Source organism: Nostoc foliaceum FACHB-393, assembly GCF_014698505.1.
GTDB classification, from domain to species: domain Bacteria; phylum Cyanobacteriota; class Cyanobacteriia; order Cyanobacteriales; family Nostocaceae; genus Nostoc; species Nostoc foliaceum_A.
Map to the genome: position 1 here is coordinate 1 of NZ_JACJTD010000003.1, position 57,671 is coordinate 57,671.

39 protein-coding genes and 1 tRNA gene (1 of these 40 running past the window's edge) are annotated in these 57,671 nt (G+C 41.6%); 20 read left to right on the forward strand and 20 right to left on the reverse strand.

Translation table 11 applies throughout. The features are described from left to right. Window positions 1–212 precede the first annotated feature (212 nt). Together H6G92_RS03400 and H6G92_RS03405 are read right to left on the reverse strand one after the other, a co-directional pair. Window positions 213–1,070, reverse strand: a complete 858-nt coding sequence (locus tag H6G92_RS03400; protein ID WP_190890784.1) for an SDR family NAD(P)-dependent oxidoreductase — start codon at window positions 1,068–1,070, stop codon at window positions 213–215. Window positions 1,071–1,124: 54 nt separating this feature from the next. Further along, window positions 1,125–1,355 carry a hypothetical protein gene (locus H6G92_RS03405; protein WP_190890786.1) on the reverse strand — a complete coding sequence of 77 codons (231 nt, stop codon included), beginning with the start codon at window positions 1,353–1,355 and terminating at the stop codon, window positions 1,125–1,127. Between the two features lie 314 nt (window positions 1,356–1,669). Here H6G92_RS03405 and tatC point away from each other — a divergent pair, with 314 nt between their 5' ends. Next, the gene (gene tatC / locus H6G92_RS03410; protein ID WP_190890788.1) at window positions 1,670–2,464 is read left to right on the forward strand and encodes a twin-arginine translocase subunit TatC; all 795 of its coding nucleotides are present in this window, start codon (window positions 1,670–1,672) and stop codon (window positions 2,462–2,464) included. Between the two features lie 49 nt (window positions 2,465–2,513). Next, complete coding sequence (locus tag H6G92_RS03415; protein ID WP_190890791.1) at window positions 2,514–2,849, forward strand: tRNA-binding protein; 336 nt, start codon at window positions 2,514–2,516, stop codon at window positions 2,847–2,849. Window positions 2,850–2,920: 71 nt separating this feature from the next. On the opposite strand, the gene H6G92_RS03420 is transcribed toward H6G92_RS03415, so the two are convergent. Continuing rightward, the gene (locus tag H6G92_RS03420) at window positions 2,921–3,229 is read right to left on the reverse strand and encodes a DUF3067 family protein (protein ID WP_012406962.1); all 309 of its coding nucleotides are present in this window, start codon (window positions 3,227–3,229) and stop codon (window positions 2,921–2,923) included. 229 nt (window positions 3,230–3,458) lie between these two features. Here H6G92_RS03420 and petC point away from each other — a divergent pair, with 229 nt between their 5' ends. The 7 genes from petC to H6G92_RS03455 all read left to right on the forward strand — a co-directional run bounded on the left by petC (window position 3,459) and on the right by H6G92_RS03455 (window position 14,507). Continuing rightward, window positions 3,459–3,998, forward strand: coding sequence for a cytochrome b6-f complex iron-sulfur subunit (gene petC / locus H6G92_RS03425; protein ID WP_190890793.1), 540 nt, complete (start codon window positions 3,459–3,461; stop codon window positions 3,996–3,998). 113 nt (window positions 3,999–4,111) lie between these two features. Next, a complete protein-coding gene (gene petA / locus H6G92_RS03430) occupies window positions 4,112–5,113 on the forward strand; it encodes a cytochrome f (protein ID WP_190890796.1) in 1,002 nt (333 codons plus the stop codon). 417 nt (window positions 5,114–5,530) lie between these two features. After that, complete coding sequence (locus H6G92_RS03435; protein WP_190890798.1) at window positions 5,531–7,162, forward strand: mechanosensitive ion channel family protein; 1,632 nt, start codon at window positions 5,531–5,533, stop codon at window positions 7,160–7,162. A gap of 259 nt (window positions 7,163–7,421) precedes the next feature. After that, window positions 7,422–8,132, forward strand: coding sequence for a response regulator transcription factor (locus H6G92_RS03440; RefSeq protein ID WP_190890800.1), 711 nt, complete (start codon window positions 7,422–7,424; stop codon window positions 8,130–8,132). 27 nt (window positions 8,133–8,159) lie between these two features. Beyond that, on the forward strand, window positions 8,160–10,049 hold the full coding sequence (locus H6G92_RS03445; RefSeq protein WP_190890802.1) for a sensor histidine kinase: 1,890 nt from the start codon (window positions 8,160–8,162) through the stop codon (window positions 10,047–10,049). A 175-nt stretch (window positions 10,050–10,224) separates the two neighbouring features. Beyond that, window positions 10,225–10,884, forward strand: coding sequence for a DUF928 domain-containing protein (locus H6G92_RS03450; protein WP_242059039.1), 660 nt, complete (start codon window positions 10,225–10,227; stop codon window positions 10,882–10,884). Between the two features lie 299 nt (window positions 10,885–11,183). After that, complete coding sequence (locus H6G92_RS03455) at window positions 11,184–14,507, forward strand: two-partner secretion domain-containing protein (RefSeq protein WP_199344678.1); 3,324 nt, start codon at window positions 11,184–11,186, stop codon at window positions 14,505–14,507. 224 nt (window positions 14,508–14,731) lie between these two features. Here H6G92_RS03455 and H6G92_RS03460 read toward each other — a convergent pair whose 3' ends face one another. Next, a complete protein-coding gene (locus H6G92_RS03460; protein ID WP_190890806.1) occupies window positions 14,732–17,578 on the reverse strand; it encodes a CHAT domain-containing protein in 2,847 nt (948 codons plus the stop codon). A gap of 191 nt (window positions 17,579–17,769) precedes the next feature. Continuing rightward, window positions 17,770–17,898, reverse strand: a complete 129-nt coding sequence (locus tag H6G92_RS40165) for a hypothetical protein (RefSeq protein ID WP_277926719.1) — start codon at window positions 17,896–17,898, stop codon at window positions 17,770–17,772. A gap of 115 nt (window positions 17,899–18,013) precedes the next feature. On the opposite strand from H6G92_RS40165, the gene H6G92_RS03465 reads away from it, so the two are divergent. The 3 genes from H6G92_RS03465 (at window position 18,014) to H6G92_RS03475 (ending at window position 25,525) form a co-directional block, all read left to right on the forward strand. Beyond that, on the forward strand, window positions 18,014–22,555 hold the full coding sequence (locus tag H6G92_RS03465; protein ID WP_190890808.1) for a beta strand repeat-containing protein: 4,542 nt from the start codon (window positions 18,014–18,016) through the stop codon (window positions 22,553–22,555). A 114-nt stretch (window positions 22,556–22,669) separates the two neighbouring features. Continuing rightward, complete coding sequence (locus tag H6G92_RS03470; protein WP_242059040.1) at window positions 22,670–23,362, forward strand: hypothetical protein; 693 nt, start codon at window positions 22,670–22,672, stop codon at window positions 23,360–23,362. 435 nt (window positions 23,363–23,797) lie between these two features. Further along, window positions 23,798–25,525: a ShlB/FhaC/HecB family hemolysin secretion/activation protein gene (locus tag H6G92_RS03475; RefSeq protein WP_190890810.1), complete on the forward strand. Its 1,728-nt coding sequence runs from the start codon at window positions 23,798–23,800 to the stop codon at window positions 25,523–25,525. An 880-nt stretch (window positions 25,526–26,405) separates the two neighbouring features. Here H6G92_RS03475 and H6G92_RS03480 read toward each other — a convergent pair. Then, window positions 26,406–29,795, reverse strand: coding sequence for a two-partner secretion domain-containing protein (locus H6G92_RS03480; RefSeq protein ID WP_190890812.1), 3,390 nt, complete (start codon window positions 29,793–29,795; stop codon window positions 26,406–26,408). 401 nt (window positions 29,796–30,196) lie between these two features. On the opposite strand from H6G92_RS03480, the gene H6G92_RS03485 reads away from it, so the two are divergent. Then, on the forward strand, window positions 30,197–33,541 hold the full coding sequence (locus tag H6G92_RS03485) for a S8 family serine peptidase (protein ID WP_190890814.1): 3,345 nt from the start codon (window positions 30,197–30,199) through the stop codon (window positions 33,539–33,541). 472 nt (window positions 33,542–34,013) lie between these two features. Here H6G92_RS03485 and H6G92_RS03490 read toward each other — a convergent pair. After that, a tRNA-Arg gene (locus H6G92_RS03490) sits at window positions 34,014–34,087 on the reverse strand. A gap of 33 nt (window positions 34,088–34,120) precedes the next feature. Then, window positions 34,121–35,218 (reverse strand): tocopherol cyclase family protein, encoded by a 1,098-nt coding sequence (locus H6G92_RS03495; RefSeq protein WP_190890816.1) that lies wholly within the window; start codon window positions 35,216–35,218, stop codon window positions 34,121–34,123. A 29-nt stretch (window positions 35,219–35,247) separates the two neighbouring features. On the opposite strand from H6G92_RS03495, the gene H6G92_RS03500 reads away from it, so the two are divergent. Together H6G92_RS03500 and H6G92_RS03505 are read left to right on the forward strand one after the other, a co-directional pair. Beyond that, a complete protein-coding gene (locus H6G92_RS03500) occupies window positions 35,248–35,859 on the forward strand; it encodes a J domain-containing protein (RefSeq protein WP_190890818.1) in 612 nt (203 codons plus the stop codon). Between the two features lie 296 nt (window positions 35,860–36,155). Further along, window positions 36,156–36,908, forward strand: coding sequence for a hypothetical protein (locus tag H6G92_RS03505; RefSeq protein ID WP_190890820.1), 753 nt, complete (start codon window positions 36,156–36,158; stop codon window positions 36,906–36,908). A gap of 511 nt (window positions 36,909–37,419) precedes the next feature. Here the strand turns inward: H6G92_RS03505 and H6G92_RS03510 are convergent. Then, on the reverse strand, window positions 37,420–38,256 hold the full coding sequence (locus H6G92_RS03510; protein WP_190890823.1) for a metallophosphoesterase: 837 nt from the start codon (window positions 38,254–38,256) through the stop codon (window positions 37,420–37,422). Window positions 38,257–38,474: 218 nt separating this feature from the next. After that, the gene (locus tag H6G92_RS03515; protein ID WP_190890825.1) at window positions 38,475–39,305 is read right to left on the reverse strand and encodes a metallophosphoesterase; all 831 of its coding nucleotides are present in this window, start codon (window positions 39,303–39,305) and stop codon (window positions 38,475–38,477) included. Between the two features lie 304 nt (window positions 39,306–39,609). Between H6G92_RS03515 and H6G92_RS03520 the strand changes: the two genes are divergently transcribed. Together H6G92_RS03520 and H6G92_RS03525 are read left to right on the forward strand one after the other, a co-directional pair. Further along, window positions 39,610–40,779 (forward strand): DUF262 domain-containing protein, encoded by a 1,170-nt coding sequence (locus H6G92_RS03520; protein WP_190890827.1) that lies wholly within the window; start codon window positions 39,610–39,612, stop codon window positions 40,777–40,779. Window positions 40,780–40,785: 6 nt separating this feature from the next. Next, a complete protein-coding gene (locus tag H6G92_RS03525; protein WP_190890829.1) occupies window positions 40,786–41,838 on the forward strand; it encodes an MAE_28990/MAE_18760 family HEPN-like nuclease in 1,053 nt (350 codons plus the stop codon). A gap of 604 nt (window positions 41,839–42,442) precedes the next feature. Here H6G92_RS03525 and H6G92_RS03530 read toward each other — a convergent pair. Further along, entirely contained in the window at window positions 42,443–42,715 is a 273-nt protein-coding gene (locus tag H6G92_RS03530; RefSeq protein WP_190890831.1) for a GlsB/YeaQ/YmgE family stress response membrane protein, read from the reverse strand. A 496-nt stretch (window positions 42,716–43,211) separates the two neighbouring features. On the opposite strand from H6G92_RS03530, the gene H6G92_RS03535 reads away from it, so the two are divergent. The 3 genes from H6G92_RS03535 to H6G92_RS03545 all read left to right on the forward strand — a co-directional run bounded on the left by H6G92_RS03535 (window position 43,212) and on the right by H6G92_RS03545 (window position 45,508). After that, entirely contained in the window at window positions 43,212–43,844 is a 633-nt protein-coding gene (locus H6G92_RS03535; RefSeq protein ID WP_190890833.1) for a bifunctional 4-hydroxy-2-oxoglutarate aldolase/2-dehydro-3-deoxy-phosphogluconate aldolase, read from the forward strand. Between the two features lie 113 nt (window positions 43,845–43,957). Further along, a complete protein-coding gene (locus H6G92_RS03540; protein ID WP_190890835.1) occupies window positions 43,958–44,473 on the forward strand; it encodes a L,D-transpeptidase in 516 nt (171 codons plus the stop codon). Window positions 44,474–44,968: 495 nt separating this feature from the next. Then, entirely contained in the window at window positions 44,969–45,508 is a 540-nt protein-coding gene (locus tag H6G92_RS03545) for a L,D-transpeptidase (RefSeq protein WP_190890837.1), read from the forward strand. A gap of 240 nt (window positions 45,509–45,748) precedes the next feature. Here H6G92_RS03545 and H6G92_RS03550 read toward each other — a convergent pair whose 3' ends face one another. The 9 genes from H6G92_RS03550 to H6G92_RS03590 all read right to left on the reverse strand — a co-directional run. Next, window positions 45,749–46,591 (reverse strand): nitrate ABC transporter ATP-binding protein, encoded by an 843-nt coding sequence (locus H6G92_RS03550; protein ID WP_190890839.1) that lies wholly within the window; start codon window positions 46,589–46,591, stop codon window positions 45,749–45,751. Between the two features lie 31 nt (window positions 46,592–46,622). Then, complete coding sequence (locus tag H6G92_RS03555) at window positions 46,623–48,626, reverse strand: ABC transporter ATP-binding/substrate-binding protein (protein WP_190890841.1); 2,004 nt, start codon at window positions 48,624–48,626, stop codon at window positions 46,623–46,625. A gap of 101 nt (window positions 48,627–48,727) precedes the next feature. After that, entirely contained in the window at window positions 48,728–49,567 is an 840-nt protein-coding gene (gene ntrB / locus H6G92_RS03560; protein ID WP_190890843.1) for a nitrate ABC transporter permease, read from the reverse strand. 33 nt (window positions 49,568–49,600) lie between these two features. Then, window positions 49,601–50,983: a CmpA/NrtA family ABC transporter substrate-binding protein gene (locus H6G92_RS03565; protein WP_190890845.1), complete on the reverse strand. Its 1,383-nt coding sequence runs from the start codon at window positions 50,981–50,983 to the stop codon at window positions 49,601–49,603. Window positions 50,984–51,976: 993 nt separating this feature from the next. Continuing rightward, the gene (locus H6G92_RS03570; protein ID WP_190890847.1) at window positions 51,977–53,575 is read right to left on the reverse strand and encodes an Hsp70 family protein; all 1,599 of its coding nucleotides are present in this window, start codon (window positions 53,573–53,575) and stop codon (window positions 51,977–51,979) included. A 197-nt stretch (window positions 53,576–53,772) separates the two neighbouring features. Further along, window positions 53,773–54,012, reverse strand: coding sequence for a hypothetical protein (locus tag H6G92_RS03575; RefSeq protein WP_190891458.1), 240 nt, complete (start codon window positions 54,010–54,012; stop codon window positions 53,773–53,775). 438 nt (window positions 54,013–54,450) lie between these two features. Then, window positions 54,451–55,434 (reverse strand): polysaccharide deacetylase family protein, encoded by a 984-nt coding sequence (locus tag H6G92_RS03580; RefSeq protein ID WP_190890849.1) that lies wholly within the window; start codon window positions 55,432–55,434, stop codon window positions 54,451–54,453. A 501-nt stretch (window positions 55,435–55,935) separates the two neighbouring features. Further along, on the reverse strand, window positions 55,936–56,820 hold the full coding sequence (locus H6G92_RS03585) for an aspartoacylase (protein WP_190890851.1): 885 nt from the start codon (window positions 56,818–56,820) through the stop codon (window positions 55,936–55,938). 52 nt (window positions 56,821–56,872) lie between these two features. Beyond that, window positions 56,873–57,671, reverse strand: the 3' portion of a protein-coding gene (locus tag H6G92_RS03590) for a glutathione S-transferase family protein (RefSeq protein WP_190890853.1). 257 nt of this gene lie beyond the right edge of the window; 799 of the gene's 1,056 nt are visible here — the last part of the coding sequence; its start codon lies off the right edge, out of view — the gene reads right to left on this strand; its stop codon occupies window positions 56,873–56,875.

Sequence of the window (57,671 nt, forward strand, 5' to 3'; positions counted from 1 at the left end):
GTTTTCTGGCGCTGGCATGTTTCTATCCCGCTTGTGATCTGGGTTTCCGACTCTTGGATTTCCCATCGTTTTTTCCCTTGATGCACCTGTTGACAAGCTTACCTTTTTCTTAAGTTGTCACCAATAGCCTCTGGCTGGGAATGCCCACTGTGAGGAGTAACGCAATGAGGTATATTTCTAGGTAGGAGTTTTCCAAGAAAAGAAGAAGTAATCTACAAACCCATTGAGTATAAAATTATACGGTCGTGCAGCTTATCGGGCAAAATATGCTTCAGGATAGCTCCGATTTTGGCATCTTGTCCAACAAGATAGCGTGTCTTTGGCTGCTTTGCAGTAAGCGCATGGACAACAGCCTGAGCGACAATATCCGCAGAAATTCCCTTAGATGCGATAATCTGCATTTTCTTGCGGACAATATTCATCGCCTGTCCGTAGAGATTGTGTGCCGTTTGGGGTAAATCGTGCTGTGCTATTTCAGATTGACTTAGGGACTTTTCCCAGATTGGGGTAGCGATCGAACCAGGTTCAATAATTGAAACCGAGATTCCCCAAGGTCGTAACTCCATGCGCATTACATCAGTGAGTGCTTCCAAGGCAAATTTTGATGCATTGTAAGCGCCCAGGAATGGCGTAGGACTTCTACCAGCAATGGAACCCATATTGACAATTCGACCCCGACTTTGGCGTAATAGACCAAGAAATGCTTGTGTCACTGCTAATTGTCCAGTGACATTAACCTGCATCTGGTGTTGAAATTCTGCGATCGCTAATAATTCTAAGGGGCCTGGGATAGCAATTCCGGCATTATTCACTAAACCTAAAATTCCAGCCCCGCCGACTGCATTTGTTACCTTATCAACGGCAGATGCGATCGAATCAGCATCAGTAACATCTAAAAAAATCGGAACGAGCCTTTGTGATCCTTTCTGTTTAAGTGTTTGAGCATCAATATCTTGACGCACGCCCGCAAAAACAGAGAAGCCCAACTGGTCTAAAAGCAAAGCACATGCTTGACCAATTCCTGTTGATGCTCCTGTAACCACTACTATACGTTGATTCCCTACTACCATTAACTCTCTCCGTATTATGATGGAATTACTGTAATTACGAATTACGAATTAGTATCAATCTCTGCAAGTACCAGCGCGAAGGCAATCTTCGGTTTGGTCATCTCTAGCCGATATTTGCCACGGAAATTTGTGTGACAGAGTATTTGTTTTGTAAACAATTAGAGCAGTTATTATGGGAAGCTGGTTTTCGACAATTGACACGCCACTACTATAAGTATTGCCTAGTTGAGCATTGTATAAATAAACAGGCAATGCCATCAGTCCAATGCAAATTGTCCGATTCATAAAACCTCAGCTAAAAATTTCCGATTGCGCTATGTATAGATGCCACCTTGATGAACCGGATTTTCAAAACTGAGTATTAGATGTTGATGTTGTGTCAATTTACTCAGCGCTACTAGCCGCAGAGACATGATTTCTAAATTATCGGTTCCACTCTTTTTTTTAGGTTAAGAATTGCCTACAAGATGGCTTACTACTAATTTATGCAAATGCAACCCGAAAAAACAGGACAAAAAACCCACAGCACCCAAAAACATATCTTGCTAGCTCCATTCCCCGGATAAAATAGTTAACAAATGTTGCCTACTAGCTGACTCATGACGCCTTCACAAGACGTAGATACTGTAAACGTTCCCAACATCGACCCCGAAGGATATGGCAACTCAGACACCGATCCTCTTGATGAGTTGCCAGGTGAAGTCGAAATGTCCCTTTTCGACCACCTAGAAGAGTTGCGGCAGCGCATTTTCTATTCGCTGATTGCCGTAGCGGTGGGTATTATTGGTTGTTTCTTTGCCGTTAAGCCGATTGTCCAGCTACTTGAGGTTCCAGCACAAGGAGTAAAATTTCTCCAACTTGCACCCGGAGAATATTTCTTTGTCTCCCTCAAAGTTGCAGCCTACACTGGCTTTGTACTAACTAGTCCTTTTATTCTTTACCAAATTATCCAGTTTGTACTTCCAGGACTGACTCGCCGTGAACGCCGTTTACTGGGGCCTGTGGTTTTGGGTTCGAGTGTGCTGTTTGGGGCGGGGTTGGTATTTGCCTATTTACTCCTTATCCCCGCAGCGTTGAAATTTTTCATTAGCTACGGAGCAGATGTAGTCGAACAACTTTGGTCAATTGATAAGTATTTTGAATTTGTGCTGCTACTGTTATTCAGCACTGGTTTAGCATTTCAAATCCCCATCATCCAACTGTTGCTCGGTAATTTAAACATTGTCTCGTCTGAACAGATGGTTTCTGGTTGGCGTTACGTGATTATGGGAGCAGTGGTTTTAGGAGCCGTCCTTACACCTTCCACTGACCCCTTGACTCAAAGTCTTTTAGCTGGGGCAGTTTTAGGGCTTTATTTCGGTGGTGTTGGACTAGTGAAGCTCACAGGTAAATGATCGTCGCATTTCTCCAATTCAAAATTAAAAAATCTCATCTTGAAACTAAATGAGACAAGTTAGTTATGATGACTTTGAAAAAGTTGAGATTCATGTTGGCAAAGTCATTAAGGTTGAAGAGTTTCCTAAAGCTAAAAAACCAGCTTATAAATTGTGGATAGATTTTGGTGATTTGGGCATTAAAAAATCTAGTGCCCAAATTACTAAACTTTATGAGCAAGAGGAATTAATCAACAGATTAATATTAGCTGTTACTAACTTTCCACCCCGTCAAATATCCGATTTTATCTCGGAAGTTTTAGTATTAGGAGTAGTTTTAGACGGTGGAGAAGTTGTATTAATTCAGCCAGATAGAGATGTAGCGGTGGGCAAAAGAATTCTATAGCATGTTATGGTACTTTTGGAGAAAAAATCTGTAATTACTGAAAAATTTATTCATTTTAATGTCATAGCGGGTCATAAGATCCATTCCGAAGAGCGTTCACCCAAATCTAAAGGAATGCTAACAGCTTTGCCGAGCCGGGGGCGATCGCGTGTTTGGGCAATAAAAGTTTGTACTTGTGTTGACCCACCCAAGGCATGAAGATAATTAGCAATGCTATCAAGATGCTCCTGGTACTCCGCCTCGCTCAAGGGAAAAGAAGCTTGCTCCAAGTATTTCCACATTACTTGCAAAAATATCTTTCCCTGTGCCCGCCGGAACTGGACATCGTAAGAGTATCCCCACTTATCAAGCAACATCTGACGTAATTCCTGTCCTGTCATAGCTTTTCTCAATCAGATTTTACATTTAGTTATGATGTTAAGTTCCGTGACTCCAGTATGATAAGGATATAAAGAAATGTAATGCTAACAGAAAAGATGCTAAACATATCTTGAAACAAAGAAGTATGGCATCGTTGTGAGCGCTAGCATTTCGACTTAGACAAGAGTTCCTCAAGTACAAGTACTTTTGTCAAAATGCTTAACAAAATACACAAAGAGCGCGTAGATTATGGCTCAATTTTCTGAATCAGCAGACGTGCCCGATATGGGGCGTCGTCAGTTCATGAATCTGCTCACTTTTGGGACTGTCACTGGAGTGGCTCTGGGTGCATTGTATCCCGTTGTCAAGTACTTTATTCCACCCGCAGCTGGTGGTGCTGGTGGCGGTACAACGGCAAAAGACGAGCTAGGTAACGATGTTAGCGTCGCTAAATTTCTAGAAAACCGGAATGCAGGCGATCGCAACCTAGTCCAAGGACTAAAGGGAGATCCCACGTATATTGTGGTAGATAGCAAAGAAGCGATCAAAGATTATGGCATTAATGCCATCTGCACCCACTTAGGTTGTGTCGTCCCCTGGAACGTTGCTGAGAACAAATTTAAATGTCCTTGTCATGGTTCCCAGTATGACGAAACTGGTAAGGTTGTTCGCGGCCCAGCACCTCTGTCTTTGGCTTTGGCTCATACCAAAGTAAACGACGACAAAATTGTTTTGACCCCTTGGACTGAAACCGACTTCCGCACCGGTGATGCACCTTGGTGGAGTTAATAATTTTGTCCTTAGTCTTTAGTCATTCGTCCTTTGTTCAGGGCTTAATGACTAATGACTAATGACCAATGACCAATGACTAATGACTAATTCAATCGTTGCCCTTATTAGAGATGAGAAATGTTTTCATAACAGCGAGGTTAACTCGCAGTGCTAGAGCGATTGTAAAAACATTGCTCATAGCGATCGCTACCGTGACATTTTACTTTACCAGCGATCTAGCCCTTCCCCAATCTGCTGCCGCCTATCCATTTTGGGCACAGCAAACCTATCCCGAAACCCCCCGCGAACCAACCGGGCGGATTGTTTGTGCCAACTGTCACCTAGCGGCCAAGCCTACAGAAGTGGAAGTTCCCCAATCGGTACTACCTGACACTGTATTCAAAGCTGTGGTGAAAATCCCCTACGATATCAGCGCCCAGCAAGTTGGTGCCGATGGTTCTAAGGTTGGCTTGAACGTCGGCGCTGTGCTGATGTTACCTGAAGGCTTTAAGATTGCTCCTGAAGACCGGATTTCTGAAGAACTTAAAGAAGAAGTTGGCGACACTCCCTTCCAACCCTACAGCGAAGACAAAGAAAACGTCGTCATCGTCGGCCCCTTACCAGGTGAACAGTATCAGGAAATCGTCTTCCCAGTTCTTTCTCCTAACCCCGCAACCGACAAAAACATCCACTTCGGTAAATATTCAGTTCACGTAGGTGGTAATCGGGGACGCGGACAAGTTTACCCCACTGGCGAAAAGAGCAACAACGCTGTTTACAATGCTTCCGCTACTGGCACAATTACCAAGATTGCCAAAGAAGAAGATGGTGACGGTAATGTGAAATATCTAGTCAACATCCAACCTGAATCTGGTGATGTTGTCGTTGATACGATTCCTTTAGGGCCAGAATTGGTTGTTTCCGAAGGGCAAGCAGTTAAGACTGGTGATGCTTTAACCAGCAACCCGAATGTCGGTGGATTCGGTCAAACAGATGCAGAAATCGTACTGCAAGACGCTTCTAGAGTCAAATGGATGATTGCGTTCATCGCTCTTGTGATGTTGGCTCAAGTTATGCTGGTGCTGAAGAAGAAGCAGGTTGAAAAAGTCCAAGCTGCTGAGATGAATTTCTAAATTCTCTGCTAAATCATTACTTAAGAGACAGGCAACAAGCCTGTCTTTTTTAACTTTATAAGAAAGAATTCAGGAGGCAGAATTGGGCATGAATAAAAGGCGTTTTTGCACCCTCAATAAATGCCGTTTTCACTTCAGTGCGTGCAATCCAGTCTGAACCTCACCTCATATTTGATCTGAATTTTCACATCATGTGGAAAAGCCCACGAAAACCTAACCCCCTTCCCTTCCCTCTCCTACAAGGAGAGGGAAGGGGAAAATTCAAAGTCTCTCTCCTTTTAGGAGAGAGAAATAGAAGTGAGGTTTTCCAGATACTCTGAAAAGTCAAGTATTTAAATCTCATGCAAACAAGAACCGCTATATTTAGTAGTCTGGATTCTGAATTAGCTTGAGTAAAATTATCTGATGAGAATCTTTATGCTTTATTCTCCCCGTTTGCGACTGCCATCAAAATATTTCTATATTATCATTGCAGTACTAACTTTTGTTTTACTTCTCTGGTTAACTCCTGTCTTTGCTCAAACATTAACTAAAGCTCCGGTTATTTTGGATGGGCAAAAGCTTTTTCAAATCAGCAATTCTGGTCAGTATAGCGCTCAAGATCGGGCAAATTTAATCAATTTACAACTAAAAAATGTGATTCAAACTTCTGAATCTATTCAAGTTAAAATTGAAAAGCGCAACCAGCTACCTACTATTTTGCTGAATGACCGCTATCTGTTAACTGTTACAGAACAAGATTCTGTTCCAGGTAGCACAGTTGATGAGCAGGCAACGATGTGGGCGCAGCAACTTGAAGAGGAGTTACAGCAAGCCCACTTAGAACGAACTAGAACGTATCTCCAACAAACAACTTTTGTCGCAGTAGCAATTTTATTCATAACTGCCGGATTTAGTTGGCTATTGGGATGGATTAAGCATCACTTTTTCCGAGTAGCATCACAACGCTTAACTACTACCAACGCCATACCTAATTCTGAACCACTTAAAGTATTAGAATTATTTTTAAAATTAGTCTTAGCAAGTATACGTCTCGGACTTTGGGTAAGTGCTGTTCTTTATATCACTAATCTCTTTCCTTTCACTCGTCAATGGAGCTACCAAATTTCAAATATTCTGATTACTAGTTTCACCTCACCTCTTCTGACATTAGGTAAAAATCCTTATTCTATTACTGAACTAATAATTTTGATTGGTTTGTTGTTCGGCTTAGTTATCTTTGCTGGAACTCTAACCAATTTTTTACGTTCTCGCATTCTATATTTTACTAGAATAAATCGTGGCGCTCAAGAAGCGATTGTAATACTTTTCAAATATGGTGTAATTTTTATTGGCACATTGGTACTGCTACAAATCTGGGGGCTTGACATTAGCTCTTTGACAATTTTAGCAAGTGCTTTAAGCGTTGGAATTGGCTTTGGCTTACAGGATATTGCTAAGAATTTTGGCAGTGGTTTAGTATTAGTATTTGAGCGTCCGATTCAGGTTGGAGATTTTGTGGAAGTTGGGGAATATACAGGTATTGTCGAGCGAATGGGCGCAAGAAGTACCGAGATTCGTACTCTTGACCACGTTTCAATCATTGTACCCAACTCTCGTTTTTTGGAAAAAGAAGTAATCAACTGGAGCCACCGCAACCCGATTTCTCGCCTTCATCTCCCCGTGGGCGTTGCTTATAGTTCAGATCCGAACGCGGTGCAAGCTGCTCTTTTAGAGGTAGCGTCTAAGCATCCCAATGTATTGCAGGTTCCTTCTCCTTTAGTGCTGTTCAAAGAGTTTGGTAACAACACCTTAAATTTTGAGTTATTGGTATGGACTGCGGAACCTAATAAACAATTCTTGCTCAAGAGTGATTTATACTACAAAATTTACGAAGTATTACAACAAAGACAAATTGAAATTCCTTTTGCTCAGTTAGATTTACATATGCGTTCTGGCACCTTGGAATTTACACCAGAAATGCAGTTAGCTTTAATACAAATGATGAAACGATTGTCAAACAATGAACAACGCATAGATCCAATCAATCAAAGTAAAAATCAAACGTAAATTCAGAATTGCCTCGGAATCTATTTGGGAAACTACTATTTTTTGACGATGGCTACGCCCCGCACCCGCAGTACCCTTCCCTATGGCGAACCGGAAGCAAGCTACTAGATTTGCACTTTTCTGCATAGGTCTAAAATTCATCTCCAATTAAAATAGGCAGATACTTCAACTGATAAGCCTCAAAACAAACACCGTAGAGTTAGGGATTTTTCAGTAAAGCTTAAACAAACTTATAATTTAGATGAATTTAGGTGAAAATATGGTAAGGATAAGTTTGAAAGAACATCAAGTTTATGGGTATTTACCAGTGGAAAAAAAGCTGGGTATTCTTGTTGTCGATGACCATCAATTAATTTTGACTGGTACCCTCGATGTCTTAAATCGTGAGTATCCCGAAGCTTCTATCATTAAAGCTCAGACGGGAAAAGATACACTTTCTCACGTTCAATGTTACCAGTTTGACCTGATTATGATGGATTTATCAATTCCCGATCGCCAAGGGGAGACAGCAGAAATTGATACCGGAATTAAGCTGTTACAAACTTTGCTCAAAGAATATCCCCATCAGAATTTCATGGTGCAAACTAGTTATGTCAAGGCCTTGATCCGAATCAAACACGAGATTGATAATCATCAAGGTGGGTTTGCGATCGCAGATAAAGGATTACCCGAAAATGAAATGCTGATGCGGGTTAATTTGGCCCTTCAGGGTGCAACTCACACCAAAGATATTAAAACGGGAATCGAACTCAAACCCGAATGGTTGGATGTGTTGCGGTTAGCTTTTGAAGAGAGTTTGACAGATAAAGCGATCGCTGAAAGAATGTATAAATCAGAACGTGCAGTACGCACTTACTGGACGAAGATTCAGGATGTTTTGGGGGTGTATCCTGAAGACTGTAGGCAAAGTGGTAAGAATATGCGAATCCTCACCGAAATTCGTTCCCGTGAAGAAGGCTTAATTGATTAATCCGCAAAAAATTAATCGGGAAGCTAGATGAAAAGGAGAATCTGGAATCGCATTTGGAAAGAATTCGGGTTATGGTCGCTGGCTGCACGTCCAGGGATCACAGTACTGCTGTTGGTGATGTTGATCCGAATAGCTGGAGGAATGCAATCTTGGGAATGGATGCTTCTCGATACGATGTTACGTCTGCGTCCGGTAGAAAAACCTGATGAACGTGTAGTAATTGTCGGTATCGACGAAAAGGATATTGAATGGGTTAAGCAATATCCAATTCCAGATGAGAAGATTGCAGAGTTACTCACTAAGTTAGAAACTTATAAACCGCTAGCTATTGGGTTGGATATCTTCAAAAATGTTCCTGTAGAACCTGGTGGGGAAAAACTGGCGCAGATATTACGAGCAAATTCTAATATTATCGGTATTGAAAAAATTTTCCCACCCGGAGAAACTTCACCACCCCAGAGCTTGCCAACTGAACGAGTTGGATTTGTTGATTTATTTAATGATGAGGATAGCAAAAATCGACGCTATTTGTTGTATACAAAAAAACGGAATAAGAGTAACAATATCAATGAAGATAAATATTCTTTAGCGCTCCAGTTAGTTACTAAGTATTTAAAGACGCAAAAAATTGAGTTAGAAACGGGAAAAAATGACCCTTATACAATAATGGTTCGTGGGATTGAATTACCCCGAATTACCGAGAATTTTGGTGGATACGTTAAGGTTGATGATGGGGGATTGCCAATTTTAATGAACTTCCGCAACAGTGAGCGACCTTTTAATGTTGTGTCGCTGCGCGATATTCTCAGTCAGAAAGTTGATGCAAAATTGCTGCGTGATCGCATTGTATTAGTTGGCAACCGCAACATGAGTGCAGGTGATATTTTTTATACTTCTGCTTTGCCTAATTTAAAATTAAGCGGTCAAATTTATGGCATTGACTACCACGCTCATGTCATCAGTCAAATTCTTAGTAGTGTAATAGATAGTCGCACGATGTTGCACAGTTGGGGAGAGTTTGGAGAGTACACATGGATATTTCTTTGGGGTTTTTTGCCGATTATTATCGGACGGCTGACCCAATCTGTGTGGAGAAATTTACTTAGTGTAGGTGTAGCAATATTTTGTCTGTTTAGCTGCGGGTATATGATGCTGTGGGTGTGGGGTCTATGGATTCCTGTAGCACCTAGTTTTCTGATATTAGCCGTGAATGGGGTAGGTTTGAGTGCTTTTGCATTTTACCAGCATGATAAATTCTTGCGATCGCAAATTAACGAACGTCAAAGTACGATTCAAAACACTTTTACCGTAATTCATAATGGCCCTTTGCAAACTCTTGCCTATGGATTAAAGCACATGCGTGCTCAAGATATCCCCTACGAACAACTAGTTGGGCAATTTGAAAAGCTGGATCGGGAAATTCGGGAGATTGGCGAATTTCTCAAACTCGAAGCATTAACCACAGAAGAGAGTTTGCGTTTAGGTAGCGGATTAATACTCGAATTGAACCGACCACTTCACGATTTATTATATGAAGTTTATTCCAGTACGTTAGAACGTAAAGATTTTGAACATTTTAAAACAATAAAAGTAAAAATTCGCAATTTTGACCCAATTGATGATAAATACTTAAGTATAGAAGAGAAACGCGGAATATGTCTGTTTTTGGAAGAAGCTTTATGTAACGTTGGTAAACATGCTCAAGGAGTCAAGCGCATTCAAGCATCAGGTGTTTATAGTGCAAGTAAATACAACTTGTGGGTCAAAGATAATGGTTCAGGAATTAAATCAAAGCTAGAAAACAAAGGTACAAAATATTTTAAAATCCTTGCAAAACAATTAGGAGGAGAGTTTCGCCGCGAATCAGTTTCCCCTTGCGGGACTATATGCGAGCTTAGTTGGAAACCCATGAAATAATTTCGGCTTTGAGATTTTTATTGATGATTCGTTTCATGCAAAAGTGCAAAAAGTAAGACTTTTAAAAGTTTTAGATAACTATACAATCAACAACATCATCATGAATCATCAACATTTTGCATTTTGGCGAAATCAGTGCAGACTTACAAGTTTGGTTATGGGAGCGGTTTTTCTCATGACTACAGTCCCAGCATTTGCCCAGTTTAAACCACGTGATCGCAAACCAGCTAGCGGACATTCCCGTGCGGGTGGTTCTCGTGGATGTCCAAGTAACGGCGGTATCCCTGTGACACAGCTTGCACCTCAGACATTTATCGGTAAAACCACTTCCACCCGTCCAATGTTAGCTTGGTATATGTCAAGTTCCCAAAATGTGCGATTCCGATTGGCTGAATTTGATTCAACCAACACCCCTAAACAAATTGGCACAGTTAAAGAAATACCCACAAGAGTCGGGATTAACAAGCTAGAACTTCCCCTCGATTACCCCGAACTCACAGTGGGTAAAACATATTTATGGCAAATTGCAATTGACTGCGGAAACGACCCGATTGTTAGACGTGCAGAATTTACCGTCATCCCTCCTCAATCACTTGCTAAAAAACAATTTACTAGCATTCCTGAAAGCGTAAATTATTATGCTGAAAATGATTTGTGGTATGAAGCACTCGAAGAAGCGTTGAAAGCAACCGATAATGGTAAACTGGGGCAAACGGGGGCGACTTTAGTTAAAGAACTTGCACAGTTTGAAATGCTGACGGGTAACAACGTAGATAAAAAAAATATTCAGCAAAGAATCGAATACCTCCAGAAAATTGCCAGCGAAAGAATATAGCAGTTTTCATTTCGATGTAACTCATTTTAACCTCTGTGCTAAAAGGCTACGGTGTACACACAAGTCTAATAACCTAGCCCTACAACGTTTTGATCCCCCCTAACCCCCCTTTTTTAAGGGGGGAATAGATTCAAAGTCCTCCTTTTTAAGGAGGATTTAGGAGGATCTACAACGATTTTGGTTTTGTACAGAGATGTGTGTACACCGTAGCCTCGTAGGAGAGGGTTAGGGAGAGGTAGGGAAGGGGCTGGGGGTTAGGTCTGTATTAAAAGAACCGCTATAGAAATAATAGGCAGAATATGGTGAAAATTTGGCGGTTTGCTGTCACGGGATGGCTGGGATGCATGGGAGCAATTACAGTTTCTATTCATCCTGCTTTTGCTCAGTTAACTCCCGATAACAGCTTGGGAAGTGAGCGATCGCAAGTCATTCCTTTTAATCAAAATAATGACATTATCGATGGCGGTGCGGCTCGTGGTACTAACCTATTCCACAGTTTTCAAGATTTTAACGTTGGTGTTGACCGAGGCGTTTATTTTGCCAATCCAGAAGGAATAACAAATATCTTTTCTCGCGTTACTGGCGGTAACTCATCGAATATTTTCGGGAATTTGGGGGTATTAGGTGATGCAAATTTGACTTTGCTCAATCCTAATGGCATTTTGTTTGGTCAAAATGCCCAGTTAGATATCCAGGGATCGTTTCTGGGGACGACAGCAAATAGTTTAGTCTTTCCTAATGGAGTAGAATTTAGCGCCACAAATCCCCAAGCACCACCTTTGTTGGCTATCAATGTACCAGTTGGCTTGCAGTTTGGTTCGCAACCTGGAAGTATTACTAGTCAAGCAGTTCGTAGGTTAAGTGTTGGTATTGGTAGCGCTCTAGCATTTATGGGCGGTGAAATCAACTTGGATGGTAGTTTTCTGTTTACTCAAAATGGACAAGTGAAATTGACAGCAGTCAGTGGAGATACAACCGTTGGGTTGAATGTTAATGGCTCCTCATTGGGTTTTAATTTACCAGAAAATGTCGGACGCGCACCCATCAACTTAACGAATGGTAGCTTCATCGTTGCGAGTGGTAATAGTGCAATTGAACTATTTGGGGGGGAGATTGGGTTAAACGATGTGTTTATTTACGGTAACAATGGCGGCTCAATTGTTGTTGATGCGACTCAATTGAATTTAGACAATGACTCTAGCATTGTGAGCGCTACTTCTGGTGCAACGAAGGGTGGTGATATTCAAATTCAAGCCAGCGATGCAGTAACTCTCGCTAGCAGCAGTTTTATTTCTTCCAACAACTATGCTACGGGTGCGGGTGGTAATATTACTGTCAATGCCGGGAAAATCACAATTACCGGAGATGGAACAGAAAATAGCAGTGCTATCTTGACAGTTAGCAATGATAAAGGTACTGGGGGAAATCATACTTTCAATGCTACGGAGTCGGTTAACATCAATGGTGGCTTTATCCAGGTTTACAATAACGGTGCAGGTAATGGAGGAAACTTGACTATCCGAGCTACAGATGCCGTCAATATCACTGATAACGGCTCTTTAGGGCTATTCGGCCGTGGCTCTGGTTCAACAGGAAATATACAAATTGAAACGGGCACTTTGCGAGTTCAAAATAATTTCTTAGGGGGGGGAGTAACAGCACTTGCATCTAATGGGGGAAGTGTCGGTTCTATTTCCATCCAGGCTCGGAATGCGGTTGAAGTGACTCAAAGTAATATATATACACTTATTTTTCCTCCACTCGGAAGTACAACTCAAGCAACAGCAGGGGATATCACCATTGAAACCCAGCGACTCAATCTCAAAGATGGGAGTGATATCAGAACGAATACTTATAGCAGCGCAAATGCGGCTAACATTTTGATTAAAGCTAGTGAATATGTAAGAATTAGCGGCAACAGCTATATATCAAGCAATACTTATACTGGCTCAGGAAATGGTGGCAATGTAACGATAGAAACGCCTCAACTCTCCCTAACTCAAGGAGGACATATAAACACCTCATCTACTAGGAGCAGTGGTAATGCCGGGAATATTACCATCCGCGCCAAAGATGTAGAATTGGATGGGTTTGTTTTCGTACCTAAAGAACAGTTTTTGGCTGGACTAAATCAAGCTGCTGCGGAAGAATTTTTGTCTGATCCTCTAATACAAGAAATTCTGTCTCGGTTCGGGGGTATTTCTGATATGAGTGACATAACCTCGGATGCGAGTGGAAGTAATGCCGATGTGCGGGGTGGCACGATAACTATTGATACAGAACGGCTGCGGTTGAGTAATGGTGGAAACATATCAACCTCAGTGTTAGCGGGACGAGGACAAGGGGGTAATTTGGTGGTTCGTGCCACTGATTCTATTAATATTACTGGGGTTGGTGGAGAACGACTAGATGGTTCATTTGCACCATCAGGTTTATTTGCCGACGTGCAAACGGGAGGAATTGGTTCTGGGGGCAGTATTGACGTGACAACAGAACGCTTAAACCTCAGCAATGGCGGGGCAATTTCTGCCGGCACATTCAATCAAGGTAATGCGGGAAATATTGGGATTAATGCCGAGCAAATTGATTTACGTCGAAGTAGTGTTATCATCACTCAGGTTGACGATAAAGCTAAAGGCAATGCAGGCAATATCCGCATCCAAACTCAACTATTAAATGTCCAAGAAGAATCGGGGATATCATCAGCAACTTTCGGAAATGGAAATGCGGGTAATTTAACTGTACAAGCTGATAACATTAGCCTGATTGGTTCAAACGGTGGGTTATTCACTGGTATAACATCATCAGTTTACGAAGAGGCTAATGGTAAAGGTGGTGATATAGATATTACTGCCAATAATCTTGATATACGTGATGATGCTCAAATTATCTCTGGCAGCCTCGGCACGGGTGACGCTGGAAATATTAAAATTAATGCTAATGTTCTGAAAATTACTGGTAAACTCAGTGCGATCGCTTCTTCAACGAACGCAGGTAATGGTGGTGACATCAACCTCAATATCACTGATTTATTCCTGTTGCGCAATGGCGCTTTCATTTCAACTACCGCAGGTAGGGCACAAGCCGGCGGTGATGGCGGGAACATTGATATTAACTCTAAATTTATCGTTGCCATCCCTGAAGAAAACTCCGACATTAGGGCTAACGCATACACTGGTTCTGGTGGAAGAGTTCAAATAAATTCGCAAGGTATCTTCGGTATTGAGTCGCGTCCACAGCCAACCGAAAAAAGCGATATTACTGCAAGTTCCGAATTAGGCGTTTCAGGTATAACCGATATTAACGCACCCGATACCACTTCCATTCAAAACAGCTTTACTGGAGCATTTCCAAACGTCATTGATACTAATGCACTCATCGCCAATAGTTGCGTTTCACGCAGTTCCAAGCAAGAGGGTACATTCTTCATTACTGGTTCTGGCGCTTTACGTAATAGTCCGGGAAATGGATTAATTTCAATCTATTCCACTGGTGAGGTGCGTAATGTTGAACCAATTTCGCGGACTTGGAAAAAAGGCGATGCAATAGTTGAACCACAAGGTCTTTATCGACTTGCTGATGGACGCTTGGTACTCAGTCGAGAATGTCAGAATAATTCGTAATTCGTAATTTTTTGCTGGGGTGTACACACAAACCGATTTATTTTATATAGCAATACGCTTGGGATAAGGGTTATTGGCGTAGATTATTGGTCTTTCAAGACGCGATAAATCGCGTCTCTACATCTTGATTTTGGGCTTTTTGAAGTTTGAAATAACCTATCTTCGTTCCAAATTTCTCCGCCTTGAAAGGGGTAGCCCTATTAATTACGAACTACGAATTAGCATCAAAGCCAATTACCGATCGCAATCATTGGTGCCCAATACGCAGGATTGCCATAGCGGGGATTTATACCTTCAGCTTGCGGTAATTTATTAGCATGAATCATTCTAATTTGAGCTTGTTGCAATGCTTCTGCAATACTCATGCCTGCGTTGTGGTAGTTGGTGTAAAATGTTTTGACTAGTTCGGATGTTGATTCATCTGTGACACTCCACAAAGATGCGATCGCACTTTTAACCCCAACTTGCAATGCAACTCCAGCTAATCCTAGTGTGGCACGGTCGTCGCCAACTGCGGTTTCACATGCAGTCAAGGTGAGTAGTTCGACGCTATCTGATTTGCTGTTGAGGTTTCGCAGTGAGTTTTCTAATTGGCTGATGGTAAGTTTTTGGTTTTTGCCTGTGACAATAAAGGTGTCTTCAGGAATGATCCCAAATTGAGCATGGCTAGCTATGTGAACAATGGGATATGTGCTTTTGTCAAGTGTTTGCTGAAAACTTTCGGGGAAAAAGTCTTTATCGATGAGGGGGGTATGATTGGGGAATATACTTTGAACTGCACTAACTTCATCGGGAACAGCAAAAAGTTGATCAAAAGTCTTCCCGTCGATTGTGGCTTTTTCCGTTAAACCCAAAATTAACGCCTTTTGTGTACTGCCATCGCGTGCTTTGGGTGTGGTAAGTCGTAAACTGGGGGTTGTAGCAACTGCGTAGGTTTCAACTAAATATTTCTGTTGTTGATTGTCATAAAGTGCTGCCATTGGAACGCTACGCAAAAACCCATCCTGAATAAATACCAGGGTTTTAACTTTCTCCGGTTTGATATCCGATAGCATTGGGCGAATTATCCAATCATAAAGCTGTGCCGCAGTTGTTGTATCGTAGCTAAATTCTTCTTTGCCTTTAATTAATCCTGTGCGAAACTCGGCAATTTTTTTCTGTAGCTTGTCACTGCTAACTATTTTGTTTGTACCTTCTTGATTGGGGTCTTCAATCCACTTAAATTTAGTTGCCTGATTGGGTAACTGCAATAATATTCCGGTTTTGTCTTTTAAAATTATGGAACTCAAAAACCCAGTATTCTGAAACGCTACACTATTATCCTTAAGGAGTTCGCCCACCGATTTGGGATTCAAGGCACTTAAAATGCAATCATTACCAAAATAATTCTGTAATTCTGCTAATTTCAAAGCATCGATGGTTTTAACTACTGCCGATAATTCATTGGCGCGTCGTTCATCGGCAATTGCCCCAACTCCTAGCAAATCAAGCCGCGACTGTGCCAATGTCCGGTACAATGGTCGCACAACATCGCGGAAGTCAAACTGTACATCGCGTTCGGCGGTCAAAATATCGCTGCGGATATCTTCCAGGGTATCAAATGCTCGTTGATAAGATGCGATCGCTTCTTCTTTTCGCTTCTCTTTATCTAAAATGCGTCCGGCTTGCCACTCCCACAAATACAAGCTATCTTTTGCACTCAACTTGTTGTCTGCTGCAACGATCGCAGCTTGGGTATATTTTAATGCTTTTTCATTCTTTAATGCTTTTTCATTATCTGGGCTACATTCCCAGAAATGACCCAAAGCACCATTAGAATAAGAAATTAGGCGATAATCTTGTAATTTTTTACTTGTTAATACTGAGTTTTCGAGTAACTTTAATGCTTCGTTATTAGATAAAACTGGCTGATTTGCACAGTCGGTAAAGGGCGAAGTTCCTTTAGCATCGGGCTGCAAGTATGCTAAATCAATTGCCCCATAGACTTTTGTTGCTGAATCGGGCAAAACTTCGAGAACTTTTAAAGCATTGTTAACGGTTGTGTTAAACTCCTCATCATTAATCAATTTGCTCTTATTTGTCTGGGAACCCAACTGAATTAAATTTAATAATCCCCGCATCTCTGCTAAAGGTTGTTTTTCATTGCGGGCGAACTTTATACTATCCTGAAAATATTGATAAGCTTTGTCGTAGTCTTCTACAGATTGTTTACTAAATTCTTGTTCTTTACTAAAAATACCAGTCTTATTGGCAGAATCAGCTTGTAACTCTCGCAATTGACCGCGACTTTTGTAAGCATTGCCCAAACTATTAAATACCAAAAATTTATATTCTGGTGCAACTTGTTGTGCTGCATCTAAATACTGAATTGCTTGGTCGTAACTTCCGATTAAGCGATATGCTTCACCGAGAATACCCAAAGCCGCAACCTGACCGCGTTTATCGTTATATTTGGTGGCGATTTGTGCAGCACTTTCTGGAGTGCATTTTATTTCCTGACTTGGTTGATTTTCGTAGCTTTTCGGCTTCTCTACTAGTTGACCACACAACAGTGCGATCGCTTTGCGGGGTTGTCCCAAATTGCTGTAAACTTGGGCAAGTTCTGACTTCATGCGTCCCACTTGCTGGATATTTTCCACCCTCCCATAGTCACGAATTGCTGCTGATAGGGATGTAATTGCTGCTTTATTTTCTCCTACTTGTTGGTAAGCACGCGCCAAATTCTCATTTATAACCGCCGCAACTGACGGATTATTATTATCTTGATTTAGTGCCTCTTGCCAATTTTTTATCGCATTAAAGAAATTTCCGGCATTATAGTCTTTAATACCTTGCTCAACTAGTGCAGTGACATTTGGAGTTTGTGCAGATACGACTTGTCCAAATGCAAGACATGTTAGTAATGTTGCCAAAAATAATACTTGAATAAATCTGTGATGTCGGTTTGGTTTTTGGCGTTGCTGAGTAGAGAAATAAATTAGCCTCTTGCAGAGGTTTCCGACCTTAAGCAAGATTTGCATCCAGCAACGCGCAGAGAGTAATGTTTTGAGATATTTATGTTTGGTTTTCATATTTATAGACATAGAAAAAATAGGTATTTAGCTTTTATTGTTTAAATTACCAGAAATCGGCAGAAAAAACTGAAGTTTTCAAAAGTGTGCAGTTTTCTGCAATTTATCTCAAACAGCAATCAGACCGACACTGTAGCCAATACAGTTCAGATAAGACCAAAACACTTGTAGAGACGGCGATTTATCGCGTCTCAAAAAACTAGCATCACAACAAAACCCAACAATATCAAGCCTTTATTGAGCCGAGCGATCGCAAAATCCAAGCTACTATTGCTATTAATTCGTTCAGCAAATTGAATATTGTGGAATGTATATAACAAAGCCCTCTGCTGATATTATTAAATGATGTTGTAAACTCGACTCCTTATAACAGAAAAAATATTCATATCAGCAATATTGTGGATTGTCTTTGAATTTCTCCAAGGTAAACTACTTATGAATCAAGCACATCATCCCCAAAAAGCTAGTATTAAAAGTATTATTTCTTTATGCCTAATAACTGCATTCAGCTTTTCCTCGTCAGTCCAGGCACAAATCACACCCGATAACACCCTGGGTACAGAAGCTTCTCAACTCGATCCAAATGTGTTAGTTAATGGCGCACTGGGCGATAAAATTGACGGTGGTGCAACACGTGGTGGCAATCTTTTTCATAGTTTCAGCGAGTTTAATATCGAAAATGGGCAACGGGTATATTTTGCCAACCCAACTGGAGTAGAAAATATATTAACGCGGGTAACAGGTGGGAATGCATCGAATATTTTCGGGACTTTGGGAGTTGATGGTGCAGCAAATTTGTTTTTGATTAATCCCAATGGGATTTTGTTTGGAGAGAATGCACAGTTAGATGTGCAAGGAAGTTTTGTCGGGACAACAGCCAATGGAGTGCAGTTTGGAAATCAGGGAAATTTTAGTGCAACCAATCCCCAAGCACCACCCTTATTAACCATCAATCCTTCAGCGTTGCTGTTTAACCAACTAAATCAGGGGGGAATCACCAATCAATCTCAAGCACCAGCAGGTATTAATCCCTCTGGTCAAAATGTCACAGGCTTAAGAGTAGCAGATGGTCAGAACTTATTGCTGGTTGGTGGAAATATTAACCTTGATGGTGGAGCAATTCGGGCTTACGGTGGGAATATTGAATTGGCAGCTTTAGCTGCACCAGGAACAGTTGGACTGAATATTACAGATAACAATTCGGCTAATTTAGTGATACCCGATGATGTGGAACGTGCAGATGTCTCTTTGAGCAATAGCGCAGAAGTCAACGTCCGGGGTGCAGATGGCGGTAACATCAAGATTCATGCGCGAAATGTGAATTTGACAGGGCAAAGCAAACTCAGAGCAGGGATAGATATAGGTTTGGGAACGCCAAACAGTCAAGGTGGAGATGTTGTAATTAATGCTACAGGAACAACAACTCTAACTGAACTGAGCTTTATTGCTAATGTGATAGAAGAAAGAGCTTTTGGTAAATCTGGTGATATTAACATCACTACGGGGTCACTAAACTTAGTCAATAACAGTACATTAAACGCTAGCACTTATGGTCAAGGTAATGCTGGTAGTGTTTTAATCCAAGCAAAGGATGGCGTTTCACTTACAGGTGGTGCTGATATTAAAAATTCTGTTGAACAAGGCGCTGTGGGTAATGGCGGTAGCATTGAAATTCAAACTGGTTCCCTCTCGCTAACAGAAGCTTCGGAAATCAATACCACAATTTTCGGACAAGGTAACGGAGGTAATATTGCTATCAACGCCCGCGAAACAATTTCTCTAGATGGGTTTGGTAACGTTAGTAATATATTTAGCCGCATAACTAGTTCTGTCAACCCTTCAGGTGTAGGTAATGGGGGAGACATTCAGTTAACAACTGGGTCACTTGCAGTTACTAATAGGGCTTTTATCACTAGCGGCACCTTGGGCAAAGGAGATGCAGGCAACATCATAATTGATGCCCGCGACATTATCAGCTTTGATAGAGATGCTTTTGCTGACAGTAATGTTTCTCCTAGAGCAGTTGGCAATGCTGGAGACATTCAAATTACAACGGGGTCACTTGCATTTACTAATGGCGCTTTTATCGATAGCGGTACTTATGGGCAGGGAAATGCAGGTAATATCACTATTAATGCCCGCGATACAGTTACTTTTGATGGTGTCGGGAGAGATGGCTATTATAGCAGCGCCAATAGTATAGCTTTCTCTAACACGATGCCTACGGCGGGCTACGCCTACGCTAAAGGTGGCGATATCCGCATCAACGCTAGAGCGTTATTTTTAACCAATGGTGGTCAACTTAATGTGTTTAGTGCTGGGCAAGGTAACGCTGGCAGTATCTTTCTTGATACAAGTGATACAGTGATTGTTGATGGTATCGGTAGTAACGGACTTTCCAGTGGTGTAAATTCCTTCGCAACAGAAAGCGGTAATGGCGGGGAAATTCAGGTAAACACTGGAACGCTGTCATTGACAAATGGGGGCAATTTATTCTCTTCTGCGCTGAGAAATGCAGGAAATATCACTATCAATGCCCGTGATGCTGTTATTTTGGATGGTGTAGCTGAGAATGAAATTCCCAGTGGTGTTATTAGTTATCTGAATAGCGGAGGTATCGGCAAGGGAGGAGATATCCAGATAACAACCAACTCTTTAACGGCACGCAATGGCGGAGTAATCGTTTCTAGCACTTTTGCTAAAGGGAATGCAGGCAACATCACTATTAATGCTCGTGATACTGTCACCTTAGATGGGGTTGGTAGTAATGGACTCTTTAGTGGTGTGATAACTAATGTCCCAAATCAAGGTGAGGGTAATGGTGGCAATATTGACATCAATGCTACTTCACTTTCACTTACGAATGGTGCTACACTTGCCACCTCAACTTCTGGACGGGGAGATGCAGGTAATGTCAATCTTCAGGTGACAGGTGCTGTTGATATTGCTGGGGAGAAAAACGGTTTTGCCAGTGGAATTCGCAGTTCTGTTAACACTAGAGCAGTAGGTAATGGAGGTAACATTACTATTGATTCTGGTTCTTTCTCATTACAAGATGGCGCTGAACTTACTGCCTCAACTTCTGGACGGGGAGATGCAGGTAATGTCAATCTTCAGGTGACAGGTGCTGTTGATATTGCTGGGGAGAAAAACGGTTTTATGGCTGGAATTCGCAGTTCGGTTAACACTAGGGCAGTAGGTAATGCAGGTAACATTACTATCGATTCTGATTCTTTCTTATTACGAGATGGCGCTGAACTTACTACCTCAACTTTTGGGCAGGGGAATGCAGGAAATGTAACAGTGCGCGCATCAGATTTTGTTTCCCTTACAGGTGGGAACATCTTCAGCACGGTAGAAGTGGGAGGTGTAGGTCAGGGTGGCAACATTGACATCAATGCTACTTCACTCTCACTCACTGATGGCTCTCAACTACAAACCATCACTCGTAGAGCATCTGCTACCCAAGCAGCAGGACAAGGAGATGCAGGTAATGTCAATATTAACGTAACTGGTGCTATTGATATTTCTGGGAAAAAAAACGGTTTTACTAGTGGAATTCGCAGTTTTGTGGACACAGGAACAGTAGGTAATGGAGGTAACATTTTCATCGATTCTGGTTCTTTCTCAGTACGAGATGGCGCTGAACTTACTACCTCAACTTTTGGGCAGGGGAATGCAGGAAATGTAACAGTGCGCGCATCAGATTTTGTTTCCCTTACAGGTGGGAACATCTTCAGCACGGTAGAAGTGGGAGGTGTAGGTCAGGGTGGCAACATTGACATCAATGCTACTTCACTCTCACTCACTGATGGCTCTCAACTTATTACCCCAACTTATGGACAGGGAAATGCGGGAAATATTCGCGTCAATGCAAAAGATGCCGTAACCGTTTCTGGAACTAGTCAAGAAAACGGAGTTTCTACTGCTTTATTTACATTTACTAATTCCACTTCCACAGGCAAAGGCGGCAATATCACCGTAAACACTAATATCTTTCGTGTATCCGAGGGCGCTTTACTAGATGCACGCACCAGAAATAATCAAAATGGTGGCGATGTTACGGTAAATGCAAATGTCTTTGAAGCACTCAACGGCGGTCAACTCACCACCACTACCTCAAGCAATGGACGTGCAGGTAAAATTACTGTCAACGCTGACGATAAGCTAATAATTAGCGGTATTGACTCTAATTACAATGACAGAAGTACTAAATTTCCTGGTGGCAGAGTAGCAAATATCGGTGCTAACAGTGGCTTATTTGTCAGTTCCACAGGTTCAGGAATCACAGGCGATATAGAAATCAACTCACCTGAAATTACCTTAAACAACCAAGGCAAACTCAACGCCGAATCTGCATCTGGTAACGGTGGTAACATCAATGTCAACAGCGATTTACTTTTACTTCGTCGTGGCGCTCAAATCTCTACCAACGCAGGGACAGAAAAACTAGGCGGCGATGGCGGTGACATCAATATCAACTCCAAATTTATCGTTGCAATTCCCGACGAAAACAGCGATATCAGTGCTAACGCCTTTACGGGAACAGGTGGAAACGTCGAAATTAACTCCCAAGGTATCTTTGGTATTGAGTCGCAGACAAAACCAACTGAAAAAAGTGATATTACAGCCAGTTCGGAACAAGGCGTTTCAGGTGTAATCAACATTAACGCACCCGACACCAGTTCCATTCAAAACAGCTTCACCGAATTACCTCCAGTCATCGACACCAACGCACTTATTGCCAATAGCTGCATTTCACGCGGTATCAAGCGACAAGAAAACTCTTTTACCATTACAGGTTCTGGTGCAATAACCACTAATCGTCCTGGGGTTTTGGTTTCTACCTACACAACTGGTGAGGTTAGAGGTGTGGAAACGACATCCCGTCCTTGGAAAAAAGGCGACCCGATTATTGAACCACAAGGATTGTATCGATTACCCAATGGGCAATTAATCTTGAGTCGAAGTTGTTAAACAGAAATATTGCATATATGGGAAAATCTGGCTTTGCAGTTTTGTGTAAATTGGGACGCACCATTATGCGATCGCACCATACAATTCATGCAACTATATATGCATAAATGGTGAATGCATTACCTAGTCATCTCCCTTAATCTGAGTATTAAAGAAACGGTTGATGTATCGCAAAACAGCAAAAATCATCAATTTATCACCGTTGCTGATGAAATTATCGTTATTTTTTTAACTCAGATTCAGAGGTTGATTATGTTTTATAAACTAGTTCGCAACACAGTTTTAGCAACATCTTTGGCATTCCCGAATTTCAAGCAAACCACTTCGATGGCAATTTTAGTCGCTGGAATTGGATTGTTTGGTATCAAGTCAGTAGATGCGAGACAGGCTTTAGTACAAACACCAGATGTTTCTCAATCTTCATCTTATGCGATCGCGCAACTGGTTGATGCCAATTCTCCGATTTACGGAACTTGGAAGCTAAGATATAGCATTGATGGAATCGTCCATCAAAGCGTCCTGGTGATGACGGGGTATTCTGGAGTGATGAGAACTAGTTATTTTGACTCTAGGATAAATCAGAAGCAGGTTGTAGACCAGGAAATTAGCCTCAAATCTTCTTCTCAAGGATTAGTTTTATTGGGCTATAACCCAGTTTATCCTGGAACTTCCAGAAGACACCCTACTTATGCTGCTGATAACTTTCTGTTTTCTGTTGAGCCTGATGGTTCAGTAATAGCGTATACTTGCGATGATCTACGACAATGTTCAACTGTAGATGTGGAAAGGATAGTGTCCCAATCTTAAATAAACATAGCGTAAACTATCTGTCTTTCAAGTTCCCTGGTGATTAGCGAACTGAGAAGTCAGCGCTTGCGCTATCGCGTATTTTTTTCTGACTGCATTTATTGTCTTATTTATCAAGATTAAAATGACCGAATTGGATCTTGATGATTGCATAAAGGTGCAATCATCAAGCAAACTATTATGGTATTTTAATTAAGTGATAATACTTATTATATATAGGACTATATTTTGATTGTTGAAAACATACTGAGGCAGGAAACCCTGTTTTATCAGGGTTCCATCTTAAATGCTGTTCAGAAATCAGATAGTATTCTTGTATCTATTTATTAATGCGATCGCTAAGTTAGTTGGTAGGAATAAACAGAACTATATTACTAAGTATAAATATACCTAAAACCCCTACAAATGACGAATCTTACAAACAATAGATAAACAATGGGTTCCTACCTCCGGTTTCAACAGCTTTTTTTCATCTTATTTTCCTGCATCAGCATCACTCCACTCGCAGTATTTGCACAATCTACACCCCCATCTGGAGTAACAATTCCCCCTGATATTCCAGGGAAAGTGGAAGAAACTATTCCTCAACCATCACCATCACCAACTATTCCTTCCACACCATCTGCACCAACTGACCGCATACTTCCATCACCCCCACAGGAAAATCTACCCGATACCACCTTTCCTAGTGGTGAAACTTTCTTTGTTAAAGAAATCCAAGTTATAGGCAATTCTGTTTTAGAAGATGAAATCATCAAGTTAAAACAACCCTTAGAAAATAAAGACATCACATTTGAGCAGTTATTGCAACTGCGATCGCAAATCACCCAACTCTATGTTGATAATGGCTATATCACCAGTGGTGCATTTATTTCCAACAATCAAAATGTCGCTAGCGGTGTCGTGCAAATCCAAGTTGTGGAAGGCGAACTTGAAGGAATTTCAATTTTAGGGTTAGAAAGATTGCAAGCTGCATACGTGCGTTCTCGGATTGTACGCTTGGCAGTTAAGCCTTTAAACCAAAAACGCCTTGAACAAGCGCTGCAATTATTACAACTTGACCCTGTGATTGAACGAGTCAATGCTGAGTTAACCGCAGGTAGCACTCCCGGAAGCAATATTTTACAGGTGACAATTACCGAATCGCCACCATTCCACGCTGGGGTTGTCTTTGCAAATAACCAATCACCTAGCGTTGGTTCAGAACAAGGGACTGTTTTTATTGCTCACGATAATTTCTTAGGGTTTGGGGATAAATTCAATGCAGAATATGCTGGTAGTGAAGGTTTAGACATTTACAATATCGGTTATTCTATTCCCTTTAACGCCTTAGATGGAACCATTGGTGTCCGCTACAGCAATAGTGCTAGCCGCATTATTGAAAGCGAATTTCGTGACTTGGATATCCGTAGCGAAGCCGAAACCCTTTCTTTTAATGTCCGTCAACCGTTAATCCACACACCAAATAGCGAATTTGCTCTAGGTTTGGCATTCGATTTACGGCGCAGTCAAACCTTCATCCTCAATGATATCCCCTTCTCCTTTACCGAAGGGCCCGAGGATGGGGAATCAAGAGTTACGGTAATTCGCTTTTCGCAAGATTGGTTACAACGTAATGCTAACAGTGTTTTAGCGGCGCGATCGCAATTTAGTTTTGGGATTGATGCAATTGACGCAACCGTCAACGATAGTGGTACTGACGGGCGTTTTTTCTCTTGGGTGGGACAATTTCAATGGGTGCAACGGCTATCTCCCCGCATCTTGATGCTGGCTAAAGTTAACACTCAACTTACTCCTGATTCCTTACTGTCACTGGAAAAAATTAGCATTGGAGGAGTTGATACAGTGCGCGGCTATAATCAAAATCAAATTGTTGCTGACAATGGGGTAGTTGGAGGTGTGGAAGTTCGTATTCCCCTAGCATCGAATGTGGAAACATTACAGCTAATACCATTTTTTGATATCGGTACAGCTTGGAACAATCGCGGTGTTAATGCCGACCCACAAACCATTGCTAGTCTGGGGTTGGGTTTGAACTGGCAACCTTTTAACGGTTTGGTATTGCGTGCAGACTATGGTATACCATTGATGGGCACAAGCGATCGCGGTAATTCACTGCAAGATAATGGCTTTAATTTTTCAGTCCGCTATCAGCCGTTTTAATATTACCTCCATTTAAATATTTATAATTAACGTAGTTAAGTGAACGTTAAAAGGGCGATTGGAAAACCCACGGAGGTGGGTTTTAAAGCTCTATTCGTTAAGGGTTAAGTTGATACTACCGTGTTCGGTTAAATAATTGGGAGGTAAAACTCCGCATATAACGAGAAATTTCTCTGTTTTGCCTTCCTTGTAGCAACTTCTGCCTTCCCTGTAGCAGCTTCTGCCTTCACGTTTCCGTGTTTCGCGCAGTCTGTAGCAACTTCTGCTTTCCCTGTAGCAGCTTCTGCCTTCCCGTTTCCGTGTTTCGCGCAGTCTGTAGCAACTTCTGCTTTCCCTGTAGCAGCTTCTGCCTTCCCGTTTCAGTGTTTCGCGCAGTCTGTAGCAACTTCTGCTTTGACTTTATTAGAAGCAGACTCGCGTTACAGCCATAGCGCTTCTCGAATGGATGCAATATACTTTGACCTCTCTCTAAAACTCTCTTCTAAAAGGAGAAAGGCTTTGAATTTTACTCCCCAACGCTAGCTCTTAAGGGGCTGGGGGTTAAGTCTGTATTTCATGCAATTGAGAACTGCTACATTTCAGTTCAGTAGACCACATTTGCCGTAGGGACACAGCATTCTGTGCCCTGACGATAGATATAGTTCAAATACATGAAAGCTGCTATAGGAATCATATTTGATTTCTGAAAAAATCCAAGTATTTGTAGGGTGTGTTAGGCGTAAGCCGTAACGCACCATTCTTAAGGCTTTGGTGCGTTACACTGTCGCTAACGCACCCTACGTATCTTTTCAAAAATCAAATACTAGTCCTATATAGGCAAAAGTTGCAACCCATTGCAACCTATATTCCAGACTTTTTGTCTAGCATCTAAATCTATACATTAATTAGAACATTCTCGACTCAATAGTAGCTGCCCATTATTTAGCCGATATAAACCTTGCGGTTCAATAATCGGATCGCCTTTCTTCCAAGGACAGGATGTAATTTCGATACCTCTAACTTCACCAGTTGTGTAGTTAGAAACCAAAACACCAGGACGATTAGTGGTTATTGCACCAGAACCTGTGATAGTAAAAGAGTTTTCTTGTCGCTTTGTGCCGCGTGAAATGCAACTATTGGCGATTAGTGTATTGGTGTCAATGGCTGGGGGTAATTCGGTGAAGCTGTTTTGAAGGGAACTGGTATCGGGTGCGTTAATGTTGATGGCACCTGAAACGCCTTGTTCGGAACTAGCGGTAATATCACTTTTTTTGGTTGGCTTTGTCCGCGACTCAATACCGAAGATACCTTGCGAGTTGATTTGGACTCTTCCACCTGTTCCAGTGTATGCATTGGCGCTGATATCGCTGTTTTCTTCGGGGCTGGCGACGATGAATTTAGAGTTGATGTTGATATTACCGCCGTCGCCACCAGCTTGTGCCCTACCTGCGGTGGTTGAAATTAAACCGCGATCGCGCAAAAATAATAAATCAGCGATATCCAGGGTGATATTACCACCATTACCTGCATTCGTGAAAGAAGCGATCGCACTGCCTTTACCAAGAACTTCCAGAAAATTAGCCTTAATTCTAATATTTCCAGCGTCACCTGTACCTATGCTGGCGGAGACAATTTCAGCATCATCACGTACAATCAGGCGATTGCTAGTAATATCTATATCACCGCCTTGACCATTAGCCCCTTCGTCAACTGATGATATTAAGCCAGTTGCAGACTCACTGTCTGAACCAGTAAGGATAATGCTATCAGCTTTTACCGTTAAATTACCTGCATTCCCATTTCCCTGAGTTGCCGATGATATCTGCGATTCTTCTTGTACATTTAATAGTTGAGTTTTGATGCTGATATTGCCTGCGTTCCCCTGAGCTTCGTCGTCAACCTGAGTTATAACTTTGCTATTTCCACGTAAATCAATTTGATTGGCATTAATCGTAATATTTCCCGCATTACCTTGATTGAATGTAGAGGCAGAAATTTCTCCGTTATTGCTGAGGTTTAAGCGCCCTGTTGTAACATCAATGTTTCCCCCAGAACCAATTCCCCCCGTTTGTAATTCTGCAAATAAACCTGATGGTGCAAATGAACCATCTAGTCGTTCTGCACCAACCCCAGTAATATCAATAGAATCAGTGGCATGAACTACCAAATTACCCCCTTGTCCGCGTCCCCCTCCGAATACTGAGGTTGAGATGTTTCCACCATTACTCAACCGCAAGCGCTCTGTGTCAATAGTTATCGTGCCGCCCCGCACATCGGCATTACTTCCAATCACATCCGAGGTTAACTCACTGAGATAAGAAAAACCCCCTAATCGAGACAGAACTTCTTGTGCAAGAGGCTCAGACAAAATTTCTTCCGCAGCAGGGTTATTTAGTGTGAACTGTTCTTTGGGTACGAAAACAAACCCGTCCAATTCTACATCTTTGGCGCGGATGGTAATATTCCCGGCATTACCACTGCTCCTAGTAGATGAAGTGTTTATATGTCCTCCTTGAGTTAGGGAGAGTCGAGGTGTTTCAATCGTTACATTGCCCCCATTTCCTGAGCCACTATAAGTATTGCTTGATATATAGCTGTTGCCGCTAATTCTTACATATTCACTAGCTTTAATCAAAATGTTAGCTGCATTTGCACTGCTAAAAGTATTTGTACTGACATAACCCCCATCTTTGAGATTGAGTCGCTGGGTTTCAATAGTAATATCCCCTGCTGTTGCTTGAGTTTTACTTCCAAGTGGTGTAGCAATACCTGTAGATATATTACTTTGAGTCACCTCAACCGCATTCCGAGCCTGAATGGAAATAGAACCGACACTTCCACCACCAGATGAAAGTGCTGTCACTCCTCCTCCAAAGAAATTGTTTTGAACTCGCAAAGTGCCTGTTTCAATCCGCAGATTACCTGTTGAACCCGAACTCAAGCTTCCGAGTCTTAAAGAAGCTTGGTTAGTGATATTGACAGCATCTGTAGCTCGCACTGTCAAGTTTCCTGCATTACCTGCACCTCCTGATATAACAGAGACAAAGCCGCCATTGATATTAACAGACTCGGTAGCATTAAGGGTGAGGTTTCCACTATTACCTGCACCAATGGTATTTACCACGATACCACTGCTATTTTGTGTATTTCCATCTCCGGTAATTGTGATTTTCTCGGCATTGATAGTAACATCACCACTCGAACCTGTGGCTGGAGCGCCGCTACTAGAAAAAATCCGACTGCTGTTAGTGAGAGTCACTGCATCGCTGGCTTGAATTTGAATATTACCCCCCCTCGCTGCACCAAAAGTAGCGCTTTGAATTGCAGAGTTGTTATCCAAACTAAGTTGAGTTGCATCAACTACAATCGAGCCACCATTGCTACCGTAAAGAAAGGAACCATTTAGCTCAATTTTTCCGCCAAATAGCTCAATTGCACCATTTACACCTGTAGCGAAAATTGTTGCATTTGTTAAGCTGATGGGTGCTCGTCCAAAATTTTCTGGTAACTTAAAACCCAAGGAGGAGCCATTAACATTCAGCCCAACGGTTGTATTTCCTCCGACTGCTCCCAATTTCACTTGTCCATTTTGAGTAGACAAAAAACTATCATTCAAGGTGATTTCACCGCCTATCAATGCTAAGGTGCTGCCAGAACCAACATCCAAACCACCAATAATATTTCCCCGCGAATTCCGAATCACTGCTTGACTAGTAATACTTCCGGGTTGCGAACCAAACTGCAAGCCAATTGGGACATTGATAGCCAATAACGGCGGTGCTTGTGGATTTGTGGCGCTAAATTCTACCCCATTGTCAAAGACTAAGCTATTTGCTGTCGTTCCCAAAAAAGAACCATCCACATCTAAACTGGCACTTTTTCCAAACACAATGCCATTGGGATTTATCAAGAATAAATTTGGACTAGAATTACCAAATGTGCCCAGTCTCCCCAAAATTTCTGAAGGGTTATTACCTGTCACCCGTGCCAAAATATTCTGAATATCTGCGTTAGGACTGAAAAAATAACCCCCACGTCCCTCGCTGATATTAAATTCTTGAAAGCTGTGAAAAAGATTGCCACCGCGAGTTGCACCACCAGTAATGACTTCAATTGGTTGCCCCCGAAAGTTGTCTATAACTTGAGATGACTCAGCCCCAAGTGTGTTATCAGGCACGATATTGCTTTGCTGTGCCTGGGTTTCGCTAGTGACAAGACTTACACTTAAGCAGCCCAGCAACCCTGCCAATCCGAACTGCAAACACCTGTTTAAACCGTATTTGATCGTCATTGGGTGCGATTTTATATAGATTATTTGAGTATCTAATAGAACTGCACCTTTAGATAATAAATCAGCGAATCTTCGTTAATTATGCAGTTTTCTGCAATGGTGCGATCGCTATTTTTCAATAACTAAAAACTCATCGCTTCACAATACAACAGTCTAAATTGCAATACAGTTTTCTGCACTATTACATGCATGATGATGCTGGTGTCGATACTCAAACTTGCATCGTGATTTGCATAAAAGCTGAAGGATTAATTTCTGTAATTTCTTTACTGTGTGAATTAACAAAGATTTTAAGCGTCAAAAAATAGCAATCAAGTCTGAGTCATCAAAAATCAAGCACTCCAGCTTATTTGCCTAATTTATCAACATCTAAATATTTCTACAATTCAAGAGACAAACTTATGCCTACTTTTCCTAACGATCCCTTATTTCCGTATCAATGGTATCTCTACAACAACGGTCAACTCGGTGGTACTCCTGGTATGGATCTTAACGTAGTTAATGTTTGGGATGACTATACAGGGCGCGGTGTTGTTGTCGGTGTTTTCGAGGGGGGTGGAGTTGAATACAACCATCCTGATTTAGCTCCAAATTACAATACTTCCATCGACTATGATGGCGTTACCAACAGTGGTAATCCTTACCCTCTACCTGGAGAAAGCGGTCATGCTACTTCTGTTGCAGGTGTTATTGGTGCAGCAGCTGGAAATGGCATTGGTGGTGTGGGTGTAGCCTATGGCTCTACCTTAGCTTCCTTCCGGTTTAATTACGGAAATCTTGATAGCCAGATTAGAGCATTGCAGCGCTTACGCAATGTTGATGTCGCCAATAATAGCTGGGGTAGCACGTCAATCTTTGGGGCTAATTTTCTCAATCCTGCATTGGCTCCAGTAGCCCAAGCTATTCAGGATGCTGCCCAGTTTGGGCGTAATGGATTAGGAACTGCAATAGTTTGGTCAGCTGGAAATAGTCGCCAAGAAGGTTTGAATACCAATTACTCTAACTATTCCAATTCCCGTCACGTCATTACTGTAGCGGCACTCGAAGATGATGGTACAGCATCTTTTTACAGCACTCCTGGAGCTTCTATTCTTGTGTCAGCTTTTGGCAGTGGGGTTCCTGGTAGTATTGTGACTACAGATCGCCAAGGATATGAAGGCGATGCTATTGGAGACTATACTGGGGAGTTTAATGGTACTTCTGCTGCTGCACCTCAAATTTCTGGGGTAGTTGCTCTGATGCTAGAAGCCAATCGCAACTTAGGTTATCGAGATATCCAAGAAATCCTTGCCTATTCTGCCCGTCAAAACGATCCTAATAATTACGGGGGGTACCCATACATTTGGCAATACAACGGCGCTAAAAACTGGAATGGCGGAGGTTTACACGTCAGTCACAACTATGGATTTGGCTTAGTAGATGCTCATGCTGCTGTGCGTTTGGCAGAAACCTGGCAGAAACAGAGTCGATTTGACAATGAGCAGCGTCTTTCTTTTAGTTCAGGTAATTTAGGCTGGGTGATCCCGGATAATAATAACACAGGAATTAGCAGTACTTTTACTGTAGGCGGGGGTTTAGAGATTGACTTTGTTGAAGTAGAACTCAATGTCACTCATCCCTATCGAGGGGATTTGGTTGTATCCCTGATTTCTCCAAGTGGAACTGAGAGTCTTTTGGTTTATCAACCAGGCAATAAGGAGGACGAGGGAGATAATATCGTATTTAAGTTATCCAGTACACAAAATTGGGGAGAAACCAGTGCTGGCAACTGGACACTCAGAATCAAGGATTTAGGCCCATCAGATATCGGCATTTTAAACAGTTGGAAATTAAATTTATATGGGGATGCAGATACAGCTAATGACACTTATTTCTACACTAATGAGTATGGCATCTATGGCGCAACTACGCTAAGTGACAGTTCTGGTACTGATACAATTAATGCTGCGGCAATTACTTCTAATTCTTACCTCAACCTGAATCCAGGTTCTACAAGTATCCTTGAAGGAACTAACTTAATTATTAGTACAGGAACTACCATCGAAAATGCCTTTACTGGCGATGGTAACGACACAATTATTGGAAATAGTGCTGCTAACCTTTTGTCTGCTGGTAGGGGCAATGATACTCTTGATGGTGGCGTGGGTAATGATACTCTCAAAGGTGGTAGAGGTAACGATACCTATATAGTTAATAGCTCTGGAGATGTCGTTATCGAAAACGCTAATGAAGGTACAGACACGCTTCGGTCATCTGTTACTTATACTCTAGGCGCTAATGTAGAGAATCTAACTCTTACAGGTACAGCCGCAATTAATGGCACTGGTAATAGTCTCAATAATGTGATTACGGGTAACAGCGGCAACAATAACCTTAATGGTGGCGCTGGCAATGACACACTCAATGGTGGTGCTGGTAATGATACGCTTTATGGTGGTACTGGCAATGACACTTTAAATGGTGGTGCTGGTAATAACACACTCTACGGTGGTACTGGCAACGATCGCTATATATTCAACAGTGATAATTATATTAGTATCACTGAATACATTGGTGAAGGTGTAGACACAGTTGAGTCTGCCTACACCTTTAACTTAGGTGCTGCTGATCTTGAAAACCTTGTTCTCACAGGCACATCTGCTATTAACGGCACTGGTAACAGTCTCAATAATGTGATTACGGGTAACAGCGGCAACAATAACCTCAATGGTGGCGCTGGTAATGACACACTCAATGGTGGTGCTGGTAATGATACACTCTACGGTGGTGCTGGCAATGACACACTCAATGGTGGCGCTGGCAATAACACGCTTTATGGTGGTACTGGCAACGATCGCTATATATTCAACAGTGATAATTATATCAGTATCACTGAATACGTTGGTGAAGGTGTAGACACAGTTGAGTCTGCCTACACCTTTAACTTAGGTGCTGCTGATCTTGAAAACCTTGTTCTCACAGGCACAGCTGCTATTAACGGCACTGGTAACAGTCTCAATAATGTGATTACGGGTAACAGCGGCAACAATAACCTCAATGGTGGTGCTGGCAATGACACACTCAATGGTGGCGCTGGTAATGATACGCTCTACGGTGGTGCTGGCAATGACACTTTAAATGGTGGCGCTGGTAATAACACACTCTACGGTGGTACTGGCAACGATCGCTATATATTCAACAGTGATAATTATATCAGTATCACTGAATACGTTGGTGAAGGTGTAGACACAGTTGAGTCTGCCTACACCTTTAACTTAGGTGCTGCTGATCTTGAAAACCTTGTTCTCACAGGCACAGCTGCTATTAACGGCACTGGTAACAGTCTCAACAACACTATTACAGGTAACAGCGCTAACAATACGCTCAACGGTGGAGTAGGTAATGATATCTTGACCGGTGGTACTGGCAACGATATACTGACGGGTGGTGCAGGTAGCGATCGCTTTACGTTCAATTCTCGTAATCAAGGTAATGATAGAATTACTGACTTTAGCGTAGTTGATGATACTGTTATTGTCTCTGCGGCTGGTTTTGCTGGCGGATTAGTTGTCGGTGCAGCGATCGCGGCTAGTCAATTTGTGATCGGTACAACAGCCACTACAAGTAGTCAGCGATTTATCTACGACCGAAACAACGGTTCTCTGTTCTTTGATCAAGATGGCACAGGTGCGATCGGCAAAATCCAATTTGCTACACTCAATACCGGACTGGCCTTAACCAATGTAGATATTTTTGTGACTGCATAAAGACTTTAAAGGATGTTTGAAAAGTCCTCTTGTCGGTATCAAATAGTTTTAGTTCCCCCTAAATCCCCCTTTTTAAGGGGGAATTTGATTCTGGTTCCCCCCTTAAAAAGGGGAGCCAGCGCGGTCTTCTCTGCGAGACGCTAAAAGCGATAGCGCAGCGTCTCGTAGAGAGTGTCTGGGGTCTCCGCAAGTGGAGCGACTGGCATGGGTTAGGGGGGATCTAAAAGTGCTTAAAGTCACTGCGAAACACTTTTCAAACAACCTCTTACAGACTCAGATCCTTGATAAAATTTAATCAGATGAGTTATGTGTATAAGTGTAATCTTACGTACTATTGATATGGTGTTAATAGGGATTGTTTGGAGATATGACTGAGCAAAATGGTTACGCAGTAATGTTCTTCAGCAACTACGGTAAAAATAAAATCCCTATAACTTCCTATTAGTCAAGGTCTTAGGGATTTTTTTGATTACGGGACTGGTGCGGCTCGAACGCACGACCTGACGCTTAGGAGGCGTCCGCTCTATCCAACTGAGCTACAACCCCAACTACGAAGCATATATAATTATAGCAGTAGTTTTAGCGAGACTGCCAACAATCATCCCAAGAGCCGCCGCCTACTTCTAAACCACAAAGAAAACTTTCTGCTTTCAAGATTATTTGAGATTTTCTCCCATTTAGTTCTCGTAACTCTAAATTTAACTTTCCTTGCATGGTGTCTCGGCAACAGTATCTTAAACCTTCTGCTGTGGGCGCACGCAGAGGTGTTCCAGGTAAATCTGTGGTTCCTGTCAACTCAATTTCATAATTAGAGTTAGTAGCTTTCATTCGCCATCTACCCCAAGGCTGAATTTCCCAATCTACTTGTGAATTCCAGGGAACGAATTCATAAAATTTGCCTTGATAGTGCAACCCAATCATCGCTACAGATTCCATCCACCACAGCACACCCCGTCGCCCACCGCCAGCAGTTAGCGCTAAGTCGGGTTCGCCTTCAAAGCAATTACAATTTAGCCAAAACCATTTTTGAGGAAAAGCACCACCCCAATTTTTCTCGCCGTAGGCTGGGGCGTTGGTGAATTCGTAGATTTTGCCATTCCAGTCAATCTTTCCACTGGCTAAACCGTGAGCCATCAAAATTTGCCATCCAGGTTCAAAAATCTGTGAGAATGAGAGCCAACCTGCGGTTGATTGCTGAATGCTATTTTGATTACCCCAACCGTATACTGGTTGAATTTCATACTCCCAACGGCAATAATTATTGGTGGCGCGATCGCAAATTATTCCCTGATTTAAGGTGGCTGTGGCTTGATAACCTTCTTGAACATGATGCTCAAACTCTGCTGGTAGAAGGTATAGAGGAGAAATTTGCAAATCTGTTTTACCCCAATGACCTAAACCCAGGACATCTCGACTACCCCAAAATTTATTCACATCAGGAAAAGTACGACATAAATACTCATCATCTGGGCCGAGAACTTGGGCTGCACCACCACTGTGGGGTTTACCGCCGATGGGGTCTTCAATGGAGTACATAAAGGCGAATGTTTGCCCAATTTCCGGTAAAGTAACGCGGTAATACCAGCCTTCAAAGAAGCGGCGACTACTACCATCCCAGTGATAACCAGAATGGGGCGTTTGGGTTGATTGGAGGAGATTTAGGGGAATAGTTAACATATATCTATATAGTTGCCGATTTTTTCAGTATGCGCGATGACCTCGATATTGATCATGCTTATGAAATTCTTGGGCTGGAACCCGGTGCATCACAAGCACAAGTAAAGCGAGCTTACCGTCAACTGGTGAAAATTTGGCATCCCGATCGCTTTTTTGATCAAAAGCAAAAACAGGAAGCTGAGGAAAAAATCAAATCAATTAACGCAGCTTATAACAAGCTCAAATCTGAAAGTCCATTTGAGCCTCCTACTCCTGAAAATCCATCTTCATCTTCGCCTAAAAATCCCACAAAAATATCTGTCAATCGGTGGGATGCAGAAACTTTCTATACTTTAGGAGTAGAGAATGCCACGGTAGGAAGGTATGAGGATGCGATCGCAGATTTTACCCACGCAATTCGTCTCAATCCTCACTATGTTGACGCATATAAATACCGTGGGCTAGTTTGCTCTCAACTGGGATACGAATATAGAGCCGCTTCCGATTTAAATAAAGCCGCACAAATAGAAGAAGAGTTAAAAAATCCACGGGCTGTGCGTACATCGCGATCGCCTAGATATGTATCAAAACCTAGACCTTTGGTCGAAAGATTTTGTCAAAGGATAAAAAGTTTACTGCGCCTAAATCGGCGTTGGAGATAAAAAGTGAATGCTTTAATTAAATAATTGAAGCAAATTACCAGATTTTTTATCAATGCATCACCTGACAGTTTAATAACATCCATCTTTGGGATACTCTTTCTTTTGATTAAGTATTAACTCCCTAGAGATAGAGCCACTTGTCTGATCTCAGAGGTTATTCTGATAGTTACCAACAATTGGGTAGCAAATAAAACTCAATATTTATCAGCAACATAGATTTTTAAATTCATTAAAACCTCTTGTTCTTACAAAGCTTTAATTTGTCAATATCTTATCGAGGAGTTAAATCAACAGCTATGTCTATTCCCAATGAACGCGAAAGCAAAAACAGTGAAGTTAAGCAAGAATCTTACACTGATGCTAATGGTAATATTCACACTGACTTGACGCGAACAACTGAAACAGTCAAGAACAGCACAGCTAATCCCAACTCTTACACTAACGGTTACGTACAAGGCCGAAATACTGAGCGTAGCTACCAGCAAGCTGATTTAGCCGAGCGTGACAATGACAATGCTAGTCGTGGTTTGCTGTTGGGTATTATTGTTACTTCCCTAGTTGGTTTGATTGTAGGTGGAGTCTGGTACTTTAACCAACGTAATAACGCTGCGGTTGAAACGACTGTGCCGGTCGTGGTTCCTGTACCGAATAATAGTAGTCCAACTCCTAGTGCTTCTCCTCAACCACAAACGAAGATAATCGAAACAATCAGGGAAGTACCTGTTCCTGTCCCTGTTCCACAACAGCAGGTTATACCTCCATCTGCACCTCGCCAACCGGATATTAACATTACTATTCCACCCCAGCAGCCTGCGGCAGAAAAAGCGCCTTCTGCAATCCAGCCAAGTCCGAAAGCAACACAAAGTCCGGCGAGTCCAACTAGTATTACTCCTAGTTCGCAGAACGAGACTTCTAATACTGTCGCTCCAGGGACGAAAAATGATACCTCTAAAACCACTCCACCTCAAGGAGTAGATCAGCCAAACAGTACATCTAATAGTGGTTCTTCTACCGCAGATGATACTACTACAGGGGGTTCTGCTCAATAACGGCTTCTGAACTTTCAGCCCACTTGATAATGCTGGCATTAACGCCAACATCTACCAAGTGGGAATATTCTTAAGCAATATTTCTGAATTGTTGCGATAAATTAATGGTATTCAAGTTTGGTAAACACATCTTGTAGCTAAACAAACATGATGCTAGATTAAGAGCAGGGTACAAACAGGTTAAAAGTTACCAAAAACTTTCAAGTTAGAGCCTGTACCTCCTGCTCTAATATTCTTGCGATCGCTCTGAAGTTGTGGCATCCATTGAATGTGTTTCGCCTTAAGTTCAATGAGTTGTTTTGGAGGTTTTAAAACGCACTGCCAGAAAATGCCTGCCTAGTTGGAATGTTAGGATGTGCAATTCTGAGTATAGCGATCGCGAGTACTGTCCACCTTAGTCGAGTTACTTACTTCTGAATTCTCCAATCTTCAAGAAACCGCCCCAAGCTGCTGATATTTATCCATCGTAGCTTCCGGCGGTTTCTGCTTTGAGTAAATAAAAAATTTAGAATTATTCATGACTAACTAAGGTAATTACAGTAACTTCTGGCGGACAAAATAAACGTCCTGGTTTATAAGTTCCTAAACCCCGATTGACATATAGTTGATTTTCTTCTATTTGGTGAAACCCTTGCGCCCACTCCCAATATCGCACCACTTTAGAACAGTCTCCCAGGAAAAATGTTACCCAACGCCGCAATTTTTTGGGAATTTGTTTGAGTAGTTTTTTATAATAGAGTACTAAAGGGCCAATACCAGGAATTACGATGTGACCACCGTGAGTATGACCAGATAATTGCAAATCTACGCGCCATTGTTGCAATATCTTGGCTGTATCTGGGTTATGAGATAAAACAATGCGGGGTGTAACAGAATCTAGTTGATTCATGACTGGTGCGGGTTGAAATTCCCGTGACCAATAATCAGCTAGTCCTACTAATGGTAATTCTGTTCCTAGTGGATAGGCGATTTCGTTCCAAAGCACATGCACACCAATGCTAGTTAACGCCTGTGTCACTTCTGCTTTTGAGTGGCTGTAATAGATATCGTGATTACCCAGTACGGCGTAGATACCACAGCGGCTTTGCAGATGTTTGAGTCGAAGCACCAATTGGTGAATTGGTGTCGGATCATCAGTTACATAGTCACCAGTTAATAAAATTAAATCTGGTTCAGCTTCATTAGTAAGTGCGATCGCTTTTTCTAACATATCTTCCGACAGCCGCAAGCCATCGTAGTGAAAATCCGACAACTGCACTAACGTTGTACCTTGTAAAGATGCTGGAAGTTCCGCAATCTTAACCGTTATTTTATCTACTCTTAAATGTCCCGTAAATAACCAATGCATAAGGCAACCGATACTCCTCATACCAGCGCTTACAGCTTACCAAAAATCAAAATGTAACTGGATAAACTGCAATAATTTATGTCATATACTCCAAATATAATTAACTAATTAGCTGAAATCTGAAAGCTAAACTAAAAAAACCTTGCTTTAATTTGCAGGGATTCTTTAGCTAGAAGACCTACTGTGATAGCGTTCTTGAATTTTGAAATTTGAATTACCTACTCACCTTGTAGGGTGATTATAGTAACTTCTGGGCGGCAAAATAAGCGTCCTGGGAGGTAAGTTCCCAAACCACGATTGACATATAGCTGATTTTTTCCTAGCCGATGAAAACCCTGTGCCCATTCCCAATGGTTGACTACAGAAACATTGACTTCCAAAAATGGCACTCGACGGCGCACTGCTAGGGGCATTTTTTTTGCAATCTTGCTATAAACCAATGCCGCCGGGCCAAGTCCGGGAATCACAATTTGACCACCGTGAGTATGACCAGATAATTGTAAATCAACTCGCCATGCTTGCAGTATCTCCGCAGTATCTGGGTTGTGGGATAAAACGATGCAGGGTGTGTCGGGGTTTAGTTGATTCATGACTGGTGCGGGTTGAAATTCCCGTGACCAACTATCCGCCAGTCCAACAAGTGGCAATTCTTTACCTAGTGGATAGGCAATTTCGTTCCAAAGGACGTGAATTCCAATGCTAGTAAGGGCATCTGTAACTTCTGCTTTTGCGGGTTTGTAATGTATATCGTGATTGCCAAGAACAGCATAGATACCACTGTGACTTTGCAGATGTTTCAGTCGAAGTACCAATTGGTGAATCGGCGTAGGATCGTCCGTTACGTAGTCACCAGTTAATAAAATTAAATCTGGTTTAGCTTCGTTAGTAACTGCGATCGCTTTTTCTAACATATCTTCCGACAGCCGCAAACCATCGTAGTGGAAATCTGACAATTGCACCAGTTTCTTACCTTGTAACGATGCAGGCAATCCTGCAATCTTAACCGTCAATTTCTCTATACTCAACGGCCCAGATAACAACCAATGCATAAGACGTTCAATAAACTTTAATCATAGCGCTTACAGCTTAACGAAACATCATCGCTTTGTGTGTGGCGACCAGTGCAACTTATTGAAAATTTCATGAAATCTGTAGATTTGAACGTATTTATACTCGTTTAAGTTAAATACAGCTTTCCTATTAACTGACATCAAAGTACATTAGCTACCCGCTAGTAACCCTAAAGCTGTTCATAACATTCAACATCATAAAACTTTGCTGTATGATAAAGCGCTAGGCTATATTCAGCTAGTTTAATATCGTATCACGATAGTCTTGTGGAGGATGTAGTCAATGCAACTTGCACCAAATGAAGAACAGATGTGGAAAGCATCAGCATTCCAGAGCCGCATCCAAATGTCTGAGAGTGAAATTAACGACAAGTATGAGTCTGGTGAGCAAAGAATACTCACTGAAATGAACCGTGAAAAGCTTCCGAGTTTTGTCGAAGCACTAAAAAAGCCTGGGTATATGGATGTGCGCCCTTTTTACCAAAGGAGAGATCGGTGGGATGAGAAGATGCAATCACGACTTATCGAGTCTTTTTTGATCAATATTCCTGTTCCTCCAATTGTTCTTTACGAGAAAGAGTTTAACTTTTATGAAGTAATGGATGGTCAACAAAGAATTACGGCCCTTCGGAATTTTTACGAAAACCGTTTAAAATTAACAGGGCTTGAACTTTGGCCAGAACTTAATGGACGTACCTATGCTACTCTTCCTACAAAAATTAGAGCAGGGATTGATCGTCGCTCCATATCATCTATAGTTCTAATTACAGAGTCAGCATCTAATCCTGAAGAAGCAATGCTTTTAAAACAGCTTGCTTTTGAGCGTTTAAACACTGGTGGTATAGCACTAAGTCAGCAGGAGGTACGTAACTGTTTGTATTATGGCAAGTTCAATCAGCTATTACTTGATTTGGCAACTAATTCTATATTTGCAGAGGCTTGGGGAATTCCCTTAGACAGTAAATTAAAACTAGTTAAAAATAATTTATACAAAAAAATGGAAGATGCTGAATTAGTTCTTCGCTTTTTTGCTTTACGCCATGTCAATGACTTCCGTACAGGGATGGAGGGATTTCTTGACCTCTATATGATTAAGAGTTTAAAGTTTTCTGAAGAAGATATCGATATCCTAAAAAATATTTTTATCAGAACTGTAGATTTAGCGCACAAAATATACGAAGAAAATTTATTCAAGCCTTTTGATCCTAAGACTGATACCTGGAAGGATAGTGCTTATAAAGCCTATTATGATGCCGTTATGGTTGGGTTTAGTAGACATTTGGACGAAGCAAATATTTTAATTGAGCAAAAGCCAAGAGTAATAGAAGAGACAAAGAAGTTGTTTATACAAGACAAATCAAAGCTTTTTACAGGTGCCGGAAGAACTAAAGCTGATATCCAGAAAAGAATCGGATTGTTCGATGAGATGCTGTCTAAGATCATCGCCGAGTGAAGAGCGATGTTTCAAAATATTTTAATGACAGTAACAGTTAATATTTCTACTGTTCGTTCTATCATCAAAACTAATGATCGCCTCAGAGAAATTTCATTTGGCTCAGGTGCTGTAATAAAACAAGAGTGCCATGAGGGAAGCGAATTGGTTCTTGGCACATTAATGCAGGATATCCCCAAAGTAAAAGAGTGGCGAGTTTACGATCACTGTGCCGTGGTAACACGACTCTACGCCATTTATGAGCGCTTTGTAGAAGACTTAGTTAGCGATTGGTTAGTCCTTCTGCCAGCATTGTTCCCACTGTATTCAGACTTAGAAGATAAAATCCGAAATACTCACCAGATAGGCGTTGGAAGATTGCTGCTTGAACTAAAGAAAAACAGGTATGAACACCTCTCTCTAGAAGAAGTTATTCGTGGGTTATTTCATGGAGTTACTGGTGAAAAAGATTATGATATATTACCAGATGCATTTCTCTTTCATGAACAGAACTTACGTAGAGAACCATTAGAGAAAATGTTGACAGAAGCAGGTATACCAAATTCATGGGGCTGGGTAGAAAAGCATAGAGCCGTAAAGTATTTTTTACAAGAGATTAGAGGAAATCAAAACACTGTGGAAGGAGAACTTAATGAATTAATTAGCTATCGGAACGACGCAGCCCACGGATTTCCTGACGATGTTCTAGGTTCTAATGCACTATTAGAATTGTGTGATTTTGTGGAGACGTTGTGTCAAGCACTTGCTGAGTTGGTCACTTATAAGGTTATTGAGCGCAAGAAATTAATAGGTCAAGCCAAGGAGATTGGTAGAATTACTGAGTGGTATAAGAAGCACAAAGCTGGGGTAGCAAAGGTTGAGGAAACGATTTTATCAATCGGAAGTAGTCTTTTCCTGGTTAACGAAGGGTCATCTTGCTGCTATTTGGCTACTATTGAGAGCATTAAGATTGATGATATATCCGTTGATGAGGTGGAAACAATTACGGGAATGGAAGTTGGGTTGAAATTTGATGTGGATGCTAAAGAAAAGTTGAGCCTGTATCGATTAAACATTTAAAATGGGATGAATTCAATTCTTTCTGCCTTAATCTCAAGGTAATGAGTCTGGATAAATTATTCTGCCAACAGTGCAACTCAAACTTCCTTGGCTCATAATACAAAAATTCCCAACGTGACGATATACAGAGAGAGAATGGTAAAATTGTTTATTGCGTTAAACGAACCTCTAACGCTCCATGCATCATGTTAGTCTATTGCGGTGCGTTACGCTATCGCTAACACACCCTACGATTAATTGATATTTTTCTATTGGAAGTTTCTTAACAGCGATCGCACGATACCCCTCTTCTGTCACTCTCCGAAAACTATTGCCATTTCTGAATTCTAGAGCTTTTGTATAGCAGGCGTTTGCGCGATTATTTTCTAATAACAAATACAAGACCAACTTTTTTCTAATAGTATAGCTTGTATTGATTGCCTCATCGGGCTTCTAGCGATCGCCCTCCCGGAGAGTGACAAAAGCACGATATACATTAGATTCTTATCAATAATCAAAAAAATAGCACCACCTTTATAACAGGCTGGTACTATTTTTTTGATTTAATTCACAATAGTTAAATGAATTTCCTAAATTCCCCTCATTCATTGTACGCAACTTGCTTTTACACAGCACTGCGACGAGTTAATAAGTTCCACAGGAAAACTGCAACAATTGCACCAAGAACTGCTACTGCAATACCAGGAATACTAAGACTTGGTGCTGCTAAACTTAACGTTCCTGTACTGAAGAATATGCCTAAGCTACCGCCAACAAAAGCACCGATGATTCCTAGTAAGATTGTTCCCAGAATTCCGCCACCTTGATGACCAGGATAGATAGCTTTTGCAATCGCACCAGCAATTAGACCTAAAACAATCCAAGCAAGAATATTCATTGTTATTAATTTGGTAAACGTTTTTTACTCAACGAATACATATTACCAATCTTAATCTTTTGATTCCATCTATCATCAGAATTAATCATTAATATCCATAAGGAATAGTTTAATTGCAACTAGGTTTTTTCATATGTGGCCCCATTGAGTTAGATAATTAATAAAAAAAAGCTCCTAGTAGGTCTTCAACTAGGGGCTTATCAAACTATTGCTTGGTAATTGCAGTATATGCATTTTTAATTAGCTCTCTCCTCTACTAGAAGAATTAAGCTGAGTTTTCAAAGACTGTCTCTAAAGTAATGTAACGGTAACTGGACAGACTTTTTGTTGTTTATATGCAAAATCTCATAACTTGATACAAGAAGCAAGTTTAAGAGCCGATCGCTGCTACTATGTCACGCTTGTATTGGGGAATAGGGACTGGTGAGTGGGAAAATTTGCTTGATATTAGCCCAATCCATCATCCCTAATCCCCCATCCCTAATTCCCAGTCAAAATGCTTAATCAAATTTGGTTATCACAATTGCAAAAACATCGTGCGATCGCAGTCATCCGCGCCTCTAAAATCGAAGCGGGACAGCAAATGGCAATGGCTGTAGCATCTGGGGGAATGCAGTTAATTGAGATTACCTGGAATAGCTCACGCGCTGGGGAATTGATCAGTCAACTACGCTCAGAATTACCAGCCTGTACTATTGGCACTGGTACGCTATTCAATGTGCAACAGCTACAAGAAGCGATCGCATCTGGGGCGCAATTCCTCTTCACACCCCACGTTGACCCCGCAATGATTCAAGCAGCACAAGAAAAAGATGTGCCCATTATCCCAGGAGCGCTGACTCCTACAGAAATTGTTACCGCCTGGAATCAGGGTGCTAGTTGTGTAAAAGTGTTTCCCGTGCAAGCAGTGGGAGGAGCTGAGTATATCAAAAGTTTGCAAGGGCCGCTGGGTCAGATTCCCTTAATTCCTACTGGTGGCGTGACTCTCGAAAATGCTAAAGAATTTTTGCAAGCGGGAGCGATCGCTGTCGGTTTGAGCGGTGAATTATTTCCCACAAAGCTTGTCACAGAGGGAAATTGGGAAGCGATCGCATCTGGGGCAAGAAAGCTGATACAACAGTTAGGTTAACTTAGAATCAAATCATCAAAAATTCACGTCTATTAAAGTAATAGATAGGGAAATAAAGGTGAAAACTGATAAGTTTCTCAAGGCTTCATGATTTAAGTGTGAGTGTATCTAAAATGAACAAACTGATTAATCCTGACTGGGTGCGTCGCTTACAAATACTCCTCAGTGGTACAGCACTGTCCTTAAGTGTTTTTACTACTACTGGAACGAGTGAAGTTTGGGCGAATTCTAAAAATCAAGTAATTGCACAAACAATCCAGACATTACAAAAATCGGAGAAGCGCTGGATTCAAATTGATCTTTCAAAGCAACGGTTAATAGCTTGGGAAGGTGACAGAGTGGTTTATGGAAGTGCTATTTCCTCTGGCAAAAAGTCTACTCCCACTCTTATTGGTACTTTTAATATTCAATCCAAGCTCAAAACTACACGGATGCGGGGAAGCGGCTACGACGTTCCCAACGTTCCTCATGCGATGTTTTACCAAGGTAATTACGGTATTCACGGAGCTTACTGGCATAAAAGGTTTGGCACTCCAGTCAGCCATGGCTGTGTGAATCTCGCGCCTAAACATGCTAAATGGCTATTCGAGTGGGCATCAGTAGGGACACCAGTAGTCATCCAGAAATAGTAGTTGAAGCAACCAAAAGGCAATTTAGACAAAATCATTAATAACAACAAATCAAGACAATTGGGTGATTCCCAGCAATATTTTATGCTGGGAATCTTCGGAGTCGGAATTACTGAATTTGAAATAAAATATAGAAGAGGGCATTTAACGATTTGCCCGACAAAATAAGCGTAAATCCTGACAATTAGTATGTGAAATCAAAAATGCAAATATAAATTTGGGGAAGTTTGTATTTAGGCATTTAAATGACAGATTTTTTGTAAAGGTGTCTTTTGTCATTAGTCATTGGTCATTAGTTGAACTCATCATTTAATCAAAGACAAATGACAAATGTGCAAATTGGATGCAGATTAGCTTAGGACTTGTTTTGAAAAGCATTAGCGGATGAATTGCGTGAATCCTTGACAGGAAGCGAGTAGTCGATCTGGAAATTTCTAGTTTTCCAGAAAATTACTTCACTTCATAATTTTTGCGTAGTTTAGAAGGTGAGGCATAATGCAATCTTGGATTCGCAGTGGTAAAATTCGTTCTTCAGGAACTTTTTGTACAGGCGTGGCCCTGATGGTGACAACTTTATTTTCTTGGTCATCACCTTTAGCAGGTACACCCAACTTTACTACAGCAACAGCCGCGTCAGTTAATGAAAACAGCATCACTGCATCTAATATTAGGCAAACATCCCAACCTCGCTGGATCGAAATTGACTTGTCAGAGCAACGCTTACGTGCATGGGAAGGTAAAAGGCTTGTTTATTCATACCGCATTTCTGGAGGCAAGCGATCAACCCCTACACCCATAGGTAGATTTCGGATTAATTCTAAGTATCGCACTCACCGGATGCGAGGCAGGGGCTACAATATTCCTGACGTTCCTTACACAATGTATTTCTACAGAGGCTACGCTATCCACGGCGCTTACTGGCATAATCGTTTTGGGACTCCAGTTAGCCACGGTTGCGTAAATTTACCTGTTAAGCAAGCTCGTAATCTTTACAACTGGGCTAGGAATGGAACTTTAGTAGTGGTACGGAAATAATTCGTAATTCGTAATTAAGAGTTGCAATTCTGGCTGTAATGTACGGACGGGTGCGTTCACTGTCAACTTAAGCTAAAAGCCTTTTCAAATCTCGTTTCCAGCAGCTCCTGGCGGCAGCCCCAACGATGGGTATTCCCAGCCGGAGACTGGGAACGAGGTAAGAGATAATCTTTAAAAGCTGGTTTTAGACTGGCTTTCACGTTAAGTTGACACCAATAACATCTGTACGCCCCAGGTATATTAACCTACATCATCATGGGCAAAGCGATTAAACAAGAAGTCTAACGCATAGTTACGGAGTTGGTAATATTGAGGATCTTCCATGATGCGAGCGCGATCGCGTGGTCTTGCAAAGGGAATTTCCATCACTTCCCCAATTTTCGCATGAGGCCCATTAGTCATCATCACCAATTTATCTGCCAAAAATAGCGCCTCATCAATATCATGGGTAATCATCAGCACAGTACAACGATTATCACCCCAGATTTTCAGCAATTCTTCCTGTAATTCTTCCTTGGTAATCGCATCTAGCGCCCCAAAAGGTTCATCTAAAATCAGCACTTTCGGACGAATAGCCAAAGCACGGGCGATCGAAACCCGCTGTCTCATCCCCCCAGACATTTGCATGGGCTTCTTTTCCATTGCGTCACCTAATCCCACCATCGCCAAATGTTCCCGGACAATTGCCCGTTTTTCTGCTTCTGGCTTGGTGGGGTAAACTGCATTTACAGCCAGATAAATATTTTCAAACGCAGTCCGCCAAGGTAACAAGGCATAGTTTTGAAACACAACCATTCTATCTGGGCCAGGCTTGGTAATTGGTTCTCCTTCTAGTAGCACTTGTCCAGATGTGGGAAAGTTAAAACCAGAAACCATATTTAACAGCGTCGATTTACCGCAGCCAGAGTGGCCGATAACGCAAAGAAATTCACCTTGTTCAACGTTGAGGTTCACACCATCAAGGACGGTAAATGGTCCTTTCTTGGTGGGATAGACTTTAGAAACGTCCTTAATTTCTAGGAAGGGCTGACGGCTAATTGTGCTTGTAGCGGTGTTGGTAGTTCTTAAGTTGCGGTTTTGCATTTTGAATTATGAATTATGAGTTTTGAATTGATTAAGCTGCTGTTCTTCTGGGTGCATCTAGAACAACTTCGGCAATGGAAAAATCGCGTTTAATTTCTAACCCGTTAAGATAGCTAATTGGATCGTCGGCGTTGAAGGGTTTACCATCAAATAGTTGAATAGGTTGCCGGGTGTAACTAATATCTAAACCCAATTCTCTAGCAGCGGTACTGAAAACACGAACTCGACAAACTCGTTCAACAATTTCTACCCAATTTCTGGGGAAAGGAGTGTCACCCCAACGCGCCAATTGAGTCATAATCCAAATTTGTTCAGTCCGACTGGGACGGTTAATGGCAGACTCAGAATAAAATTGGTGATGGGCATACTCGCGCATCGGATGGTCTAAGTCACAGGTAGCGCCATTGACATCTTCAATTTGGATATACTGAATATCTGTGCTGACATATTCCCGACTTGCTAAAATTTGCCGAATTTCTTGGGCATTGGCAGGATTTGCACAATATTGGCAAGCTTCTAGTAAGGCTTTGGTTAAAGCAATATGGGTATTAGGATAAGTTTCTGCCCAATCTTCTCGCACACCCAGAACTTTACCGGGGTGCCCTAACCAAACTTCTAAGTCGGTAGCAATGGTAAAGCCTGAACCTTCTACCGCCGCGCGATAATTCCAAGGTTCGCCGACGCAATAACCGTCAATGGTTGCACCTTTTAAGTCTACTACCATCTGGGCGGGCGGGATATTTTTCATAGCCACATCATTGTCGGGGTCAATTCCACCTGCTGCTAACCAATAACGTAGCAATAAGTTGTGCATGGATGCAGGATGGACTACGCCCATTCTGTGTTGTTGTTCGCGGGTTTTGAGGAGGTAATTTTTGAAGTCGGATAAGCTGTGTACACCTTGATCGTAAAAGCGTTTGGCTAAGGTGATGGCGTTACCGTTGCGCGTCATAGTCAAAGCGGTGACAACGGGTAAGGGTTCATTTTTATGCCCTCCCAAACTTAACCACATTGGCATTCCTGATGGCATTTGTGCTGCATCTAAATAACCACCTGTCATCCCATCCACAATTCCCCGCCAACTGCTTTCTCGGACTAAGTTGACTTCATCTAAGCCATGTTTGACGAAAAAGCCTTTTTCTTTGGCTATAGCGAGGGGGGCGCAAGCGGTCAGAGGTAAGAAGCCAATATCTAAATTAACTTTTTCTAACCCATGACGAGCGATCGCGGTGGTTTTTCTCGCCCGAATTTTTTTGATGCGTTTTTGTTGGTTGAGGAAGTAAATCATTTCACTCCGCAAGCTGTAGTAACTGGGATGTTCTACTACTTCCATGCGTTTGCGGGGTCTGGGAATATCGACTTCTAAAATGTCACCAATTTTCGATTGTGGCCCGTTGGTTAACATCACAATTCTGTCAGATAACAACACGGCTTCGTCTACGTCGTGTGTCACCATCACGGCGGTAACTTGATTTTCTTCGCAAATTTGCATTAATTGTTCTTGCAAGTTACCGCGAGTCAGCGCGTCTAATGCACCGAAGGGTTCGTCTAATAGTAGTAGTTTAGGACGAATCGCTAAAGCGCGAGCGATCGCTACCCGTTGTTTTTGTCCACCCGATAACATTCCCGGTTGTTTGTCTGCATGGGGACGCAAACCCACCATATCTATATGTTTTTCGACTATGGCTTTGCGTTCGGCTGCTGGCATTCCATTTAAGACTGAATCTACAGCTAAGGCAATATTTTCTCTGACTGTCCGCCAAGGTAAGAGAGAATAATTTTGGAAAACCACCATTCTATCGGGGCCTGGTTTGGTGATTCTTTGTCCTTCCAAAGTCACAAGACCTTCTGTTGGTAAATCCAACCCGGCAATCATATTTAAAAGAGTGGATTTCCCGCAACCGGAGTGACCGATAAGAGAAACAAATTCGCCTTTTCTAATTTGTAAGTCAATACCTTTGAGGGCAATATATTGTCCACCACCGCTTAATTCAAAAACTTTATCAATTCGGTCAACTGCAACAAATATAGACATAGGTTTCAATTCAAGATTCAAAATCAAAATTCAAAGTTCAAAATTAAATATTGGGGATGGTTGATTGCTAATAGTTTGACCAGTCCCCAGCCCCCCGATTCCTACTTTTGTTCAGTAGGTAAAATCCAGTTTTGTAGCGCAGCCATTAGTTTATCTAGTATTAGACCAACAACACCGATATAAACTAGAGCTAAAATAACTTCGCTGACGTTGTTATTTTGATAAGCATCCCAGATAAAAAAGCCAATTCCCACAATACCGGACATGACGATTTCTGCTGCGATAATTGCTAACCAAGCCAAACCAATGGCAATTCTTAAACCAGTAAAAATGTAGGGTAGTGCTGAGGGAATCAGAATGTTGAGAAAGTATTCTTTGCGGCTTAATTGCAGAACTTTGGCAACGTTGTTGTAATCTTGGGGGATTTGAGTTACACCCACCGCAGTATTAATTAGAATCGGCCAAATTGCAGTGATGAAAATCACGAATAACGCTGCTGGTTCGTTTTGGCGTAAAGCTGCTAAGGAAATAGGAACCCAAGCTAAAGGCGGTACAGTTCTTAGTAACTGAAACAAAGGATCTAAAGCCTTAGACATGGTTTTATTCACACCAATCAAAACGCCCAAGCCAATACCAACAATTGCCGCTAAGGTATAACTAATAGCAACCCGCTGGAGACTAGCAAGAATCTGCCAAAAAAGACCTTTGTCAGTTCCTCCTTTGTCATAGAAGGGATACAAAATCAAGATCCAGGTGTCTTGAATAACTTGGATTGGCCCAGGTAATGTAGCACCTGGAGTCCAAGAAAATAATTGCCAAATAACTAGGAAGATAAGTAACGCAGTCGCAGGAGGAAGAAGATTAGGAAATTGCTTTTGCAAACTTGATAAAAAGCTATTATCAAATTTAGGACTTGTGGGACGTTTTTGGGCTAAGGTCATGGATGTTTCCTCAAATTTATGAATGGCTAATGATTAAACGCTGGCTTTTTTGATTTTCAGACTCTTGAGATATTCTTCTGGCTTCTCCGGGTCGAATTTCACGCCATCAAAAAATTCTTCCACTCCACGAGATGTACTGGTGGGAATGTCAGCAGCAGGTACTCCTAATTCTTTAGCAGCTTCTTTCCAAATATCTTCGCGATTAACTTTTTTGATTAATTCTTTGGCTTTGGCTGCACCGTTGTCTAGATAATCTTTGGGCAAAAATCCCCAACGCACGTTTTCGGTGATGAACCATAAATCATGACTTTGGTAAGGATAAGAAACACTGCCTTTTTCATCTTTCCAATAATAAGCAGCCATTGATTTATCATCAATTTTGCGACCATCACCCATGTCATATTTACCTTGGAATGGGTCAGCAAGAACTTCTGGTGAAGATAAGCCAAAATATTTTTTAACAGCAAGAATTTGCGCTGCTTCTTTACGGTTTTCAAACTTATCTAACCATTGCTGGGCTTCCATGATGCCTTTGAGTAAAGCTTTTGTGGCTTTGGGATTTTGGTCAACCCAATCACCTCTCATAGCAAAATATTCTTCGGGGTGATTTTTCCAAATTTCGGCGGTTAATGCAGCCATGAAGCCAATTTTGTCGTTGACGAGGCGAAATGGCCAGGGGTCGCCGGTGCTAAAAGCATCCATTGTGCCGGTTTTCATGTTGGCGACGGTTTGCGCCGCCGGTACGGTCAGCAATTTGACATCTGCATCTGGGTCGATTCCACTTGCTGCTAACCAGTAACGAATCCACAAGTCTTGGTTAACGTGGGGGAAGGTAAAGGCGGCGGTGAAGGGTGTGGAAGATTTGAGTTGCGCTAATAAAGGTTTAGCAGTATCGAGTTTTAAGCTAATACCTTTGTCTAAATGCTTGTTGGCGATCGCAATTCCGTTACCATGTGTAATTAACTGCGCCAACACATACATCGGAATTGGTTGATTACCCTTGGTAATTTTACCTTCTGTAATTAAGTGTGGCATGGGCATTTGCCATTGACCGCCATCAATACCACCTCCAGCAGAACCAATTTCTACGTTATCTCTTGCTGACCCCCACGAAGCTTGCTTAGAAAGTTCTATATCTGTCATTCCATACTTGGCAAAAAAGCCTTTTTCTTTAGCAATAATTAGCGGTGCAGATTCAACAATGGGGATATATCCAAGTTTGGCTTTTGTGGTTTCTGGTTTTTGTTCTGGGCTAATATTAACTACTGCTTGAACGGACGATGTTGTAGAAGCGCCAGCATTACCACCAGGTTCAGGTGGATTTCCTAAACAACCTTTCAGGAATACAGCACTTGCTGACGCTGCGGCTGTGGCAATAAATTTACGGCGAGAAACTTGATTAAAAAATTCTGTCATAAAATCTCCTTAACTAAAAATTTTATTTTTTAACCATGAAGAATCAGGCAAGATAACAACGTGTTTTCTCGCTCTTTAACTAGAAATTATCCATTTCTATCTAGGTATTAAAAATCAGCCATTTTTCTGCAAAAAAGGCTTGCTTGTATACCTGGAACCCTGGTTTAATTTCTTGACGTGGTGTGACGAAGGGACATCACTTAACTAATTGAAATTAGTTTACAGGTTTTTTTGTGAAAGTTGTCAAATATGAAGAGGAATTATTAAATAAATATTAGATTAGACATATAAGTAAAAACTTATATATCTTCTTAAATTATGCCTGACTTCTCTACTCTATAGATTGAGATTTATGATAACCATTATATTTAAATTATGGTTATGTCTTTTTTGACTTAATTAATTAGTACAAGCAAGGAATTCATATATTTGATGTAATGATAACTATCAGATATAGGAATCCGCTTTGATTTGGAGAATTTATTTGCGTGTTGCGCGTTCGCGTTGGCGTTCGCGCAGCGCGTCGTAGACAAGCCTCTCGTAGAGAAGCGTCTCGCAGAGAAGCGCAGTGTAAGCGCGATAGGCAGAGGCAAAGAGAAAACAGGCTTTTTGAGTTGTACCTAGCTAAAAATCAAATATGAGCGCAACATCTTGGATGCCGATGGCTGCGGTATCCCACTTTTAAATCCTTTTATAGCGGTTCTCGTTTACGTGAGGTACACCCTATAGGGGCACGGCAGTGCCCATTGGTGTCAACTTAAGCTAAAAGCCTTTTCAAATCTCGTTTCCAGCAAGAGGCTGGAAATGCAACTCAAAAGCGGCTCTGCCGCCAGCAAAGGAGGCGGAGCCTCTAGGACAGCATTCCCAGTCGGAGACTGGGAACAAGACAACGAGACAATATCTAAAAGCTGCTTCTAGGATGGGTTTCACCTTAAGTTGACACGTATGGGCAGTGCCGTGCCCCTACACCTGGCGATATGATGTTGTACTTAATTAACTCAACTGTGCAACAAGTTGATTTTCCAACAGAGTATCATTTGTCAACAAGTCTTCAACGGTGATTCGCAAAAAGCGTTGATCATCAACTTGAAAGAGAATTTTGATGCGATCGCTTCCAGGATATCCGCCTGGTGTCAATTGGGCAATTGTCCTCGCGCCTTCTTGATCGTTGAGGGGTTTGACGCTGGTTTCATTATTGTCCATACGGCGAGTAATTAAGCGATCGCCATCAAAATAAACTTCAGTACTACCCGTATCTGCTCCCAATTCTCCGATAATTAATTCAATACTAGGCTGATTTTCCACTGAAGCGCCTAAAACTAATTCCACTGGCTGACTCATTGGGTATGCCTGTCCAGCTTTAATCAGAGAATGCCATTTGTGACGCTGATTGCGACGATCCCAGTAGCGGATACCATAACTATGATACAAAAAGTCTTTGATTTGCACGCCTTGTGCTAACTGTAATGCACCTTGAGCGATCGCTTCAAAGGGACGTTCACAACGGATTTTTTCTGGTTCAAAATACTGTTTTATCCATGTCTGCACTGCTGGCAATTGTACTGTGCCACCAACTAACAAAACTGCATTAATATCTGGAAGTTCTATTCCTTGCCGTCTTGCTTGCTGCAACAGTGTCGTCATTGACTCATCTAGTAACTCAAAAAATGCATGTTCTTTGAGGATATCTTCAAATGTATCGCGGTTTAATTCCAGTTCATAGCTTTCAAATGTCTCATCATCAAAATAAACTTCACTCGCTTGGTTTTGAGTTGATAGCTGAATTTTCACCCGTTCTGCCAATCTTGTTGTCAACGGACTTACCGCCAACTCTTGAGTTTTGGCAAAGTAATCTACCAACCAATTATCAATATCAGTACCGCCCAAATTTTGCCCAGCTTTCGCCAGGACACGGGCTGTTTTGACTTTTTGTTTTGAATCTTCAGCTAGAGACTTATTACCCCATTTGAGGAGAAATCCGAGCGGCTTTGTGGTTGCTTGCACGCCTTGATCCAGCCGGACAAGGGATAAATCCAAAGTGCCGCCGCCAAAGTCAATCACCAAGAGAATTTCTTGATCTGCCAAGCCATAGCCCAAGGCGGCGGCTGTGGGTTCATCCAACATCCGCACCTGTTCGACAGGCAGAGCTTGACAAACTTTCCCCAACCAGTGACGATAAGCTTCAAAACTGTCTACGGGTACGGTTAATACAAGAGAATCTAAGCCACCTTCCAGGGATGCTAGTTCTTCAATTACTTGGGTGAGGAACCATTGCCCTACTTGTTCAAAGGTGACAATTTGCCCATCTAGTTCGGGTAAAAAACCTTGGATATCTGCACCAATACCCCGCTTAAAGCTGCGAAAAAATCTAGTTTCGCCCTTGAGGTCAAGACCGCGATCGCGTACTTGTTGCCCTACTAAGACTTGATTTTTTGTTGCATCTTCGACATAAACCAAGCTGGGAATCAGTGGCGGATTGAGACTTTGTTTAATTGATAAACCTGGCAGAGTCAGGGTTTCTGGCTGTTGGGTTACAGGGTTCCAACGAGCAATGACTGTGTTGCTAGTACCAAAATCGATTGCGATCGCCATACTTTATATTTATTCTCTCGCACGAAGAGGCCAAAGCTGCTTTATCTGTGATTATTCTCTATATGGCATCAACAATGCAATTGATAAATCTAACGGTCGTTTGGAAAAATTAAGGAGGCGATGCCTACAGCGGGCTACGCCTACGCAAAATAATGATTTAACCTAAAATTAATGGTTTTGGCATGGCTACTCCTAACTCAATCTTCATGTCGTAACTGCCATGCTGCGCCGCAAGCGGCCCCAGCCCCAGCTAACAATCCGGCACTCATTCCTTGAATAGTTTTTTGGATTGGATCTTGAGTTAGACACTCACTTGTAATTTTACTATCTTCCAAGCAGAGATTACTTTCTGCCCAAGCAGCAGTACCTCCTAAAATTACACCAGTTATACTACAGGAAACGACTAGCAGCAAAAGACGTTGGGTTTTTCTAACCATAGATAGATGTGTCAAAGATTAGAGATAGTGATTGGCTCTCAATTACTTTACACATTCTTGCTAGCAAATGTCAGCTGGTTTCAAGATAAGTGGCTGCTATTCAAAATTTAGAAAATTGTTAAAAAATCTGATTATAACGGTTCCTATTCAGATGCGGTACAACATCAGTATCGCAAGGTGTAGGCCAACATGCCGTGCCCCTACGGGTGTACCTTATGTAAACGAGAACCACTATATACATGCCATTTTAAAAAAATAACCTCTGGGGAAGGGATATCACCAGAAGTTTTTAATAAAGACATTGGAATAGTGAACTATTTTAAACATAAAATTATTGTTTTTACAACACTATTTCCTCCTTCTCAAAAACAGAACAAAGTTAATTTTGCCTGTAATTAAGGATACAAATTGGACTTCTCAATCGCATAAATCATATTTTCACCTCTTTTGAGGCACTAATACAGGCAGTTGACGGGCATCGGCTACGGATTTGGCGTGTTGTCCAACAGTCAAAACATTAAACTGACTGGATATAAGTTCCAAACTTTTGTTCACTATTGCCAGCTTTTTGTAAGTGGGAACACTCATTCCAGGGAAGAATGATAGTTCTGGTACATCCTCTTGACTTACAAAGTCTGTAGGATGCAGTAGCAAAGAAGGCTGCACATGAGTCAGTTTACATAGCCACAGGGCAATTCGCAGGTAGAGTAACGCCACTTCCGAAGAAAATGTACTCAGATACATGATGTAACTAAAGTGAATTGGCACCTTAAAAATTGGCATGGTGGTAACGGGAATTTCAGTGAGTCTATCCTTACCCATGTGCCACTGATAAGGTTTTAGAGGCTGCAAACCCTCTTTGAAACCGCCAAACAAGGCTTCCCGCTTCTTGCGTTCTTCCTTACTGAGTTTACAAGTCATCAAATAATATGCTCGTGCGATGGGCCCCAAAAATGTGGGAAAAGTCGAAGCATCATATTCGTATCCCCGTCGTGCTAAGACTTTCAATACCGCAGGAGAAAAACTGTATCCAGGCCCCCGGAAGCCGATAGGATGTTGATGAGTGACGCGCTTGATATGTTGTTCGGCTAAGGCTACCTCTTGTTCAATCTCATCCTCTGAATACAAATGTAGCCAAGGATCATGATAAAATGAATGATTGCCAATTTCGTGACCGGCGCTAGCGATCGCTTGTAATGCCTTGGTGTTCTTTTCTAACGCTGCATCCTGGCCCACAATGAATACTGTGATTGTCAAATCCCATTGCTGGAGAATCTCTAAGAAACGAGGGACTGCGATATCCAGGTAAGAGGGGAAAGTCTCCCAACCCGGAGCACCCTGATTTTTTAGATAAGACCAAATATTATCCAAGTCTAAAGAAAGGCTGGCTATTGGTTTGTTTTGTTGTCGCTTGCTTTTCATTATGAGTTCAAGTATTTGGACAATTTTAAACGTAAATATAATGTTAGGTTTGGGCTTTATCGGTCAAGTTTTGTTCTTCGACTCAGGGCTATTTTTATAAGAAATCTCAAGCCATAAGATTTGCAGTTCCTAATTTTCAAATTCAAGAGTGACTTTAAGAGCAGCATTCTGTAAGCGTAGCCCATCGTAGACATAGCTTAGATTGACACTAACAAGTTTCCCATATTTGTCAAATTCTACTGCTCTAAAAGATATTTCCGGTGAATTAGATAATGGGTTTTCAGCGCTTCTTTGCTCTCAACTTGATCGACCCTTCAGACAACTTTTTATCCTGATATTTAATTACTGGTCATCAATATATCATAACAAAGACGCATTTAAACGTATATAAATAAGTTTTAGCGATGGAGCTAGATATATGAAGTTATTGATAATTTAGATGCTCAATTTCTATTCTCACTTCCAATAAAAAGCGATTTTACAAAAAATATTCTTTACATCTTAGATATTGATTTGCTGCCTCTGAGTCAAACACATTGCAATTCCCTTTTCATAGTAAGCTGCCTCATTAATGAAAATCGGCCAAACGGTAGATACTCCCTCATAAATAATTGTTTTATTATCAAAGGTTATAAAAATTGGATCTCCTGGGTTTAAGGCTTGATAATCCTTGTCCTGAAGCTCTGGATGAATCATTCCAAAGATTGTCCCATCCGGTTTTTTGGGATAGTCCACAACTGATAAGTGCTCATAGAAAATCAATGTTTCGTTATTTGATAGAATTTCACCCTGGTTAAACTGTTCTAGATAGTCGAGAATCGCATAAACAAGTTCCTCTGTTTGTTGGAACAGCGTTGCTTTTAAGAGTCCTTGGGCAATAGGGCCAACCTCGATCGCAAAGCCTAATTCGCACAGGGAATTTACAAATGGGTTTTGTTCAATTGATTTAAAAGAGCAGCGATAAACCCTAACCAAAGGATTAATCTGGGTTAGATAAGCAGCCAATTTCAAGTTTAAAGGATGACTATTTACCAAAATAATTGTCAAACCCATATTAGCTGTAGTACTATGCAAGTCTAAGATAAAATCTGCTTGGTTATCTCTGTTTAATACTAGGGTGTTCTGAATTGATTTAGCTTGCAATTCTTCGTAACTGTTTAAAGTCGGATCTTGTAAATCTTGCTTGAGAAAACAGCGATTTAAATCTTTCTCTACATATCGCCTCCCTGCTGCAAAAGCATTAGGATTTGCTAACAGGGTGACTGTTTTAAAACTTGGTCTATTAATTAAATCGGGAAACTGGGCAAATTTTTGGGTTAAGTAGGCCCCGGTAAATTCATTGCCATGAGTTCCACCGACAATTGCAACTCGATTAATCTGGTTCACAATTACATCTACTCCAGAATGAAGCCATCGAGGTATCAGTTCTCAATGTACCTTATGAAGCATTCACTGTGCTGATGCGATCGCGCCCATGTGGTTGATAAAGATAAGACATATCAGGGCCATTGGGAATTATCCCGCCCGGATTGAGTGGGAATAGGTTCCCGTAGTAGTCCCGCTTCACACTTTCTACATCGCAGGTGTCAGCTACACCAGGAAGCTGATATAAATCACGTAAGTAAGCTCCCAGGTTTTGATAGTCTCGAATTCGCTGCCTATTGCACTTAAACAACCCATAGTAGGCACTATCAAACCGAAATAACGTTGTAAATAAACGGACATCTGCGAGTGTGAGATTGTCCCCACACAGATATCGACTAGTTTGCAATGCAATGTCAATCTCATCAAGAGTTGCAAACAGTTCGTTGCAAGCTTGATTGTATGCTTCTTGGCTTTGGGCAAAGCCGCAGCGATACACACCGTTATTTACTGCGTGATAAATCTTCTCATTCCACCAGTCAATTTTTTCTTTAAGTGCTTCTGGGTAAAGATTCAGGGTGGGATTGTTGGCGAACTCGTTAAACTCAGAGTTCAGCATGACGATAATCTCTGAACTCTCATTGTTGACGATAGTTTTAGTTTGGTTATCCCATAAAATTGGAACTGTAGAGCGTCCACTGTAACCAGGTTGTGCCAGCTGATAAAATTCAGCCAGTGTGCGACAACCTTCTTCTTCCTCGTTGAATATCCAACCGCCTTCAATGGGAGAAGGAGAGACGATACATACTGATATTACCGCTTCGAGTTTTTTGAGCGATCGCACAACTAGGGTTCGGTGCGCCCAAGGACAGCCC

What these genes read in the sequence shown, in the direction of transcription:
- H6G92_RS03400 (WP_190890784.1), bottom strand. Translation starts at nt 1,070, where the DNA reads ATGGTAGTAGGGAATCAACGTATAGTAGTGGTTACAGGAGCATCAACA.
- H6G92_RS03405 (WP_190890786.1), bottom strand. Translation starts at nt 1,355, where the DNA reads ATGAATCGGACAATTTGCATTGGACTGATGGCATTGCCTGTTTATTTA.
- tatC (WP_190890788.1), top strand. Translation starts at nt 1,670, where the DNA reads ATGACGCCTTCACAAGACGTAGATACTGTAAACGTTCCCAACATCGAC.
- H6G92_RS03415 (WP_190890791.1), top strand. Translation starts at nt 2,514, where the DNA reads ATGAGACAAGTTAGTTATGATGACTTTGAAAAAGTTGAGATTCATGTT.
- H6G92_RS03420 (WP_012406962.1), bottom strand. Translation starts at nt 3,229, where the DNA reads ATGACAGGACAGGAATTACGTCAGATGTTGCTTGATAAGTGGGGATAC.
- petC (WP_190890793.1), top strand. Translation starts at nt 3,459, where the DNA reads ATGGCTCAATTTTCTGAATCAGCAGACGTGCCCGATATGGGGCGTCGT.
- petA (WP_190890796.1), top strand. Translation starts at nt 4,112, where the DNA reads ATGAGAAATGTTTTCATAACAGCGAGGTTAACTCGCAGTGCTAGAGCG.
- H6G92_RS03435 (WP_190890798.1), top strand. Translation starts at nt 5,531, where the DNA reads ATGCTTTATTCTCCCCGTTTGCGACTGCCATCAAAATATTTCTATATT.
- H6G92_RS03440 (WP_190890800.1), top strand. Translation starts at nt 7,422, where the DNA reads ATGGTAAGGATAAGTTTGAAAGAACATCAAGTTTATGGGTATTTACCA.
- H6G92_RS03445 (WP_190890802.1), top strand. Translation starts at nt 8,160, where the DNA reads ATGAAAAGGAGAATCTGGAATCGCATTTGGAAAGAATTCGGGTTATGG.
- H6G92_RS03450 (WP_242059039.1), top strand. Translation starts at nt 10,225, where the DNA reads ATGACTACAGTCCCAGCATTTGCCCAGTTTAAACCACGTGATCGCAAA.
- H6G92_RS03455 (WP_199344678.1), top strand. Translation starts at nt 11,184, where the DNA reads ATGGTGAAAATTTGGCGGTTTGCTGTCACGGGATGGCTGGGATGCATG.
- H6G92_RS03460 (WP_190890806.1), bottom strand. Translation starts at nt 17,578, where the DNA reads ATGAAAACCAAACATAAATATCTCAAAACATTACTCTCTGCGCGTTGC.
- H6G92_RS03465 (WP_190890808.1), top strand. Translation starts at nt 18,014, where the DNA reads ATGAATCAAGCACATCATCCCCAAAAAGCTAGTATTAAAAGTATTATT.
- H6G92_RS03470 (WP_242059040.1), top strand. Translation starts at nt 22,670, where the DNA reads ATGCATTACCTAGTCATCTCCCTTAATCTGAGTATTAAAGAAACGGTT.
- H6G92_RS03475 (WP_190890810.1), top strand. Translation starts at nt 23,798, where the DNA reads ATGGGTTCCTACCTCCGGTTTCAACAGCTTTTTTTCATCTTATTTTCC.
- H6G92_RS03480 (WP_190890812.1), bottom strand. Translation starts at nt 29,795, where the DNA reads ATGACGATCAAATACGGTTTAAACAGGTGTTTGCAGTTCGGATTGGCA.
- H6G92_RS03485 (WP_190890814.1), top strand. Translation starts at nt 30,197, where the DNA reads ATGCCTACTTTTCCTAACGATCCCTTATTTCCGTATCAATGGTATCTC.
- H6G92_RS03495 (WP_190890816.1), bottom strand. Translation starts at nt 35,218, where the DNA reads ATGTTAACTATTCCCCTAAATCTCCTCCAATCAACCCAAACGCCCCAT.
- H6G92_RS03500 (WP_190890818.1), top strand. Translation starts at nt 35,248, where the DNA reads ATGCGCGATGACCTCGATATTGATCATGCTTATGAAATTCTTGGGCTG.
- H6G92_RS03505 (WP_190890820.1), top strand. Translation starts at nt 36,156, where the DNA reads ATGTCTATTCCCAATGAACGCGAAAGCAAAAACAGTGAAGTTAAGCAA.
- H6G92_RS03510 (WP_190890823.1), bottom strand. Translation starts at nt 38,256, where the DNA reads ATGCATTGGTTATTTACGGGACATTTAAGAGTAGATAAAATAACGGTT.
- H6G92_RS03515 (WP_190890825.1), bottom strand. Translation starts at nt 39,305, where the DNA reads ATGCATTGGTTGTTATCTGGGCCGTTGAGTATAGAGAAATTGACGGTT.
- H6G92_RS03520 (WP_190890827.1), top strand. Translation starts at nt 39,610, where the DNA reads ATGCAACTTGCACCAAATGAAGAACAGATGTGGAAAGCATCAGCATTC.
- H6G92_RS03525 (WP_190890829.1), top strand. Translation starts at nt 40,786, where the DNA reads ATGTTTCAAAATATTTTAATGACAGTAACAGTTAATATTTCTACTGTT.
- H6G92_RS03530 (WP_190890831.1), bottom strand. Translation starts at nt 42,715, where the DNA reads ATGAATATTCTTGCTTGGATTGTTTTAGGTCTAATTGCTGGTGCGATT.
- H6G92_RS03535 (WP_190890833.1), top strand. Translation starts at nt 43,212, where the DNA reads ATGCTTAATCAAATTTGGTTATCACAATTGCAAAAACATCGTGCGATC.
- H6G92_RS03540 (WP_190890835.1), top strand. Translation starts at nt 43,958, where the DNA reads ATGAACAAACTGATTAATCCTGACTGGGTGCGTCGCTTACAAATACTC.
- H6G92_RS03545 (WP_190890837.1), top strand. Translation starts at nt 44,969, where the DNA reads ATGCAATCTTGGATTCGCAGTGGTAAAATTCGTTCTTCAGGAACTTTT.
- H6G92_RS03550 (WP_190890839.1), bottom strand. Translation starts at nt 46,591, where the DNA reads ATGCAAAACCGCAACTTAAGAACTACCAACACCGCTACAAGCACAATT.
- H6G92_RS03555 (WP_190890841.1), bottom strand. Translation starts at nt 48,626, where the DNA reads ATGTCTATATTTGTTGCAGTTGACCGAATTGATAAAGTTTTTGAATTA.
- ntrB (WP_190890843.1), bottom strand. Translation starts at nt 49,567, where the DNA reads ATGACCTTAGCCCAAAAACGTCCCACAAGTCCTAAATTTGATAATAGC.
- H6G92_RS03565 (WP_190890845.1), bottom strand. Translation starts at nt 50,983, where the DNA reads ATGACAGAATTTTTTAATCAAGTTTCTCGCCGTAAATTTATTGCCACA.
- H6G92_RS03570 (WP_190890847.1), bottom strand. Translation starts at nt 53,575, where the DNA reads ATGGCGATCGCAATCGATTTTGGTACTAGCAACACAGTCATTGCTCGT.
- H6G92_RS03575 (WP_190891458.1), bottom strand. Translation starts at nt 54,012, where the DNA reads ATGGTTAGAAAAACCCAACGTCTTTTGCTGCTAGTCGTTTCCTGTAGT.
- H6G92_RS03580 (WP_190890849.1), bottom strand. Translation starts at nt 55,434, where the DNA reads ATGAAAAGCAAGCGACAACAAAACAAACCAATAGCCAGCCTTTCTTTA.